Source organism: Bradyrhizobium sp. UFLA05-108, from assembly GCF_059803455.1.
Map to the genome: position 1 here is coordinate 56,165 of NZ_JBANAZ010000031.1, position 50,006 is coordinate 106,170.

At 64.7% G+C, this 50,006-nt stretch carries 57 protein-coding genes, 1 pseudogene and 1 riboswitch (1 of these 59 cut by a window edge); of the genes and pseudogenes, 25 read left to right on the forward strand and 33 right to left on the reverse strand.

Going from position 1 to position 50,006, the window contains the following annotated elements; translation table 11 throughout:
• Nucleotides 1–398: the start of an alpha/beta fold hydrolase gene (locus SO140_RS22780; protein ID WP_449381863.1), read on the reverse strand. It extends 664 nt beyond the left edge of the window; the window shows 398 of its 1,062 coding nt (coding positions 1–398); its start codon is at nucleotides 396–398; its stop codon lies off the left edge, out of view.
• 167 nt (nucleotides 399–565) lie between these two features.
• Nucleotides 566–973, reverse strand: coding sequence for a nuclear transport factor 2 family protein (locus SO140_RS22785; protein WP_449381862.1), 408 nt, complete (start codon nucleotides 971–973; stop codon nucleotides 566–568).
• A 141-nt stretch (nucleotides 974–1,114) separates the two neighbouring features.
• Here SO140_RS22785 and SO140_RS22790 point away from each other — a divergent pair, with 141 nt between their 5' ends.
• The 3 genes from SO140_RS22790 (at nucleotide 1,115) to SO140_RS22800 (ending at nucleotide 2,469) form a co-directional block, all read left to right on the forward strand.
• Nucleotides 1,115–1,807, forward strand: a complete 693-nt coding sequence (locus SO140_RS22790; RefSeq protein ID WP_449381861.1) for an ArsR/SmtB family transcription factor — start codon at nucleotides 1,115–1,117, stop codon at nucleotides 1,805–1,807.
• A gap of 86 nt (nucleotides 1,808–1,893) precedes the next feature.
• Entirely contained in the window at nucleotides 1,894–2,160 is a 267-nt protein-coding gene (locus SO140_RS22795) for a DUF2277 domain-containing protein (protein ID WP_449381860.1), read from the forward strand.
• 90 nt (nucleotides 2,161–2,250) lie between these two features.
• A complete protein-coding gene (locus tag SO140_RS22800; protein ID WP_449381859.1) occupies nucleotides 2,251–2,469 on the forward strand; it encodes a hypothetical protein in 219 nt (72 codons plus the stop codon).
• Nucleotides 2,470–2,482: 13 nt separating this feature from the next.
• Here the strand turns inward: SO140_RS22800 and SO140_RS22805 are convergent, their stop codons facing one another.
• On the reverse strand, nucleotides 2,483–3,019 hold the full coding sequence (locus SO140_RS22805) for a collagen-like domain-containing protein (protein WP_449381858.1): 537 nt from the start codon (nucleotides 3,017–3,019) through the stop codon (nucleotides 2,483–2,485).
• Nucleotides 3,020–3,180: 161 nt separating this feature from the next.
• Here SO140_RS22805 and SO140_RS22810 point away from each other — a divergent pair, with 161 nt between their 5' ends.
• Entirely contained in the window at nucleotides 3,181–3,432 is a 252-nt protein-coding gene (locus SO140_RS22810) for a hypothetical protein (RefSeq protein WP_449381857.1), read from the forward strand.
• Here the strand turns inward: SO140_RS22810 and SO140_RS22815 are convergent.
• Nucleotides 3,429–3,677, reverse strand: a complete 249-nt coding sequence (locus SO140_RS22815) for a helix-turn-helix domain-containing protein (RefSeq protein ID WP_449381856.1) — start codon at nucleotides 3,675–3,677, stop codon at nucleotides 3,429–3,431. The two genes, SO140_RS22810 and SO140_RS22815, sit on opposite strands and share 4 nt — an antisense overlap.
• A gap of 263 nt (nucleotides 3,678–3,940) precedes the next feature.
• Nucleotides 3,941–4,120: a hypothetical protein gene (locus tag SO140_RS22820; RefSeq protein ID WP_449381855.1), complete on the reverse strand. Its 180-nt coding sequence runs from the start codon at nucleotides 4,118–4,120 to the stop codon at nucleotides 3,941–3,943.
• Between SO140_RS22820 and SO140_RS22825 the strand changes: the two genes are divergently transcribed.
• Together SO140_RS22825 and SO140_RS22830 are read left to right on the forward strand one after the other, a co-directional pair.
• A complete protein-coding gene (locus SO140_RS22825) occupies nucleotides 4,119–4,421 on the forward strand; it encodes a hypothetical protein (RefSeq protein WP_449381854.1) in 303 nt (100 codons plus the stop codon). The two genes, SO140_RS22820 and SO140_RS22825, sit on opposite strands and share 2 nt — an antisense overlap.
• Nucleotides 4,422–4,546: 125 nt before the next feature.
• Nucleotides 4,547–5,035, forward strand: coding sequence for a DnaJ domain-containing protein (locus tag SO140_RS22830; RefSeq protein ID WP_449381853.1), 489 nt, complete (start codon nucleotides 4,547–4,549; stop codon nucleotides 5,033–5,035).
• Between the two features lie 4 nt (nucleotides 5,036–5,039).
• Here the strand turns inward: SO140_RS22830 and SO140_RS22835 are convergent, their stop codons facing one another.
• The 4 genes from SO140_RS22835 to SO140_RS22850 form a co-directional block, all read right to left on the reverse strand.
• Nucleotides 5,040–5,681 carry a hypothetical protein gene (locus SO140_RS22835; RefSeq protein ID WP_449381852.1) on the reverse strand — a complete coding sequence of 214 codons (642 nt, stop codon included), beginning with the start codon at nucleotides 5,679–5,681 and terminating at the stop codon, nucleotides 5,040–5,042.
• An 89-nt stretch (nucleotides 5,682–5,770) separates the two neighbouring features.
• Entirely contained in the window at nucleotides 5,771–6,022 is a 252-nt protein-coding gene (locus SO140_RS22840) for a hypothetical protein (protein WP_449381851.1), read from the reverse strand.
• Between the two features lie 247 nt (nucleotides 6,023–6,269).
• The gene (locus SO140_RS22845; protein WP_449381850.1) at nucleotides 6,270–6,527 is read right to left on the reverse strand and encodes a hypothetical protein; all 258 of its coding nucleotides are present in this window, start codon (nucleotides 6,525–6,527) and stop codon (nucleotides 6,270–6,272) included.
• Between the two features lie 293 nt (nucleotides 6,528–6,820).
• Nucleotides 6,821–7,204, reverse strand: a complete 384-nt coding sequence (locus SO140_RS22850; protein ID WP_449381849.1) for a RidA family protein — start codon at nucleotides 7,202–7,204, stop codon at nucleotides 6,821–6,823.
• Nucleotides 7,205–7,767: 563 nt separating this feature from the next.
• On the opposite strand from SO140_RS22850, the gene SO140_RS22855 reads away from it, so the two are divergent.
• On the forward strand, nucleotides 7,768–8,202 hold the full coding sequence (locus SO140_RS22855; RefSeq protein WP_449381848.1) for a hypothetical protein: 435 nt from the start codon (nucleotides 7,768–7,770) through the stop codon (nucleotides 8,200–8,202).
• Nucleotides 8,203–8,332: 130 nt separating this feature from the next.
• Here the strand turns inward: SO140_RS22855 and SO140_RS22860 are convergent, their stop codons facing one another.
• On the reverse strand, nucleotides 8,333–9,025 hold the full coding sequence (locus tag SO140_RS22860) for a glutathione S-transferase family protein (protein ID WP_449381847.1): 693 nt from the start codon (nucleotides 9,023–9,025) through the stop codon (nucleotides 8,333–8,335).
• 193 nt (nucleotides 9,026–9,218) lie between these two features.
• Nucleotides 9,219–9,751: pseudogene (locus SO140_RS22865) on the reverse strand (mismatch-specific DNA-glycosylase).
• A 117-nt stretch (nucleotides 9,752–9,868) separates the two neighbouring features.
• Here SO140_RS22865 and SO140_RS22870 point away from each other — a divergent pair.
• Together SO140_RS22870 and SO140_RS22875 are read left to right on the forward strand one after the other, a co-directional pair.
• Nucleotides 9,869–10,093, forward strand: a complete 225-nt coding sequence (locus tag SO140_RS22870; protein WP_449381846.1) for a DUF6429 family protein — start codon at nucleotides 9,869–9,871, stop codon at nucleotides 10,091–10,093.
• Nucleotides 10,094–10,102: 9 nt separating this feature from the next.
• On the forward strand, nucleotides 10,103–10,648 hold the full coding sequence (locus SO140_RS22875) for an HD domain-containing protein (RefSeq protein WP_449381845.1): 546 nt from the start codon (nucleotides 10,103–10,105) through the stop codon (nucleotides 10,646–10,648).
• A gap of 121 nt (nucleotides 10,649–10,769) precedes the next feature.
• Here the strand turns inward: SO140_RS22875 and thiC are convergent, their stop codons facing one another.
• The 6 genes from thiC to SO140_RS22905 form a co-directional block, all read right to left on the reverse strand.
• Nucleotides 10,770–12,668 carry a phosphomethylpyrimidine synthase ThiC gene (gene thiC, locus SO140_RS22880; RefSeq protein ID WP_449381844.1) on the reverse strand — a complete coding sequence of 633 codons (1,899 nt, stop codon included), beginning with the start codon at nucleotides 12,666–12,668 and terminating at the stop codon, nucleotides 10,770–10,772.
• A gap of 225 nt (nucleotides 12,669–12,893) precedes the next feature.
• Nucleotides 12,894–13,523, reverse strand: coding sequence for a thiamine phosphate synthase (locus SO140_RS22885; protein WP_449381843.1), 630 nt, complete (start codon nucleotides 13,521–13,523; stop codon nucleotides 12,894–12,896).
• Entirely contained in the window at nucleotides 13,510–14,292 is a 783-nt protein-coding gene (locus tag SO140_RS22890) for a thiazole synthase (protein WP_449381842.1), read from the reverse strand. The genes SO140_RS22885 and SO140_RS22890 overlap by 14 nt, the downstream gene beginning before the upstream one ends.
• Before the next feature lie 234 nt (nucleotides 14,293–14,526).
• On the reverse strand, nucleotides 14,527–14,724 hold the full coding sequence (gene thiS / locus SO140_RS22895; RefSeq protein WP_449381841.1) for a sulfur carrier protein ThiS: 198 nt from the start codon (nucleotides 14,722–14,724) through the stop codon (nucleotides 14,527–14,529).
• Nucleotides 14,725–14,731: 7 nt separating this feature from the next.
• Entirely contained in the window at nucleotides 14,732–15,742 is a 1,011-nt protein-coding gene (locus SO140_RS22900) for an FAD-dependent oxidoreductase (protein WP_449381840.1), read from the reverse strand.
• A riboswitch (TPP riboswitch) is annotated at nucleotides 15,730–15,858 on the reverse strand. Its footprint overlaps the gene before it by 13 nt.
• Before the next feature lie 166 nt (nucleotides 15,859–16,024).
• Nucleotides 16,025–16,558 carry a transglycosylase SLT domain-containing protein gene (locus SO140_RS22905; protein WP_449381839.1) on the reverse strand — a complete coding sequence of 178 codons (534 nt, stop codon included), beginning with the start codon at nucleotides 16,556–16,558 and terminating at the stop codon, nucleotides 16,025–16,027.
• Nucleotides 16,559–16,797: 239 nt separating this feature from the next.
• Between SO140_RS22905 and SO140_RS22910 the strand changes: the two genes are divergently transcribed.
• On the forward strand, nucleotides 16,798–17,040 hold the full coding sequence (locus tag SO140_RS22910; RefSeq protein WP_449381838.1) for a hypothetical protein: 243 nt from the start codon (nucleotides 16,798–16,800) through the stop codon (nucleotides 17,038–17,040).
• 51 nt (nucleotides 17,041–17,091) lie between these two features.
• Here SO140_RS22910 and SO140_RS22915 read toward each other — a convergent pair whose 3' ends face one another.
• Nucleotides 17,092–18,417 carry an ATP-binding protein gene (locus tag SO140_RS22915; protein ID WP_449381837.1) on the reverse strand — a complete coding sequence of 442 codons (1,326 nt, stop codon included), beginning with the start codon at nucleotides 18,415–18,417 and terminating at the stop codon, nucleotides 17,092–17,094.
• Between the two features lie 16 nt (nucleotides 18,418–18,433).
• The gene (locus SO140_RS22920) at nucleotides 18,434–19,174 is read right to left on the reverse strand and encodes a response regulator (RefSeq protein WP_027522390.1); all 741 of its coding nucleotides are present in this window, start codon (nucleotides 19,172–19,174) and stop codon (nucleotides 18,434–18,436) included.
• 181 nt (nucleotides 19,175–19,355) lie between these two features.
• Here SO140_RS22920 and SO140_RS22925 point away from each other — a divergent pair, with 181 nt between their 5' ends.
• Both SO140_RS22925 and SO140_RS22930 read left to right on the forward strand, forming a co-directional pair.
• The gene (locus SO140_RS22925) at nucleotides 19,356–19,946 is read left to right on the forward strand and encodes a hypothetical protein (RefSeq protein WP_449381836.1); all 591 of its coding nucleotides are present in this window, start codon (nucleotides 19,356–19,358) and stop codon (nucleotides 19,944–19,946) included.
• A gap of 235 nt (nucleotides 19,947–20,181) precedes the next feature.
• A complete protein-coding gene (locus SO140_RS22930) occupies nucleotides 20,182–20,709 on the forward strand; it encodes a PRC-barrel domain-containing protein (protein WP_449381835.1) in 528 nt (175 codons plus the stop codon).
• Between the two features lie 224 nt (nucleotides 20,710–20,933).
• Here the strand turns inward: SO140_RS22930 and SO140_RS22935 are convergent, their stop codons facing one another.
• From SO140_RS22935 to SO140_RS22955, 5 genes are all read right to left on the reverse strand, one after another.
• Nucleotides 20,934–22,145 carry an ABC transporter substrate-binding protein gene (locus SO140_RS22935; protein WP_449381834.1) on the reverse strand — a complete coding sequence of 404 codons (1,212 nt, stop codon included), beginning with the start codon at nucleotides 22,143–22,145 and terminating at the stop codon, nucleotides 20,934–20,936.
• Nucleotides 22,146–22,322: 177 nt separating this feature from the next.
• Entirely contained in the window at nucleotides 22,323–23,891 is a 1,569-nt protein-coding gene (locus tag SO140_RS22940; protein WP_449381833.1) for a DUF4403 family protein, read from the reverse strand.
• 113 nt (nucleotides 23,892–24,004) lie between these two features.
• The gene (locus SO140_RS22945; RefSeq protein WP_449381832.1) at nucleotides 24,005–24,853 is read right to left on the reverse strand and encodes an SMP-30/gluconolactonase/LRE family protein; all 849 of its coding nucleotides are present in this window, start codon (nucleotides 24,851–24,853) and stop codon (nucleotides 24,005–24,007) included.
• Nucleotides 24,850–26,112 (reverse strand): GNAT family N-acetyltransferase, encoded by a 1,263-nt coding sequence (locus tag SO140_RS22950; protein ID WP_449381831.1) that lies wholly within the window; start codon nucleotides 26,110–26,112, stop codon nucleotides 24,850–24,852. Before SO140_RS22950 ends, SO140_RS22945 begins: the two co-directional genes overlap by 4 nt.
• Nucleotides 26,109–26,594 carry an Lrp/AsnC family transcriptional regulator gene (locus tag SO140_RS22955; protein WP_449381830.1) on the reverse strand — a complete coding sequence of 162 codons (486 nt, stop codon included), beginning with the start codon at nucleotides 26,592–26,594 and terminating at the stop codon, nucleotides 26,109–26,111. The genes SO140_RS22950 and SO140_RS22955 overlap by 4 nt, the downstream gene beginning before the upstream one ends.
• A 129-nt stretch (nucleotides 26,595–26,723) precedes the next feature.
• Between SO140_RS22955 and SO140_RS22960 the strand changes: the two genes are divergently transcribed.
• A complete protein-coding gene (locus SO140_RS22960) occupies nucleotides 26,724–27,104 on the forward strand; it encodes a nuclear transport factor 2 family protein (RefSeq protein ID WP_449381829.1) in 381 nt (126 codons plus the stop codon).
• 31 nt (nucleotides 27,105–27,135) lie between these two features.
• Here SO140_RS22960 and SO140_RS22965 read toward each other — a convergent pair whose 3' ends face one another.
• The gene (locus SO140_RS22965; RefSeq protein WP_449381828.1) at nucleotides 27,136–27,885 is read right to left on the reverse strand and encodes a GntR family transcriptional regulator; all 750 of its coding nucleotides are present in this window, start codon (nucleotides 27,883–27,885) and stop codon (nucleotides 27,136–27,138) included.
• A gap of 117 nt (nucleotides 27,886–28,002) precedes the next feature.
• Between SO140_RS22965 and pcaB the strand changes: the two genes are divergently transcribed.
• The gene (gene pcaB, locus SO140_RS22970) at nucleotides 28,003–29,364 is read left to right on the forward strand and encodes a 3-carboxy-cis,cis-muconate cycloisomerase (RefSeq protein WP_449381827.1); all 1,362 of its coding nucleotides are present in this window, start codon (nucleotides 28,003–28,005) and stop codon (nucleotides 29,362–29,364) included.
• A gap of 97 nt (nucleotides 29,365–29,461) precedes the next feature.
• Here pcaB and SO140_RS22975 read toward each other — a convergent pair whose 3' ends face one another.
• Nucleotides 29,462–29,800, reverse strand: coding sequence for a GIY-YIG nuclease family protein (locus SO140_RS22975; protein ID WP_449381826.1), 339 nt, complete (start codon nucleotides 29,798–29,800; stop codon nucleotides 29,462–29,464).
• Nucleotides 29,801–30,069: 269 nt separating this feature from the next.
• Nucleotides 30,070–30,789 (reverse strand): L,D-transpeptidase, encoded by a 720-nt coding sequence (locus SO140_RS22980; RefSeq protein WP_449381825.1) that lies wholly within the window; start codon nucleotides 30,787–30,789, stop codon nucleotides 30,070–30,072.
• A gap of 272 nt (nucleotides 30,790–31,061) precedes the next feature.
• Between SO140_RS22980 and SO140_RS22985 the strand changes: the two genes are divergently transcribed.
• The 3 genes from SO140_RS22985 to SO140_RS22995 all read left to right on the forward strand — a co-directional run bounded on the left by SO140_RS22985 (nucleotide 31,062) and on the right by SO140_RS22995 (nucleotide 33,622).
• A complete protein-coding gene (locus SO140_RS22985; RefSeq protein ID WP_449381824.1) occupies nucleotides 31,062–32,114 on the forward strand; it encodes a glycosyltransferase family 4 protein in 1,053 nt (350 codons plus the stop codon).
• A gap of 34 nt (nucleotides 32,115–32,148) precedes the next feature.
• Nucleotides 32,149–32,838, forward strand: coding sequence for a class I SAM-dependent methyltransferase (locus SO140_RS22990; RefSeq protein WP_449381823.1), 690 nt, complete (start codon nucleotides 32,149–32,151; stop codon nucleotides 32,836–32,838).
• A gap of 124 nt (nucleotides 32,839–32,962) precedes the next feature.
• Nucleotides 32,963–33,622, forward strand: a complete 660-nt coding sequence (locus tag SO140_RS22995; protein ID WP_449381822.1) for a hypothetical protein — start codon at nucleotides 32,963–32,965, stop codon at nucleotides 33,620–33,622.
• A 197-nt stretch (nucleotides 33,623–33,819) separates the two neighbouring features.
• Here the strand turns inward: SO140_RS22995 and SO140_RS23000 are convergent, their stop codons facing one another.
• A complete protein-coding gene (locus SO140_RS23000; RefSeq protein ID WP_449381821.1) occupies nucleotides 33,820–35,484 on the reverse strand; it encodes an aminotransferase class III-fold pyridoxal phosphate-dependent enzyme in 1,665 nt (554 codons plus the stop codon).
• A 35-nt stretch (nucleotides 35,485–35,519) separates the two neighbouring features.
• Here SO140_RS23000 and asd point away from each other — a divergent pair, with 35 nt between their 5' ends.
• Both asd and SO140_RS23010 read left to right on the forward strand, forming a co-directional pair.
• Nucleotides 35,520–36,389 (forward strand): archaetidylserine decarboxylase, encoded by an 870-nt coding sequence (asd, locus tag SO140_RS23005; RefSeq protein WP_449381820.1) that lies wholly within the window; start codon nucleotides 35,520–35,522, stop codon nucleotides 36,387–36,389.
• A 151-nt stretch (nucleotides 36,390–36,540) separates the two neighbouring features.
• A complete protein-coding gene (locus tag SO140_RS23010; protein ID WP_449381819.1) occupies nucleotides 36,541–37,104 on the forward strand; it encodes an NUDIX hydrolase in 564 nt (187 codons plus the stop codon).
• Nucleotides 37,105–37,169: 65 nt separating this feature from the next.
• Here the strand turns inward: SO140_RS23010 and SO140_RS23015 are convergent, their stop codons facing one another.
• Nucleotides 37,170–38,558, reverse strand: a complete 1,389-nt coding sequence (locus SO140_RS23015) for a FecR family protein (RefSeq protein ID WP_449381818.1) — start codon at nucleotides 38,556–38,558, stop codon at nucleotides 37,170–37,172.
• Nucleotides 38,559–38,814: 256 nt separating this feature from the next.
• Nucleotides 38,815–39,603 carry a DUF2147 domain-containing protein gene (locus SO140_RS23020; protein WP_449381817.1) on the reverse strand — a complete coding sequence of 263 codons (789 nt, stop codon included), beginning with the start codon at nucleotides 39,601–39,603 and terminating at the stop codon, nucleotides 38,815–38,817.
• A 250-nt stretch (nucleotides 39,604–39,853) separates the two neighbouring features.
• Here SO140_RS23020 and SO140_RS23025 point away from each other — a divergent pair, with 250 nt between their 5' ends.
• Nucleotides 39,854–40,189 carry a hypothetical protein gene (locus SO140_RS23025; protein ID WP_449381816.1) on the forward strand — a complete coding sequence of 112 codons (336 nt, stop codon included), beginning with the start codon at nucleotides 39,854–39,856 and terminating at the stop codon, nucleotides 40,187–40,189.
• Between the two features lie 283 nt (nucleotides 40,190–40,472).
• On the forward strand, nucleotides 40,473–41,693 hold the full coding sequence (locus SO140_RS23030; RefSeq protein WP_449381815.1) for an extensin-like domain-containing protein: 1,221 nt from the start codon (nucleotides 40,473–40,475) through the stop codon (nucleotides 41,691–41,693).
• A 28-nt stretch (nucleotides 41,694–41,721) separates the two neighbouring features.
• Here SO140_RS23030 and SO140_RS23035 read toward each other — a convergent pair whose 3' ends face one another.
• Together SO140_RS23035 and SO140_RS23040 are read right to left on the reverse strand one after the other, a co-directional pair.
• Entirely contained in the window at nucleotides 41,722–42,072 is a 351-nt protein-coding gene (locus SO140_RS23035) for a DUF6665 family protein (RefSeq protein ID WP_449381814.1), read from the reverse strand.
• Between the two features lie 185 nt (nucleotides 42,073–42,257).
• Nucleotides 42,258–42,893 carry a TetR/AcrR family transcriptional regulator gene (locus SO140_RS23040; RefSeq protein WP_449381813.1) on the reverse strand — a complete coding sequence of 212 codons (636 nt, stop codon included), beginning with the start codon at nucleotides 42,891–42,893 and terminating at the stop codon, nucleotides 42,258–42,260.
• A 183-nt stretch (nucleotides 42,894–43,076) separates the two neighbouring features.
• Between SO140_RS23040 and SO140_RS23045 the strand changes: the two genes are divergently transcribed.
• The 4 genes from SO140_RS23045 to SO140_RS23060 all read left to right on the forward strand — a co-directional run bounded on the left by SO140_RS23045 (nucleotide 43,077) and on the right by SO140_RS23060 (nucleotide 49,761).
• Complete coding sequence (locus tag SO140_RS23045) at nucleotides 43,077–44,402, forward strand: HlyD family secretion protein (protein ID WP_449381812.1); 1,326 nt, start codon at nucleotides 43,077–43,079, stop codon at nucleotides 44,400–44,402.
• Between the two features lie 25 nt (nucleotides 44,403–44,427).
• Complete coding sequence (locus tag SO140_RS23050; protein ID WP_449381811.1) at nucleotides 44,428–46,011, forward strand: DHA2 family efflux MFS transporter permease subunit; 1,584 nt, start codon at nucleotides 44,428–44,430, stop codon at nucleotides 46,009–46,011.
• A 488-nt stretch (nucleotides 46,012–46,499) separates the two neighbouring features.
• Nucleotides 46,500–48,299 carry an ABC transporter ATP-binding protein gene (locus SO140_RS23055; RefSeq protein ID WP_449381810.1) on the forward strand — a complete coding sequence of 600 codons (1,800 nt, stop codon included), beginning with the start codon at nucleotides 46,500–46,502 and terminating at the stop codon, nucleotides 48,297–48,299.
• 61 nt (nucleotides 48,300–48,360) lie between these two features.
• Entirely contained in the window at nucleotides 48,361–49,761 is a 1,401-nt protein-coding gene (locus SO140_RS23060) for an MATE family efflux transporter (RefSeq protein ID WP_449381809.1), read from the forward strand.
• 63 nt (nucleotides 49,762–49,824) lie between these two features.
• Here SO140_RS23060 and SO140_RS23065 read toward each other — a convergent pair.
• Nucleotides 49,825–50,006, reverse strand: a 182-nt coding sequence (locus SO140_RS23065; protein ID WP_498543167.1) for a hypothetical protein, incomplete at its 5' end; no start/stop codon positions are given.

The window sequence follows — 50,006 nt, forward strand, 5'->3', positions numbered from 1 at the left end:
TGCGCCTCGACCATGTCGTCGTAATCGTACTTCGGAAAGCTCGTCTTCATTCCGTCTGACGGTTTTGACGATTTGCCGTGGCCGACCGCATCGGGAATGATGATGTAGTATTTGGACGCATCGAGCGGCTGTCCGGTGCCGAACAATTCGCCCGCGAAAGCCGGCGTCAGCATGCCCGCGGCGGATTGGCCAGTGCCGTGCAGCACCAGCACCGGCTGACCGGTCGGCTCGCCGATCGTGGTGTAGTGCAGCTTCAGCTCCGCCATGGTCTCGCCGGTGTGGAACTTGAAGTCCCTGGCGATCCACTCGCCTTGTTTCGGAGCTGGATAATCAGCCGCCATCGCCGGTATCGAGATGGATAGCAAAACGGCGGCAAGCATCGCGCCCGAAATCTTCATGTGTTTCTCCCCGCTGCGGCCGCTTTCATCCGGGCCGCTTCGCGGGCGATCTTATCAGCGTCACCTCGAGGATCGAGAGCGGATACTCCGCCGTCCGCCAGAACATTTTTGCAATGGTGCATCGCGCAAGCGGAATATTTCGGCGGCCGGCCAACGGGCCCATCAGCTCATTCGTGCTTGAGAAAGCCGAGCGCGTACCAGCCCCAATAAACCCTGTGGTGCTGGATCAGGCCCTTATCGATCTCCATGATCTCGACCAGCTCCATCTGGTCGCCGTCGGGAGAGACGCGTGGATATTCCCAGGTGACGATGCGGCCGTCCGTGAAGAAGCCCTGCTTGAAGCGCTTGCGCTGAGGCGGATTGGTCTGGAAGACGCGCGCAATGAAGCTGCGCAAATTGTCCTTGCCTTTGACGATTCCACTTGGAGTCTTCAGGAGGCGTTGGACCAGCGGGCTTTCGATGGATGCATCATCTGCATAGAGTGCGAGCGCTGCCTCGAGGTCCTTGTTGCCGAGGGCTTCGTCCCACAGCCTGCAGATGCGTTCGGCGTCGCCTTTGTGTGCTTCGTTGATCACGGTGCAATCCTCGCGATTCAGGGATATTTCCCAGGGATCGCAGAGCTGCGCCGCCAAAGTTTCACGGAATTCTGAAATGACCGCGCTTTGGATGATTGCGATGACGTGGGAGCGTGCCCAGATCAGGGGCGGGAGTTTTTGATGGCGGTGGCACGACGGTCGGTGCAATCGGGATTTTCGCGGCTCACCGAGGCTTTGAGCGATCCGGCGCGCGAGGCCATGGTAAGTGCGCTATTCGGCGGCAAGGCTTTGCCTGCCGGCGAGCTGGCATCGCTTGCCGGCGTGTCGCCACAGAGTGCCAGCGCGCATTTGCAGAAGCTGACGGACGCGCGCCTGCTCACGGTGTGGCAGCAGGGCCGTTTCCGGTACTATCGGATCGCCGACGATGAGGTCGCGGGCCTGATCGAGAACCTCGTCAATCTTGCTGCCAGGGCTGATCATGTCGAGCGAACGCGACGCGTGCCGACGCCGTTCCGGCAGTCGCGGACCTGTTATTGCCATCTCGCCGGCCAGCTCGGCGTGGCGCTGCTGGACGGTTTGGTGTGTCGCGAACTGATCACGCTGCGCGGCCGGGACGGCTCTCTCACTGGGCAGGGCTTGGCCTGGTGTCGCACCGAGAAGATCGACTTCAAGCCGGGCCGGGATCCTCACATGCGCCTCTGCAACGATTGGACCGAGCGTGTTCCACATTTGGCGGGCCCGTTTGCCAACGCGCTGCTGAAGCGGCTGGTCGAAACGCACGCGCTCGCGCCGCATCGCATTCCACGCGCGCTTCGTCTCACGCCGAAGGGGCGCGCCTTCTTCGAGCGGCTTGGCGTCCCCGTTCCGTTCTGACCTGCCGATGACATCGGCGGACCCGGCATGTAGCATTGGGCTGCCGCCGATCGTCCTCGAACAGGAGCGCCTTTCAGGAGGAACTTATGTGCCGCAACATCAAGACGCTGTTCAATTTCGAGCCGCCGGCGACAGAGGACGAGATCCAGGCCAGCGCGCTGCAATTCGTGCGAAAACTGTCCGGCTTCAACAAGCCGTCGCAGGCCAATGAGGCGGCGTTCGATCGCGCGGTGACGGAGGTGTCCGAGGCCGCGCGGCGGCTCCTGACATCGCTGCATACGCATGCGCCGGCGCGGGATCGTTCGGCGGAGGCCGAGAAGGCGAAGGAGCGCTCGCGGCTGCGCTTTGGCTAAGGGCTTTGCGTGATCTGGCTCACGGTCCCTTGTGACGCGGGTTGCGATGATGATCGCCGGGGTTTTTTCGAGCGAACCCGGAGCACGACCATGAGCCGCCCCCTGATCTCTTTGAAAGCCGGTGCCGTCATCTTCACGGTGCTGTGGACCGCCTGGATGATGTGGTGGAGCGGTTCCTATAGCAGTGCCAACCTCGTCATCCTGGCGGTCTGTGGCGCGGCGGTCGGCTACGTCTGGTACCGCGCCATGCGCTGGCAGTTCGAGCGCATGGGTATGCTGCCGCACAAGGATGATCGTTCCGCGCTGTAGGCGCGGGCCGCGCCTATTTGTCCTTGTTGCCGTGCTTCTTCTTTTTCTTCTTTTTCCTGTGGCCGTCCTCGTCCGTCTCCTCGCTCGCGTCGTCAACGAAGATATCGGCATTGCCATCGTCCTGGACGGCGGCTTCCAGCGCCTCGCGCTCGGCGGCTTCGCGCTCGCGCTGGCGCCGCCGCTCGTCCCAGGCATCAAAGAGCTGCTCCAGCCATGGCAGCACTTGCTCAATCGAGGGCAACTGACCGGGCGGACCGGGTTCGCCGCGCGGGCCTTGCGGGCCGGCCGGTCCCTGCGGTCCGGCTGCTCCTTGCGCGCCGACGGGGCCTCGCGAACCGGCTTCGCCTGGCTTGCCTTGCGCACCCGGCTTGCCCTGCGGTCCGGCCTTTCCGACCGGTCCGGGCTTGCCCTGCGGCCCCGGCTTGCCGCGCTGACCGTCCGGGCCGCGCCGTCCGGGATGTCCCTGCGGGCCCGCCCGTCCCGGCTCGCCCTGCCGTCCACGCGGACCCTGAAGTCCCTGTCGCCCTTGCCGCCCCTGATCGTCTGCCACGCCGCTACTCCTGATCGAGAAGCCCGTTAATTAGCGGCGTTTCACGACAGCAGCAATTGTGCGGGCCGGGTTGCCGTGCTTGATCAACATCAATCGGCGGCGCGGCAAGCCATGGCATTGGATCGCTTGTGCGCGAGATTACCCCCCAAGCAGAGCCGTCGATGACCGCGGCATGGAAGATCCTCTTGCTGTTCATGCTGGTTTTCGCGATCGCCGCCGGGCTCGAGCACGTCCTCGTGCCGGACATCGTCCCGATCGCCTTTGCCGAAGAGCCGCAGCCGTCATGGATGGTCATGACCGCCTTCCTGCTGCGCGCGGTCGAGCTGACCGCGGCTATCGTCGCGGCGCTGTCGTTCTCGATCGCGCTTGGCGTGACGCTCAGGGGATGGTGGCGCCGCCGCGCCGCGTCCTAATCGTGATAGGCGGGCACGTCGATGCCTTCGGCCGCGTAGATCCGGATTTTGTTGCGAAGTGTGCGAACGGAAAGGCCGAGCACGCGCGCGGCGCGCGTGCGGTTGCCGTCGCAGCGGGCGAGCGTCTGGAGCACGAGCTCGCGCTCGATCTCGCCGACAGTCGCGCCGATCAGAAGTGGAACGATTTCATTGGGGGTAAGAAGCTGCGTAGGCGACGCGGACGCAGCAGAGTGAACAATGGTCATTAACGCACCTCCCGACCAACGCCCGCTTCCGTCTATGGAAGCGGATCGAGAACAAACGACCCCAAGCCGTAATTCTACGGTGGGCGGGTTTGGTTAACGGATGGTTAACAACGACGGAATGCACCAGATGACCTTGGGATAACCGCAAAGCGGCCGCCATTGGCACAAGCTGCGTAGTGATGTGAATAAGTCGTCGCTGCCTCTGGAATACAGGATCCCCGGTCCCTCGCGGGGGTGACACCGGGCAAGAACGCTGTGCCCGATCACAACGTCCTGCAGCCGCCGTCCAGCATCATGATCGAGCCGGTGACGCAGCTTCCTCGACTCTTTTTTCTGGCGTTGACGACAAGCTGATTCAAAGCCGAACCAATCGAAACGCCAAGCCACTTCTGCGCGTTGCTGTCATCCCGTTTTGGATGCCGCGCAATTTGGACGAAGCGCATGGACCCGCATATCAGACATTGGAAGCTCGCGATCGAGCGCTGCATGTCGGCGCCCGAGCCCGATTACGGCAAGACGGCCGAGATCGTCGCGGAAATCGCAGGCGCGAGCCGCGATGAGACGCTGCGGCAGGCGGCAACCCAGGTGCTGGCGAGCCTGCGCCACGCCGCGGCCAAGTCGGCGCCGCGCAGCGTCCGGGAGATCGCCCGGCAGCGGATCGGCATGGTTCAGGACGCCCTGCACGTCGCGACCGCACCAAAATTCGGCAAGCGTGGCCGCGACACGACGGTCAGGCCTCATTGAGGAGCCGGTGCAGGCAGAAATTCGCGCCGGATTCGTGTCGAAGTTTCGCGAAAGGCTAACCCGAAATTAAGACGTCGGAAACGCCGCGCTTGGCATACTCGCTTTCGTTGCTAAGTGTTGCGCGCATGATGGACCGGATTGAATCCTGGAAGCTGGCCCTCGAACGCTTGCGGACCGCCCACACCCTCGACTGGGACGAGGCGGGCCGGCTTGCGGCCGAGATCGCGCGTGCGAGCACCGACACGACGCTGCGCCAGGCCGCCGAGCAGGCGATCCCGATCCTGCGCCAGGCCGCCCATGACGGGCAGGCCCACGACATCACGGTGGCGGCGCAGCGCCGCCTCAGTGTCGTGCTCGAGGTCATCCACGGCCTGACCGCGCCGCGCTTCGGCCGCCGCAGTGCAATGCCAAAGAAGCTGACTAACGAGGAACGCGCGCGCCGCACGCTAGGCCTGCCGCTTGCGGTGCAGCTCACCTGCGACGACATCCACCAGGCCTATCGCCGTCTCGCCAAGACTATGCATCCCGACCGCGGCGGCAGCGAGCAGGCCTTCCTCGACCTCGCCGCCGCGCGGGACGTTTTGATCCATCCCGGCGCAAACAAGGACGCGTGAGGCGTCAGCTTCTGTTCACGCAGCTCGGATAGGGCGCCTTCTCGCCCGCGACGATCGGGCAGAGGTCGATCGGGCGCAGCTGGCGCAGGCGCGCGGGCCATTTCTCGTCATCGAGCGGCGGCTTGCCGGCGGCGGGTCCCCGCTCGGCCCATTGGATCGTGTAGTAATCGGCGTCGCCCTTCAGCGCGATCAGCAGCGCGGTTTCGCTGTGGCGCTCAGGGCCGGTGTCGACGCTGCCGCAGCCGATCACGGCGATGAAGGCATCGGAGTCGCCGAACCTGGTGGTGCCGAGCGCCTTCGCGGCAAAACTCTCGGGGCAGGCTGATTTGAAGCCGCCGGCGATGTTGCCGGCGAATTTCTCCGGCGTGAGCGACGGATTGCCTGCGACGCCTTTCTCGCCGGCGACCGTGATCATCTGCGTCCAGGCCTGCGCGCTCTCGCCCTTGAGCACGGCCTCGCGGATGTAGTGGCCGCCCCTGGTGTTCTCGAACACCGCGGCAAAATTCGACGGCATCGCAAAGCTGACGAGCTGGCTGAAGATCGGCGAGATCACGCGGAAGGATTGCGGGGCCTGCGCTTGCGCCGGCATCGTCAACCCCACGAGCGAAAGGCCGAGAACCGCGGCCTTCGTCATTGTCGCGCGCATCAAACTGTCTGCCTTGTCAAAATGCAGAGGGCAAGGACGCGGCTTGCGCCCTTGCCCGCTACTAAGGGTTCGCCGATCGACGATGGCTTTTAGAGGGTGCAGTGACCCTTCTTCAGCGCATGCTCCTTCAGGGCGAGCGCGTCGACGAAGGTCGGAACGGAGCCGCTGACGCGGTGATAGTCGGACGGCCACGGCGTGGTCGGAAGGCTCTCGTCCCAGATCTGGCAAATGCCGGTGTTCTGCCAGCGGATCAGGTGATAGCCGGCGGCTTCAGCAGGGCTGGTGGCAACGAAGGCAGCAGCAACGCCGACAGCGGCACACAGCATGGAAAAACGACGCATGATAGCTCCTCAAATGAACGATGTGATGCTCCTCCCGACAATGTCTGGGGAGGCGTGGCGCGAGCCGTTTGGAGAATGCGGCCCGGACACCAGTTGAGTAGTTCCCTGGGCGCAACAGGTTCAAAGCAGGGGCGGTGGAAATCGCAGGAATTCGGCTTGAAACGAGGGGCATCGAGGCCGCCAACGAAAAGGCGGATGACGCTGTCCGCGCATCCGCCTCGCAAAATCGTTGCTCTTTGCTTTCCGCTTACAGCGTGCAGCGGCGCTCGCCCCGCAGCTTCAGCTGCACGTCATTGGCGGCGGTGAACGTCGGGAACGACTTGCTGACCACCTTGTAGGTCGATGGCCACTCCGTCGGCTTGTAACGCAGGTCCTCGTTCCAGATCTGGCAGATGCCGGTGTTGTCCCAGCGGATCACGTAATAACCGACCTTTGCCGACGCCGGCACGGCAAAGACCGATGAGGCGATGCCAGCGACGGCACAAACACTAAGAACGCGACGCATTGAAATATCCCCTTGCTGATGCGTGAAGTCCGCGAAACTCGTGCGGCAAAAGCAGGCCCGTTGCAAGCCGATGCCGCCGTGATTCACGCATATGTCAGTTGCGAAGAGTGAGGACCAGAGATCGTGCCGGGATCTCAGGTCATGCCGTGGAAACATATCGTTGCAACAATCCCGTCATTGCGAGCCACCGGGTCCGCGCAAAGCGCGGCCCGATGACAGGCTCCGCGAAGTGCTCCTCGCAATGACGATGTGGAGGCGCTGGTGCGCTGCTGCTTGCGACCGGCATCCGCCGCTCACTTCGCCAGCGACGCCACCGCCTCGATCTCGATCAGCATCCTCGGATCAGGGAGCGCGTGCACCACGCACGTGGTGCGCGCCGGATAGGGCGGCGGTCCGAGCGCGCCGGCATAGAGCGCGTTCATCGCTGCGACATCGGAGGCGCGGGTCAGCAGCACGTTGACCTTGGCGAGATCGTGCGTCGAGCTGCCGGCCTCCGTCAGCACCCGCTTGATGTTGATGACGACGTTGGCGAACTGCGCCTCGAAGCCTTCAGGCAGCGCGCCGTGGGCATCGAAGCCGGGAATGCCCGAGATGAACAGCAGATCGCCGACGCGGGTGGCAAAGGACAGCGGCGGCGCCTTGACGTGCGGCGGCGGTGCGAAATGCTGGATCGGCATGGGGACCTCCGAGCCCGAATAATGGATGGTGCAGCCTAACTGCATGTGAGCGACTTGCAATGACATCCCTCCATGGTCGGAAGGCCGCCTCGGCCCCCGCCGACAAAAATGTCGAAAACAACCCCATGCAAAGTAGAAATCGGCGGAAAGATGATATTCGGGAAGGCCGAAAAGACGGTTGACACGTCGGGCAAATCACCAGCACAATTCCATGCTGTACCCACCCGCGGGCAGGGTGCCGCGTGCAAGACACGTGAGCTTGCACTGAAGCTTCCACAACGTCATGGCCGGGCTTGCCCCGCCCATCCACGCATCGCCTACTGCACGAAGAATGTGGATGCCCGGGACAAGCCCGGGCATAACGAGCTCAAGTTGAGGCTCATATGCGATCGCGCCGCCTGCGGAGCCCCGAACTGGAGAGGGAGCATGTGGAGCAAGCGGGGAGGGGCGTGCGCGCGGTGCCTCCTGCTGTCGCCTGCCGAACATTTTGCCGCCGCGATCGATCGGGTAAATTCGCGCGTCCTGATTCGCTTTCCGTTGCCAAACATTTTTCGGAGCCGCTCATGAAGTTCTCATCCACCCTCCGCGCCGCGCTGGTCGCCATCGCCGCTTTCGCGGGCCTCTCCACCGCCGCGCAGGCCGACAGCGGCTTCGTGACGCTGACGATCTACAAGGCGGGCTGGATCATCGGCGGCTCGGGCGGGTCGGGCGTCCTGAACTTCCGCGGCCGCTCCTATCCGCTCTCGACCGGCGGCCTCGACTACGGCCTTGTGTTCGGCGGCTCCAGGACCGTGCTGCGCGGCCGCGTCTCCAACATCTTCCGTCCCTCGGATGTCGCCGGCGTCTACGGCGCCGCCGGTGCCGGCCTTGCGGTGGGTGCCGGCGCTAGGGCCATCGTGCTCACCAACCAGAAGGGCGCGGTGCTTGAGCTCTCCGGCACGCAAGTCGGCCTGATGGCGAACGCGGACCTCAGCGGTCTTGCGATCACGATGCGGTAGGGGGCTGGGTTGTAGGGCGGGCAAAGGCGCGAAGCGCCGTGCCCACCATCTTTCCTTGACCGAGGCAGAAGTGGTGGGCACGCTTCCGCCTTCGCTCTTCGAGCTACGGCGGACAAGTCGCTTTGCCCGCCTACGAACTGACCGCCGCATGAATCCGCTCGCAATGCGTGACGAGATTCTCGTGCGCATCGACGAAGGCCTTCAGCGGCGTCGGGATCGGGAAGAAGTGGATGTTGGCGAGAAAGCCATAGATGCCGGCATCGACGCTGGTCGGCGCCGCCCCGTGCACGAAACCCTGCGCTGGCACGATCTCGGCCAACACCTCAAGATCCGCGAGCCCGCGCGCATAGGCCTGCTCCGGCGTGTAGCGGCCGATCCCCTGATAATAATAGCGCTGCGCGTTGTAGGCCTTCGCCTTCTCCAGCCCCTCGGCATTCACTTTCGGATGCTGCACCATGAATGCATCGCAAAACGCCTGGACGTAGCGCTCGTCCTTCCAGCGCGAATAGGACATCACCCAGTAGAGATCATCCAACATGCGCGTGACGAGGAGATTGGTCCGGCGCTGCTCCGGTGACAGGCCGGCGTCGATGGTCAGGCGATATTTCCCGATTGCGTGCGAGATGATGGTCTCGCTGTCGCCGATCGTCTCGCCGTCATCGACGACATAGGGCAACTGCCCGCGTGGCGCGGCGGACGCATCGAATACGTGCTCGTGCACGAACGGCACGCCGGCTAGCTTCAGGAAGGCGTAGACCTTGAGGCCGTAGCCGTTGTTGTCGGCGACACCGAACAGTTCGGGGTAGGAATAGAGGGTCAGCATGGGTGGCGCTCCCCATTGTTCTACGGAAGCAGCATGCAAGGGCTTTGCGGCGGAAGCAATGGGGGGCGTCCGGCGTGGGGGTCCGTCATGGTTTCAGAACCTCATGGTGAGGAGGCGCGTAGCGCCGTCTCGAACCATGAAGGCCACGCTATCGCCCGTGGCCATCCTTCGAGACGACCGCTTCGCGGTCTCCTCAGGATGAGGTCGGAGCGTGGAGCGCAGCGACCCACGCCGCAAGCTCGCGCCAGGGCTGCAACGTCCAACTACCGGACGCAGCGCCGGACGGAGAGGCGAGCACGAACACGTCGGGAAATTGCCCGGCAGCCTGCTGCCTCCCAGCGAAATCATTGCGGACGGCTTTCCGTAGAACAAGCTCGCAGCCTTCTTGCTGGTGAAGGCAATCGTCTTCGGACGATACCGCTCCATCTTGATCCGAAACCCCGCCACGTCGATCGAGGCTGCCGGGATCTGGTGATCCATTCCCGCACCCGACTTGGAGAGATCGGTGAAGCCGATCCCGAGCGCGAGCAGTGCGGCGAACTCGCTGGGTTGATAGAGCCGTGGTGTAATGCCGGTCTCGTGGAGGGTGCGCCAGAAGCGGTTGCCGGGATGGGCGTAATAGTGCCCGAGGCTGGCTGAGCGCGTGCTGGCGGCGGTGCCGACGAAGACGAGGCGGAGGTTGGGGCGGAACTGATCGGGGAGGCGGTCGGAGTTGCTGTCGGGCATCTCAGTCGGGTCAATGAGTTGGTTCAATTGCACCGCATATGGCGCGGTGCAGGGGCCATTGCGCATTGCATTTTGCCGAATAGAATCACATCAGCATCGCTCCGTGAGAGGTTCAAGATGGCCATCAATAACGACAAGATCGACGGCGCGGCGTTGGCGTTGCTTTATTTGACTCTGCACGATGACTATCGTGCATGGAAGGGCATGGATTGGGACGTGCTCGGCCGCCTGCATGACAGGGGGATGATCCTCGACCCCGTCGGCAAGGTAAAGTCTGTCGTGTTCACGGACGAGGGACGCGAACGGGCGAAAGCGCTGTTCAACGAACTGTTCGACGAATAAGAGCTTGCGATGATCCGCGAAGAATTGGTGGCCGCCTATGCGGCACCTGGCCGCCACTATCATAACCTCGCGCATATCGAGGACTGTCTTGCAGCGCTCGCAGGGGTGGACGGTCTGTCTGCGGCCGAGCGCGAGATTTTGTCCGAAGCGATCTGGTGGCACGACGTTGTCTACGATCCGACCCGGTCGGATAACGAAGAGCTCAGCGCGCAACTGGCCGAAGGGCACGTCGGCGCCGATATCAGCCACGAGGTCGGCCGCTTGATCCGCCTGACGAAAACGCACGAGGTCGAGGCGGATGATCGCCTTGGAGCGATCCTGATCTCGATCGACCTCAGCATCCTCGGTGCAGAACCTGCGCGCTACGACGCCTATGCCGCCGCCATCCGGCAGGAGTTCATCCATGTCAGCGATCCCGACTATCGCGCCGGCCGCGCCAGGGTGCTTAGCCAGTTCGCCGCCCGCCCCGTTATCTATCCCGATGCAGGCTTCGCCGCGATATATGATCGCCGCGCCCGCGACAATCTCGCGCGTGAATTGGCTTCCTTGAGCTGAGGCTGCGCTCGCTGTCGCTTGGGTGCTTCTCTGCGGGCGTCAAATAGAAAGCCGGGCTTTCGCCCGGCTTCTTCACTGTCGAAGGTTGCCCGGGGCAAGCCCGGATAGGGAGTGGAGCGCATCACAACGCCCGGTTACTCTCCTTCACCTTCTCCGCATCCAGATACACGTTGCTCCCCATCTCCTTGAACTTCTCGCTCATCTTGGCCATGCCGTCTTCGATGGTACCGGCCACGGACATCCCCACGCTGTTCGGATCGTTCAACGTCGCCGCGTAATCCCGCACGTCCTGCGTGATCTTCATCGAGCAGAACTTTGGGCCGCACATCGAGCAGAAGTGCGCGACCTTGTGGGCTTCCTTCGGCAGGGTCTCGTCGTGGAAGCTTTTTGCGGTGTCGGGGTCGAGGCCGAGGTTGAACTGATCGGTCCAGCGGAATTCGAAACGGGCGCGCGAGAGCGCGTCGTCGCGAAGCTGGGCGGCCGGGTGGCCCTTGGCGAGATCAGAGGCGTGCGCGGCGATCTTGTAGGTGATGACGCCGGTCTTGACGTCGTTGCGGTCGGGCAGGCCGAGATGCTCCTTCGGCGTGACGTAGCAGAGCATGGCGCAGCCGAACCAGCCGATCATGGCGGCACCGATGCCTGACGTGATGTGGTCATAGCCCGGCGCGATGTCGGTGGTCAGCGGTCCAAGCGTGTAGAACGGCGCCTCGCCGCACTCCTTGAGCTGCTTGTCCATGTTGATCTTGATCTTGTGCATCGGCACGTGGCCGGGGCCTTCGATCATGACCTGGCAGCCCTTGTCCCACGCGATTTTTGTCAGTTCGCCGAGCGTTTCCAGTTCGGCAAATTGCGCGCGGTCGTTCGCGTCGGCGATCGAGCCCGGACGCAATCCATCGCCCAACGAGAAGGAGACATCATATTTGCGCATCAAGTCGCAAATTTCGTCGAAGTGGGTGTAAAGAAAACTCTCCTTGTGATGCGCCAGGCACCACTTCGCCATGATCGAGCCGCCGCGCGACACGATGCCGGTGACGCGGTTGGCGGTGAGGTGGATGTATTGCAGGCGCACGCCGGCGTGGATCGTGAAGTAGTCGACGCCTTGCTCGCACTGCTCGATCAGCGTGTCCTTGTAGAGCTCCCAGGTGAGCTGCACCGGATCGCCGTTGCACTTCTCCAGCGCCTGGTAGATCGGCACAGTGCCGATCGGCACCGGCGAGTTGCGCAGGATCCATTCGCGCGTGGTGTGAATGTTGCGGCCCGTCGAGAGGTCCATCACGGTGTCGGCGCCCCAGCGGATCGCCCACACCATCTTCTCGACCTCCTCCTCGACCGACGAGGTCACGGCCGAGTTGCCGATATTGGCGTTGATCTTGGTGAGGAAGTTGCGGCCGATGATCATCGGCTCGAGCTCACTGTGATTGATGTTGCTCGGGATGATGGCGCGGCCGCGCGCGATCTCTGAACGAACGAACTCCGGCGTGATGAAAGCCGGCACCGCTGCGCCGAAGCTTTCGCCATCGGCCAGCGCTTGCTCGGCGCGCTCGAGCTGCTGCTTGCGGCCGAGGTTTTCGCGTGCGGCAACGTAGATCATCTCCTTGGTGATGATGCCTGCGCGGGCGAATTCGAGCTGCGTGATCTTGTGGCCGTCGAGGCCGCGCAGCGGCTTGTGGTAGGCGGAGAAGGCGCGCGCGGCCTTGTCGGTGGAGACGCCGCCATTGTCCTCCGGCTTGATCGTGCGGCCCTCATATTCCTCGACGCCGCCGCGCTCCAGCACCCAGGCCTTGCGGTTGCGGGCAAGGCCGGCGTTGACATCGATCGTCACGCTCGGATCGGTGTAGGGGCCGGAGGTGTCGTAGACCGGCAGGTTCGGCTCGCCGGCGCCTTCCGAGAGGATGATCTCGCGGAGCGGCACGCGCAGATCGGGCGCGGCTTCCGGGGAGGCGAAGATTTTTCGCGAGGAGGGCAGCGGGCCGGTGGTGACGGCGGGGATGGTCTTGTCGGGGTTGGAGCGGATGTTCATGGGATCCTCCTTACTGATTCGTTGGCATCGCTGCGCGAGAGACAAATACCGCTGTCATCCCCGCCACCGGGTCTCGCCTTCGGCGAGCCCGATGACAGGCTCCAGCGGGGATCGAGTATTCCAGAGGCGGCGATGGGATACGGAGAGGCCGCGGCGTACTGGATCGCCCGATCAAGTCGGGCGATGACGGCGGAGTGTGGGGTGCGAGGGCTCGGAAAGAGGGCATCACGCAGCCTCCTTGCTACTGAGCCCAAGCCATTGTTTGACCCGGGCATCGGGGTCGGCGTTTTGCGTGACATCGCTGACGACGGCAATGGAATCCGCGCCCGCTGCAAAGATCTCCGCGGCATGCTCGAACTTGATGCCGCCGATCGCAACCAGCGGGATGGTGCCGACGCGCTTCTTCCATTCGGTGATCTTTGGAATGCCCTGCGGTTCGAAGCGCATCGATTTCAGCGTGGTGAAGAAGATCGGGCCCAGCGCGACATAGTCGGGCTGCGCGTCAAGCGCCGTCGCAAGCTCCGCATCGTCATGGGTGGAGATGCCGAGCGTCAGGCCGGCATCGCGGATGGCCTTGAGGTCGGCGTCGACCAGGTCCTCCTGGCCGAGATGCAGATGCTTTGCGCCCGCGACGATCGCCGCGCGCCAATAATCGTTCACGACGAGCCTGGCTGGCGTGTCTTTCGTCACCGCGAGCGCATCGCTGACGATCTGGAGCGCTTCGGCGTCGTTGAGATTCTTGGCGCGGAGCTGGATCGTGCCGACGCCGAGCTTGGCCAGGCGCTCGACCCAGGCGAGGCTGTCGACGACGGCGTAGAAGGGATCAGGATACGCGTTGCGATCAGGATACGGCATGCCAGAACGGGGTCCCAACGACAGGGGTTGACGGGGAGGCGAAGTCGCGGGCGTCCATCAGCCCGGCTTCATAAGCGGTGCGGCCGGCCTCGACGCCGAGGCGGAAGCCGTTCGCCATCGCCACGGGATCGGCGGCTTTGGCGATCGCGGTGTTGAGCAGCACGGCGTCATAGCCGAGTTCGAGCGCATGCGCCGCGTGGCTCGGCGCGCCGATGCCGGCATCGACGACCAGCGTGATGTCGGGCAGCCGCTCGCGCAGCAGTTTTAGCGCGTCGCGGTTGGTGATGCCCTTGGCGCTGCCGATTGGCGCTGCCCACGGCATCACCACCTTGCAGCCGGCGTCGACCAGCCGGTTCGCGACGGAGAGATCCTCGGTGCAATAGGGGAAGACTTCAAAGCCGTCCTTGATCAGGATGGCGGCGGCTTCAACCAGGCCGATGACGTCGGGCTGGAGCGTGTCGTTGTCGGCAATCACCTCCAGCTTGATCCAGCTGGTGCCGAACAATTCACGCGCGAGCTTTGCGGTGGTCACTGCCTCGCGCACGCTGCGGCAGCCGGCGGTGTTCGGCAGCACCGTGACGTCGAGCTCGCGGATCAGGTTCCAGAAGGCATCGCCCGTCTTGCCGCCCGCGGCCTCGCGGCGCAACGACACGGTGACGATGTTCGAGCCCGATGCGCGGATCGCCGCCTGCATGATCGCCGGCGAGGGATAGAGCGCGCTGCCGATCAGCAGGCGGGAGGCGAAGGATTTGCCGTAGAAGGTCACCATGTCGAAGGTGTCTCCTCAATTGACGCTGTCGTCCTGGCGAAGGCAGGGACCCATAACCACGGGGCTTTGATGTGACGGTCGGTCGTTCCCCTCATGCAGCTGTCATCCCCGCGAAGGCGGGGATCCAGTATTCCAGAGGCGGCGCGGCTAGAACCGAGAGGCCGCGGCGTACTGGATCGCCCGGTCAAGCCGGGCGATGACAGCGGAGTGTGGGGTGAGTTGGCCATCATCCCATCACCCTCCCTGCCGCGGCGTGATGATCTCGATCTCGTCGCCGTCCCTGAGGCTCGCCTCGGCCCAGCGGCTTTTCGGTACCACGTCGTAATTGAGCGCTATCGCGAAATGCGTGCCCTCGTAGTCGAGCTCGGTGAGCAGCGCGTCGACGCTCACTGAGTTTACCTCGCGTTGCTCGCCGTTGATGATCAAACGCATTGGACGATCACGCGCATTGCATCACCTCATTGTCGATCTGGCCGCGCTCGATGTAGGCGAGCGTCAGCTCGGCGAGTGCCGGCGCGAGCAGGAAGCCATGACGGTAAAGCCCGTTGACGGCGATCCTGTCGCCGCGAACGCCGATGCGCGGCAGATTGTCTGGAAAGGCTGGACGAAGACCGGAGCCGAATTCGACGATGCGGGCTTCGCCGAAAGCGGGATGCACCGCATAGGCCGCGCCGAGCAGCTCCAGCGCCGAGCGGACGCTGACGCCGGTGTCCTCGGCCTCGATCGAGGTCGCGCCGAGCATGAACAGGCCGGCCTCGCGCGGGATCACGTAGAGCGGCCAGCGTGGATGGATCAGCCGGACCGGGCGGGCGAGCTGCACCTCGCTGGTCTCGATCAGGATCATCTCGCCCTTGACGCCGCGCAACTCCGATTGTTCCTCTCGCGCGGCAAGCCCGCGGCAGTCGATCACGATGCCGTCGAGATCCCCGGCGCTGACGTCGCTGGAAAACTTGATGGTGCCGCCGGCGGCGCGGATGCGCTCGTGCAGCTTTGGCAGCACGCGGCGCGGCTCGACATGGCCCTCGGTCGGGAAGAACAGCGCCTCGCGGAAACGTCCCTCAAGTGACGGCTCGAGCGCGGCAAGGCCGGCGGCGTCGAGCCGCTGATGGCCCTCAGTCATCCTCGCAAAGCGCTCGAAGTCGTTGCGCTCGCGCGGGAGCGCCACGACCAGCGAGCCGTTGAACGGGGTATCCGGCAGCTCGCGCCGCCAGATGTCGAGGGAGCGCAGGCCAAGCCGGCTGATGATGGGCTCGGCCACCTCGGCCTCGCAATACGGCGCGAGCATGCCGCCGGCCCAGTGGCTGGTGGCGTCCGTCATGGCCGCGTCACTGCGCTCATGCAGAGTGACGGCGTGGCCAGCCTGCGCGAACAACAGCGCCTGCCAGGCCCCCGCGATGCCTGCGCCGATAATGGAAACCGGTGAATCCGGTCGTTTGGTCGTCTGGTACATCCCTGTCCCTTCGCCGGCATGACCCGGATCAGGTTCAAAGGGTCACCGCGGTCCTGGGTGTTCCCACCCATTTAGCGGTATCTCAGCTCCTCCTCGGAGCACCCCTCGGAACGGCGCTAATGTATGCCAGTGACGCTGTGTGTCAACGTGGTATCCCCAATCGTGCCCCGGACGCAACGCGGCAGCGGTGCGCCGCAGAGCCGGGCCCCACAAGGAGGGAACTGCTGGGTCCCGGCCCTGCGCAGCAGCGTTTCACGCTGCAGCGCGTCCGGGACACGAAAGCTACTTCCGGGCCTGCGCCCTTGCGTTGGCGAGGTTTCGTGCCACACGCTTGTGTGGGGCGGACATGATGGGCTGCGGATTGCCGTTCGGCTCGAGCCAGGCATTGCCGAACGCATCGCCCTGCTGCGCCATCTGCATCCGCTGCTGCTTTGCGGCGTAGTAATAGCCGCCTGCATAATAACGAATAGCTCGGCCGTAATCGCCATTGGCGGCGCGATAAGCGCCGGCGAGATATTTCACGGCATAGGTGAGATTGGTCTCGGGATCGCGCAGGCCGGCAGCATCCCCGGTGTAGCCGACGCCGCGCGCGGTCGCGAGCTTGATCTGCATCAGCCCGATCGTGCCGCCATGGCCGATCAGATGCGGCTGATAGCGGCTTTCACGCACGATGACGCGATGTACCAGCGCCTCCGGCACGCCGTTCGCGCGCGCGTGCGCCGCAACCATCTCGGCATATTCCGCTTCGCCCGCGACTGCAGCGTGAGGCAATGACAGTCCAGCCGCGATTGCGGCGGCAACGATTAAAGTTTTCATCGAACATCTCTCGGTCGAATTGACCTGCGTCCGCTCGCGTTAGGCCTGTGGAACACGGCGATGATGTGGCGAAACGCCGCCGTCAAAGATTTCGGTCGCGCCGTCGTCTTTACGACTTAAACATGCGTTAAGTTCGCTGCAGGTGAGGTGCAACAGACTGGGGCCGCACGCGACAGCGGACCTGTCCATTCGCGCATCTGCCCAACAACATATAAGAAACACGCATCGGGAGAGGTGTCATGACCAGATCAGATTTGATGCAATCAGACCTGACTCACTCTGACCTGATCCAATCGGACATCGGCGAGATTCCCAGGCAAAACCCATGCGCGCAATGCGGCACGCCGATCGCGCACCCCGACTGGATCGAGCCGGGCAATGGCCGGGTCTCCTATCTCTGGAAATGCCGCGCCTGCGGCTATCGCTTCGAGGCGATCGCGATCTACGACGAGCCGGTTCACGAGCACGCGCTCGCCGCCTGAAGCTGCGCGCATGATCTCCTTACACCTCTCCCCGCTGGGGAGAGGTGGCTATCACGCCGCCAGGCGGTTCGGTTGCCAGATCGGCAGCTGCATGCGCACGGTCAGGCCGTTCGGCTGGCGATCGTGCAGCGACAGCTCGCCGCCATGGGCGACCGCGATCGCACGTGCGATCGACAGCCCGAGCCCGAAGCCGGTGGTGTCGTCCATGTTGCGCGCGTCGTCGCCGCGCACGAACGGCTCCAGCATCTCCTGCTTGCGCTCGTCGGAAATGCCGGGGCCGTCGTCCTCGACATCGATGGTGAGCGTGGTACCGGAGACCTCGAGGCGGATCGTCACCTCGGCGCCGAAGCGCACCGCGTTCTCGACGAGGTTGGTGATGCCGCGATGCAGGTCGTCTGGACGCGCCGCGGCGGTAGCCTGCGCGGGGCCGTCGTAATGCACGGTATGACCCATGTCGGCGAACTGGTCGGCGATCAGCTGCAGCGTGCTTGCGATGTCGACCAGCGTCACCGCCTCCATCCTGCGGTCGTTGCGCAGCAGCGAGAGCACCGATTCCAGCATCGCCCGCATCTGGTCGAGGTCGACCAGCATGCGCTTGCGATGCGTCTCGTCCTCGATGAACTCGGCGCGCAGGCGCAGCCGCGTGATCGGCGTGCGTAGGTCATGGCTGATCGCCGCCAGCATCTTGGTCCGGTCGGCCATCAGTCCCGCGATCCGCTCCTGCATGCGGTTGAGCGCGCGCGCGACCGAGCGGATCTCCTCGGGCCCGCGCTCGGGCAGCGGCTCGGCGGTGCCGTCCAGGCTGAAGCCTTCGGCGGCGCGCGCAAAGGATGACAGCGGGCGAGCGAGCGCATGCGCTGCCCACAGGCCCAGCATGGTGACGCTGATCAGCGCGAATAGCAGCGTGATCGTCCAGGGATTGGCCCAGAAGCGCGGCGGATGATCAGGTTCGACGTGCCCGGCGATCGTCGTGCCGTCGGGCAATTCGACTCCGAGGCGATGCACGCCGCCTTCAGGCGCGAGCGTCATCACCTTGTAGCCATGGCCGAGATGCCGGCGCATGCCATGCAGATGCGGACCTTCGGTGTCCTCGACGACTGTGGCCGTGCCGGGTGCGAGCACCTCGAGATCAAGCTTCGGGAACGCGCGGGCGATGTCGGCAAGCAGCCGCGGCCGCTCCTCGCTTGCGGCGCCGCCGAGCAGCAGTGCGGCATCCGCGAGGTGATGCGCGCCGTCGGGCGGCATCTCGGCGCGGTCCGGCCGGCTGATCAGGAAGCTGGCGGTCAGGATCAAATGAAGCGCGATGATCGACGCCACAACGAGGGCGGCGATCTGTCCGCCGATGCTCCTGAGATGGAAGAACCCGAACAAACTCATGGCGGGGCGCTCGAGATCAGCTGTTCAGGGGCGCCGCAACCGCTTCCGTCCTCGGCGTGAACAGATAGCCGCCCGAGCGCACCGTCTTGATGATGGTGGGATCCTGCGGGTTGGGTTCGATCTTGCGGCGGATGCGACTGACCAGCACGTCGATGGAGCGCTCGAACGAGCCGGTGGCGCGGCCCTGCGTGAGGTCCAGAAGGCTGTCACGCGACAGCACGCGGCCGGGCCGCTCGCAGAAGGTGCGCAGCAGGTCGAACTCCGCGCTCGTCATCGCGACGCGCGCGCCGTCGGGGTTGCGCAACTCGCGCAGCCGCAGGTCGATGCGCCAGCCCTCGAAGGCCAGCGTGCTCGCGCCTTCGATCGAGCTGGCGGCCTGCGCCGCAGCCTGCCGGCGCAGCACCGCGTTGATGCGCGCCAGGAGCTCGCGCGGATTGAACGGTTTCGGCAGGTAGTCGTCCGCGCCCATCTCGAGCCCGACGATGCGATCGACGTCCTCGCCGCGCGCGGTCAGCATGATGATCGGCGTCTGCGCCTCCGAGCGCACCTTGCGGCAGAGGCTTAAGCCGTCCTCGCCGGGCAGCATGACGTCGAGGATGATCAGGTCGACGCGATGGTCGGCCATCGCGCGCGTCATCTCGCGGCCGTCGCTGACGGCGGTGACGTTGCAGGCGTTGTTGCGCAGATATTTCGCAATCAACGTCCGGGTTTCGCGGTCGTCCTCGACGACCAGGATGTTGGGCGAAGGAATGGCCATGTGCTCTGTTTGTCGGAGATTCGGTCTGAAGGGCGAAGTTTTTTGTTTCCGGATGTTTCTAAAGGCGCTTTCCGCAACGTCCGGCAACGTCTTGAAAGGGGGACGGCAAGGTCTCGTTAAGCCCATTAACCATACCGTGACGCCGTCAGTTAAGGAACCCCGCAAAACCCACGGAGCCATCATGACTTCGATCTCGGCGGCCTCCGCCGGCACCTACCAGTCGCCGCTGCAGCGCTTGCAGCAGGAATTGCAGTCCGAGGTCTCCGCCGGCACGATCTCCTCGTCGGATCAATCCGCGCTGTCGACCGCGCTCACCGATATCGATTCGGCGATCCAGCAGAGCCGCTCGAGCGATACGTCCAGCGGCACCACATCCTCGCCGGAGGACATGAAGTCGAAGATCGACGACCTTATCGCCAACGAGGTCTCGAACGGTACGCTGACCTCCGACCAGGCCACCGAGTTGAAGGGCGTGTTCCAGTCCGCCTTCGCCAACGGCCCGGGCGGTGCGGGTGGTCCGGGAGGCGCGGGCGGACCGCCGCCCGGCCCGCCGCCGGACGACAGCTCGTCGGCCTCGTCCAGCTCCTCGACGGATTCGACCAGCAGCACCTCGAGCGACGGCACGACCACCGCCGAGATCCTCCAGCAATTCCTCCAGGCGCTCCAGCAATCGATATCGTCGTCGACGTCGTCCTACGGCGCTTCCGGAAATGCGAACAGCTCGTCGAGCAGCTCGCAGATCTCCGCACTGCTCATCGACTACAAGACCTGACCGCGACGCCAGGTCGGCGCAGTCCCCGTCGTCTCTCACGCGTCTCCCAGGGCGCGCGACGAGTCGGCGGGGAACTGTGCATGGCCTTCGTGTTCGATTCAAAATCTTCTCGTTGCGGAACCTGCTTCGTGATGCAACACGCGCGAAACGTGCGACGAAATTGCCGCAGGTTTGGAACTGTCGGACGACGTGCGTGGTTCTCTCCACACAAGTTTTCGATGAAGGAGAGGACACCATGTTGATCAAATCGATCGCGGCCGGCCTTGCCGGTTCCGCGCTGCTTGCAACCGTCGCGTTCGCCCAGAATCCGACGACCACTACCGACAAGGCACCGAACGCGGCCGCCACGACGACGACAACGACAACGGCCTCGGGTGACTGGCGCGCGTCGAAGGTGGTGGGCTTGAAGGTCTACAACGACGCCAATGAGAGCGTCGGCTCGATCAACGATCTGTTGATGGACAAGAGTGGCAACATCAAGCTCGTCGTGCTCGGCGTCGGCGGCTTCCTCGGCATGGGCGAGCACCTTGTCGCCGTTCCGTTCGACAAGGTGAAGTTCTCGACCGAGCCGGTATCCTACAGCGGCACAGCCAGCAACACCAAGCCGCCTGGCAGCCCGCCAGCGAGCACGACCACGGGCGCCGCGCCGAGCACCGCGCCTGCCGCCGCGTCATCGACGTCGAAGTGGTACCCGGACCACGCCGTGTTCAACGCGACAAAGGACGATCTGAAGAAGATGCCGGAGTTCAAGTACTCCGAGTAGTGCGGCTCAGTTGACGTTCAAACGCAACGCGCCCGGTTTGTCCGGGCGCGTTGTCGTGTATCTCCTTACGTGGATATCGCCCCTCACCCTGAGGAGCCGCGTAGCGGCGTCTCGAAGGGCGAGGCCACCAGCGGGGCCTTCATCCTTCGAGACGCTTGCTTCGCAAGCTCCTCAGGATGAGGATTGGCCGTTCCCTAGCGTCGCGGATCGCGCCTCCAATCGGCCTAGTGCCCCACCAGCGGGCAGCCGCCCTTGTCGAGCGGACGGAACGCCTCGTCGCCCGGCACGGTGGCGATCAGCTTGTACAGGTCCCACTCGCCCTTGGATTCCTCGGGCTTCTTGACCTCGAACAGATACATGTCGTGGACCATGCGGCCGTCGATGCGGATCTTGCCGTTCTTGGCAAAGAAGTCGTTGATCGGGGTGGCGCGCATCTGCTCCATCACCTTCGGGGCATCGTCGGTCTTGATGGCCTCGATCGCCTTCAGATAGTGCATGGTCGCCGAATAGAGTCCGGCCTGGATCATGGTCGGCATGTGCCCGACCTTGTCGTTGAAGCGTTTTGAGAAGGCACGCGTCTCGTCGTTCATGTCCCAATAGAAGGCATCGGTGACGATCAGGCCCTGCGTCGCCTTGATGCCGAGCGAGCGCGTGTCGGTGATTTCCTGCAATAGTGCGATCATCTTCTGGCCGCCTTGCGTGAGGCCGAACTCGGACGCCTGCTTCAGCGCGTTGGTGGTGTCGCCGCCGGCATTGGCCAGCGCCACCACCTTGGCCTTGGAGGCCTGTGCCTGGAGCAGGAAGGAGGAGAAGTCGGAAGAGTTGAGCGGATGGCGGACGTCGCCGAGCACCTTGCCGCCGCTCTCCTTCACGACGTTGGCGGCGTCGCGCTCCAGCGCCTGGCCGAAGGCGTAGTCGGCGGTGACGAAGAACCAGGTGTCCTCGCCGCGCTTCACCATCGCCTTGCCTGCGACGTTCGACAGCGCGTAGGTGTCATAGGTCCAGTGCACCGTGTTGGGCGAGCATTGGGCGCCCGTGATGTCGGACGAGCCGCCGCCGGAATTGATGTTGATCTTGTTTTTCTCCCGCGTCAGCGCGGAGATCGGCAGCGCTACGGATGAGGTCGGCACGTCGAAGATCGCATCGACCTTCTCGTTGTCGTACCAGTTGCGCGCGATGTTGACGCCGACGTCGGGCTTGTTCTGATGGTCGGCGGCGACCACCTCGACCGGCTTGCCGGCGACCTTGCCGCCATAATCGGCGACGGCCATCTGCACCGCGGCGAGCGAGCCCTTGCCGGTGGCGTCCGCATAGAGGCTCGACATATCCGTGAGCACGCCGATCTTGACGACGTCGTTGGAAATCTGCGCCTGCGCGGCGCCGCCGCTGGCCGCGAGGGCGACGGACGCCGCGACCGCGGCAAACAGTTTATGCATGGTTGTTCTCCCTGAGCGTTATTCTTTGGGCTTATTCACGGGAATGGTTCTAGCGGCAATCAGCGGCCGCAGCTAAGCGATCCCGGTCATGGCCGGATGCAAAAAGGGAAGGGGCCTGTTCCGTCATTCGGGGCTCTCGCTATCGCGCGCCCCGGAATGACGATGGGCACCAGCGCCTCACATCCCCTGGAGCTTCGTCACATACACATTCAGCGAGCCGCCGGCTTCCGCGATGATGCGGAGCGTCTTGGAATCGAAGGTGATGTCGGTGAGCGTCAGGCTGTCGACATTGGCTTCGACGCGCAGGCCGTCCTCGGCCTTCTGGTAGTCGGCGATCGCGGCGGCGATCTTGTCACGCGCGTTCGCCGCGATCGGCTTGAGGTCGAGCGTCGTCTTCTGCACCAGCGCCTGCTGCAAATGCGGCACCACCGCGCGCGCCGCGGCACCAAGGAGCCCGAACGCGGCCTCGGACTCCACCGCGAGCTGGATGTCAGCGAGCCGCAGTGTCTGCTGCGCCTGGTCGAGCATCGGCCGCCCCCAGATATGTACGGTTGCCTCGGCACCCAGGCCGAACCAGCTCTTCTTCTCCTTGGCGCTCACCAGAAGCGAGATCAACAGCCGGTCGCCCGACGGGATCACGTTGACGCTCTTGACGGTGACATCGACCGGACCCGAGCCGTCTTCCGGATAGGCATGGCCGACCATCTGAGCCGCGATGAGCTTGTTGATCTCGGTGAAGGGCACGTCGATCGGCACGCCGATGCTCACGCCGGTGCCGGTCGGCGGCACGATCGAGATCTTCTCGGGAAACGGGCACTCGGGCTTGGTCTGGCTTGTGGTGACGCGGGTCTCGGCCTCGATGCCGAGCAGCAGGGTCACGGCCTGCGCATCGACGCGCGGCTGGGCTGCGATCGCACGGATCGGCTTCATCTCCAGCCAGAGCGGCGGCAATGCGGCAGAGGCTCCCGAGCCTTGCAGTGGCATCGAGCGGCAGGCCTTGATCCATTGCGCCTTCGCATTCTCGCGCAGGCTCGGATCGTTGCGGATGCGCTCGGCGACAACGTTGAGCTGATCGTTGACGGACTTGTCGATCAGCGGCTTGACCTGCGCCGGCACGTTGACCTTGGCGCCGGCGACCGAAAGGTTGGTGTCGCCGAGATTGACCTGCGCACCGAGATTGGGCTCGAGGTGCCAGTTGGCGGCAAGTTTCGGGCGCGAGGTGATGACCACGTTGCCTTTGATCTCGGCGCTGGCATTCAAGTTCTTGATGTTGACCGCGCCGATCTGCTTGGCGGCGTTGTTGCCGAGCACGCTGCCGAGCGCCTCGCCGAGCGCGCCGGTCGCTTTCGAGGACAGCGATCCCGTGACGTTGAGCTTGCCGGCCAGGGGTGTCGACAGCGTCAGCACGTCCTTGTCGCCGCTCGCGGCAATCGGCCCGCGCGAAGCAGTCCAGCCGATATCGGCGTCCTGCAGGATCTGCGAGATCGGATTGTCGGCCTTGCCGCTGAAATTGCGCGCCGCGCTCCGGTCGGCGGCCTCGCGGATCGCCGACAGCGCGATCGCAACCGGTGCCACCACGATCGAGCTCTTCGAGACCGGCGGCAGCGGCGGCAACTGCGTGACGGCGGGCGCCGTTCCCGCGCTGCGCGGCGACAGCCAGTCCATGGCCTTCAGGCTCACGAAAAACGACGCCGCGATCACCGCGACCGCGATCAAAATAGTCTTCAAGTTCAACGTCAGACGCATCAATCCCCCGAACCGCCCGTCGTGGGAGTCTACAGGGCAGGTGAGGGCCGCGCTAGAGCGCAGCGATGGGGTGGAATTGCGGCGGCGCGCGCCGGGCGCGAAGATGTGATGGATTAAGGATAGCCCGATCCCGGCGTCTCCACTTCGACCATATCGATCCGCGCCGACGATTTCCCCTGTCTCAGTTCCTCCGGCGATGTCGCCGCACTGATGCAGAACAGCGTTCTGCGATCGGCGCCGCCAAGTGCGCATGCAATGCCGCGGCGTCCGGGAACGTTGATGCGCTGCCGCTCGCGTCCATCGCGATCGATTCGGATGAAGGCGTCTTCACCATAGGAGGCGACCCAGGCGGCGCCATCACGGTCGAGGCAGATGCCGTCCGGCTCCTTCCCGCAGGCAAGGCGGCGGCGGGGATGCAGGCTGCCATCGCTGCCGATCCCGTAGTCGGCGAGGCATTCGCCGTCCATCTCGGCGACGACGAGCCTGTCGTGATCGGCCGAGATCGCGATCCCGTTAGGAAAGCGCAATCCTTCGGCGACGACGCGCGTCCCGCCATCCGGCGTCACAAGGATGATGCGCCCGTCGGCGCCGCGCTCGGGCGGCGGCGGAAGATTGAAGCCGAGATCGCCGACATAGGCGCGTCCGAGCCCGTCGACGATCATGTCGTCGATCGTGCCGGTGGCGATGCCGGATAGATCGGCATAAAGCGAGAGCTCACTATCCGCATAGGCCAGGAGATGCTTGCGGAACATGGTCAGCACCACCAGCCTGCCATTCGGCAGAACTCCGGTGCCGCAAGGCACGTCGTCGAAGGTGGCATGTTCCGTGCGGTCGCCCGATGGTCCGATGCTGAGCAGGGTACGCGCCATGCAGTCGACGAACCAGATCCGCCCCGCATGCCAGCGCGGGGCCTCGAAATACTTGCCGCCGTCGAGAAGGGTTCTCAATTGCGGTTCATTCATCCGGTGCCCCCGTCCAGGAACAGCTTCATCAGGATCTCATCAAAATATCGGCCGTCCTGCTTGAGCGCCTTCGGTTCGCGACCGTATTCGATGAACCCTGCGCTGGTATAGAGACGCAAGGCGGGTTCGTTGTCGCTGACGACGGACAACTGAAGCTGTTCGACCCGTTGCGCCGCATGCGCCACGACGGCGTCGACAAGGCGACGTCCCACGCCGAAGCTGCGCGCCGCTGGCCGCACATACATGCCCCAGAGCACCGCCTTGTGCACGGTCTTCGTCCCGTCCTGCCGGCGAAAGCCGGCGACGCCGCACAACTCCTGTTCGATGAAGGCGCCAAAAACGTCAGAGGCCGTGAGGCGCTCCTCGAACCAGGAAAGCGCCATGTCTCTCTCGCGCACAAACACGCTGGAGTAGGCCCCCGGATGCGCTTCGAGCGCCTCCAGCCTGATCTGTCGATAGCTCGCGGCATCCGCTGGCGTGAGCAGTCTGACGGCGGCAGTGTCGAGGTGAGCTGATGGCATGTCCCGCTTTCGTCTCCAATTCAACGCATCGCCGTTGCAAAGACCTCTTCGAACAGGCCGAGCATCGCGGCCCAGGAGCGGCGATCCGCGTCTGCATGATAGGCGTGGTTCGGCACGCTTTCGCCAACGAGCTCTGGGTTGGTGAAGCCATGCGCCGCGCCGCCATAGACCTGGGCCTGCCAGTCGACGCTGGTCGCGCGCAAAATTCGCAAGCTGCGTCAGCGAGACCAGCACGTCGGCCGCTCCGTGACACACCAGGACTCTCGCCTTGATGTTTGCGGCGTCCTCCGGCCGCTTGTTCGGGAAACCGCCATGAAAGCTCACGACGGCCGCAAGATCGGCGCCGGTCCGAGCCAGCTCGAGAGCGGTGCTGCCGCCGAAGCAATAGCCGATCGCCGCGAGTTTTGTGGCCTCGACGGCGTCCTGTCCGGCGAGCGCCAGGCGCGCCGCCTCGGCCCGCTCGCGCCAGCGCGCGGTATCGGCACGCAAGCCATTCATCAGCTCGATCGCCTGCGGCACATCGGGCGCGGTCTTGCCGCCGCCGTAGAGGTCTGCCACCAGCACGGTGAAGCCGAGCGCAGCCAGTTGCTCCGCACGCGCGATCGCATGCGTGCCGATGCCGCGCGTATCGGGAAACAGCACCACGCCGGCGTGGCGGCTGGCTGCGGACTCGTCGGCTACGAGAACGCCCTGGAGGTCTGCGGCGCTGTCGCGATAGGCGAGAATTGTCCGTGTCATGGCGATGCGAGGTGCGAGAGGGGGAGAGGCGCGCCCGCCTTCAGGGTCTGGATGGCGATGCTGCTGCGAACCTCGCGCACGATCGGCAGATTGAGCAGCTTTTCGACCAGGAAGCGCTGGTAGTCTTCGAGCTCGGGAACGACGATCTCGAGGAGATAATCAACGTCGCCGGAGACCAGGTGACAGGCCACGACCTCGGGCATCGCGACGACGGTCTTCTCGAACGTGAGGGCCTGTTCATTGGCGTGGCCGTTGATCTTGACGCCGAGAAAGGCCGAGAAGCCCAGCCCGATGCGGCCGCGCCGCAACGAGGCGCGGTAGCCGTCGATGTAGCCGTCCAGCTCCAGCCGCCGCACCCGCCGCAGGCAAGGCGAGGGAGACAGCCCGATCTTGCCGGCCAACTCGATATTGCTCAGTCGTGCGTTGGTCTGGAGTTCGGCAACGATGCGCCGGTCGATCGCATCCAGCTCGCATTTTGGCATGAAGCGCATCCTGTTGGATCAAGGAGGGCACAATGTTGCGCCGGAGGAGCTGACACTAGCTCACTTCGCAAGGACATGCCTCAGCTTTCCGTGGGATGGATTGCTCTGACCTTTACCGAAGGAGTGATCATGAGCGAAGACCCGATCCTTGCGCCCCTACTGGGGGCCGTCGAGCGTTACTTCACGCTGATGTATGATAACGACGTGTCGCATTTCGATCGTGTCTTCGCACCCAGTGCGCAGCTGCATGGATTCCGGGATGCCGAGTTACGGATACTGCCTGCTCCCGACTACAGGAAGGTACTGGCGTCGACGCCGTCACCGCAGTCGAAGAATGCCCCTCGGCTCCAGGAAGTCCTGTTGGTCGATCTTGCGTCACCAGTTCAGGCCGTGGTGAAGGTGCGCGTGCGGATCGATACGCTTCAGTACCTCGATTATCTCTCATATCACCGCATCCACGATGCCTGGCTGATCACGGCCAAATCGTTCCACGTCGAGCGGCGATACTGACGCGCGGGCACGTTGCGCCGCCGCGATCGCATCACGCCTCGGGGTCGTCATGGCGCGTCAGCCGCGTCGAATATTGAAAGCGGTCGGCGGGATGATAGCTGAGCGAGATCTCCACCAGCGTGCCGGGGCTCAACATATATTGCCTGCGGATTGCGAGCGCATGGTCGCCCGGCCTTGCAACGAGGGGGGCTGCGACGTGATCGGGCAGCCCGCATGCCGCGATCTCCTGCCGGATTTCGATGATGCGCCGGCCGGTGACGGTCTCGATCAGGTTGCCGAAGATGCCGCGATACTGCTTGAGCCGCGGCGCGATCTTCTGCGACAGCGATGCGTCGATGTAGACGTCGGTCCAGCAGATCGGCGGCGCACTGCGCTCGCCCGGTACGCGGCGCAGGCTCGAGATGCTCAGCCAGCGGCTTCCGGGCTTGCAGCCGAGCTTTGCGGCGAGCGCATTGTCGGCCACGGTCTCTCCGATTTCCTGGATGTCGCGCTCGGTTTCGACGCCGAATTGCTGGATCGCCTCGATCGAGCCGAGCGACTGCGCGAATGCGCCGCCGGCGCGTTGCGCGCTGGTCGCCTCCACGCGCGTTCCGGCGCTTTTCCTGCGGCTGACGAGGCCCATGGCCTGGAGCTCGCGCATGGCGGCCCGGACGGTCGAGCGGCTCACCGAAAACTGCTCGGCAAGGTCGAGCTCGTTGGGTAGCAGCGAGCCGACCGGATAGCGGCCGCTCGCGATCGCTTCCGTCAACTCCCTCGCGACAAAGGCATATCTGGTTTCCAAGGCACCTCTCCAGGGCCGGCATGAGGACGTGAGTCAGCGGCTCCAGGCAAGGCCTCTTGACGTCGTCGTTATGTTCGTACATATGATTATGTACGAACATAATAAAGAGGAAGCGTCATGGCGAGCACCGTCTTCGATTCCGCGCTGTTCCGCGACATGTTTGGTACCGCCGAGATGCGCGCGGTTTTTTCGGATGACGCGCTGATCGGCCGCTATCTGGAAACCGAGGCTGCGCTCGCCCGTGCCCAGGCCCGCGCCGGCGTCGTGCCGAAGGACGCCGCGGCCGCGATCGATGCCGTCTCCCGAAGCATCAAGCTCGACTTCGACAAGCTCCGTCGCGAGACCGCGATCGTCGGCTACCCGATCCTGCCGCTGGTCCATCAGCTCTCCGAGGCCGCCGGCGAGGCCGGCCGCTACGTCCATTGGGGCGCGACCACGCAGGACATCATGGACACCGCCAACGTGCTCCAGATCCGCGCCGCGCTCGACATCGTTGCGCGCGACCTGAAGGAGCTGCGCACGATCCTTGGCGACCTCGCGCGCAAGCATCGCGACACGCCGATGGCTGGCCGCACCCATCTCCAGCAGGCCCTTCCCGTGACCTTCGGCTATAAGGTCGCGATCTGGCTGTCCTCGATTGACCGCCACATCGAGCGCGTCGACCAGGCGCGGCCGCGCATCCTGCTCGGCGAGTTTTCAGGCGCAGCCGGCACACTCGCCTCGGTCGGCGATGGCGGCCTCGAGATGCAGCGCCTGTTTTGCGAAGAGCTCGGCCTCAACCAGCCGCCGATCACCTGGCACGTGGCGCGCGACGGCGTTGCGGAAGCGGTGACGCTGCTCGGCCTCGTCACCGGCACGCTCGGCAAGATCGCCACCGACGTCATGCTGATGTGTGCGACCGAGTTCGGCGAGCTCTCGGAGCTTTTCGTGCATGGCCGCGGCGCCTCCTCGACCATGCCGCAGAAGCGCAACCCGATCTCCAGCGAGTTGATGCTCGCCGCGGCCAAGGCCGTGCGCCAGCACGTCGCGACCATGCTCGACGGCATGATCCACGATTTCGAGCGCGCAACCGGTCCCTGGCATCTCGAATGGGTGTCGCTGCCGGAGAGCTTCTTGCTCACGGCATCCTCGCTTGCCAATGCGAAATTCATGCTGGCAGGTCTGGTCGTGCACGACGATCGTATGCGCGAAAACCTCGGCCTGACGCACGGCCTCATCGTCGCCGAAGCCGTGATGATGGCCGCCGCGCCGAAACTCGGCCGGCAACACGCGCATGACGTCGTCTACGATGCATGCCGCAAGGCGATCGAGGGCGGCGGCGATCTCGCCGAGATCCTGTCCGGCGTTCCCGAGATCGTGGCAGCGCTCGGCGGCGTCGATGCCATCCGTCGCCACTGCGATCCCGCGAACTATCTCGGCCTCTCCGGCCAGATGGTCGACCGCGTGCTCGCCCTCTCGGCGGGCAAGAGCGCCGGCTGAGGCCGCCGGCCGATTCACGTTCTGCGAACGTCCTGCCAAGTGTTCGCAACGAGCAAGCCATGGCACGACTCCCCGGCCGAGGGAGGCTGCCGCGAACTCAGTCCTCATCCTGAGGAGCCCGCGAAGGCGGGCGTCTCGAAGGATGAGGAGACTTGCGCTCTGCTAGTTTCTGAAGTTCAGCGAAATCTCCGCGCATGAAGGCCTCCTTCTTAGCCCGACTCCATTTCTTGAGCTTCCGTTCGCATTCGATCGCGTCCGTGATCCGGTCGAACCATTGCGAATAGACTAGCGTCACGGGCTTGCGTGAGGAGGTGTAGCCGCCGAATGTGCCGGCGTTGTGCTGCGCGATCCTGATCTCGAGCGCAGTGCGCGTCGTGCCGATGTAATAACTGCCGTCGGCACACTTGAGAATGTAGAGGTACGCGCCGTCTGTCATCGTGCCCGCCCCATCCTTCGAGACGACCGCTTCGCGGTCTCCTCAGGATGAGGCTAACTGGCGTCCGTGGACTGGCGCAAGTCCCGACGGGACAACCCCTCGACCATGGAAGGAAGTCGGTGGGGCGCGACGGCCACGCATTCAGTCCTCATCCTGAGGAGCTCGCCGAAGGCGAGCGTCTCGAAGGATGAAGCCGCGATCGTTGGCGCACACGCAAAAAGGCCCCGGTGTCGCCGGGGCCTCTTGTCGCAGAAATCTTGTCTCGCCATTTACCGCGTTGCGCTGCCAAGGTCCGCGCGGCGGTCGGTCATCGGAAGCACGACGACCTTGGTGCCGACGTTGACGCGGGAGTAGAGGTCGGTGACGTCTTCATTGGTCAGGCGGATGCAGCCGGAGGAGACGTGCTTGCCGATCGTCTCGGGGGCGTTGGTGCCGTGGATGCGGTAGACGGTGCCGCCGAGATACATGGCACGGGCCCCCAACGGGTTGCCGGGACCGCCGGCCATGTGGCGCGGAAGATATGGCTGGCGGGCGATCATCTCCGGCGGCGGGGTCCAGTCCGGCCACTCCGCCTTCTTGGTCACCGACTGGGTGCCCGACCAGGTGAAGCCGTCACGGCCCACGCCGATGCCGTAGCGCACGGCCTGGCCGTTACCGAGCACGTAATAGAGATAGGTGTTGGGCGTATCGATGATGATGGTGCCGGGCGCCTCGCGCGTTGCGTAAGCGACGACCTGGCGGCGGAAGCGGGCGGGCATCTCGACGCTGTCCTGATCCTCCGACGGCGCGCTCTGATAGGACGGCGCCGGCTGATAGGGCTGATAAGGTTGCAGCGGCTGCGGCGCGGCAAAGCCGGGCGGCGGCGCGAAGAAGGGGAAGAGTTGCACGGGCGCGGCATGTGCCGGGCCGGCAAACGCGATCGCGGTGATCGCAACTGCACCGAGCGCAACAGCGCGTGAATACGTATTGAACGTGTCCAGATTGAACATTGATCGCCCCTGTTGGATCGGTGTTTTTGATCACCGCGGCACCGTTGCGGTGCTCCGTTGCCTGAACTCGTAGCGGCGAAAAGTTTCGGGACGTTTGCGCGAGAAATCGAAAACGGTTTCGTCGCGGCAAGGATTGTTTCATGACAGTTTCGTGGCTGTCTGGACTTGTTAACGAACAAAACAGTGGGCCGACACTTCTGTGACGTCACACGCCTGAAATATCCTTCGTTGATGGTCCTAAGCCGAGAATCATCAAACTCTCGGGATTTCCCATGCGGGTATTAATCGCGACTGACGCCTGGCATCCGCAAGTTAATGGTGTGGTCCGGACGCTGACCTCGCTGGCGAATGCGGCCAAGGCCCTCGATGTCGAGATCGACTTCCTGACGCCGGATGGCTTCCGGTCGCTGCCGTTGCCGACCTATCCGGGCCTGCGCATCGCGCTGCCGAGCCGCGCCGAGATCGCGCGGCGGATCGAGGCGGCGGCGCCCGAAGCCCTGCACATCGCAACCGAAGGCCCGATCGGCTGGGCGGCGCGCGCCTATTGCCGCCGGCGCGGGCTTGCCTTCACCACCTCCTACACCACGCGATTCCCTGAATACGTTTCGGTGCGCACCGGCATTCCCGATAGCGTCGGCTACGCCGTGCTGCGGCACTTCCACGACGCCGCCGCCATGACCATGGTGGCGACGCCATCGCTGCGGCAGGAGCTGTCCGAGCGCGGCTTCAAGCGGCTCGGCTTCTGGACGCGCGGCGTCGACACCACGCTGTTTCATCCCGATAGTCCGGCAAAGCTCGACCTGCCGCGGCCGATCTTCATGGCGATGGGGCGCGTCGCGGTGGAAAAGAATCTCGACGCGTTCCTCTCGCTCGATCTGCCCGGCACCAAGGTCGTCGTCGGCGATGGGCCGCAGAAGGCGCAGCTCGAGAAGAAGTATCCCGGCGCCGTCTTCCTCGGCGAGAAGAAGGGCGCCGATCTCACCTCGCATCTCGCAGCCGCCGACGTCTTCGTGTTCCCGAGCCTCACCGACACCTTTGGCGTGGTGCAGCTCGAGGCGCTGGCCTGCGGCACGCCGGTCGCGGCGTTTCCGGTGACGGGTCCGAAGGACGTCATCGCCGATCATCCGATCGGAGCGATCGACGACGATCTGCGGGCCGCCTGCCTGCGCGCGCTCACCATGTCGCGCGAGACCTGCCGCAACTTCGCGCTGGCGCGCTCCTGGGAAAACAGTGCGCGTCAGTTCGTTGGAAACCTCACCTCACTCCAGCCCAGCCGCTCGCTGCGCCCGACGCCCGTCATGGCGCGGCGGCCGGTGCGGGGTTGATTTGGAACATCTGAACCAAACGGGACTTTTGCTAATGGCCAAGATTATGAAGTTCGAAGAGTCGCAGCAGCTCGACCTCGACCGCGGCACGGTAGAGCAGGCCTACGACCGGTGGGCGCCGGTCTATGACCTCGTGTTCGGCGGCGTGTTCGCCAAGGGCCGGCAGGCCGCGATCACAGCGACCAACAAGCTCGGCGGCCGCGTGCTCGAGGTTGGCGTCGGCACCGGCATCTCGCTGCCGATGTACGCGCCGAACGTCCGCATCTTCGGCACCGATATTTCGGAGGCCATGCTCGACAAGGCGCGCCGCCGCGTTTCGGAGCTGAAGCTGAAGAACGTCGAGGGCCTCGCGGTGATGGACGCCGAGAAGCTCGAGTTTCCCGACAACTCCTTCGACGTCGTGATGGCGCAATATGTCGTCACCGCCGTTCCCAACCCGGAAATCGCGCTGGACGAGTTCGCGCGCGTGCTGCGTCCCGGCGGCGAATTGATCATCCTGACCCGCGTCAGCGCGGATGCCGGCATGCGCCGCTTCATCGAGCAGAAGCTCCAGCCGGTGGTGCGTCACCTCGGCTTCCGCACCGCCGAGTTCGCCTGGTCGCGCTACGCCAAGTGGCTCGCGAGTGCGCATGGCATGGAGCTCGCAGAGCGCCGCTTGATTCCGCCGCTCGGCCATTTCTCGCTGGTCCGCTTGCGCAAAGTTCAGGTCGCCAAAGCGGCCTGAGCCAACGGCTCCACGCGTTCATGCGTCACCGCGTCGCGCACATCGTCATATGACAAAATGATGATGTCACACGCCCTACATCGAATCCCTGTATCTCCTTACCCGAAGCCTTTAGGGGGAAAGTATGATCAAAGAATTCCTTGAGCAGCTGCGCATCCAGCGCTGGGACGACCACCGCTACTACCATCACAGCCGCATCAATCAGAGCCTGCACTTCGTCAGCGCGGCGAGCTTCCTGTTCGCCTATCTTTGGCTGTTCGTTGATCCCGTGGTCTCGGGGCTGGTCGGCTGGCTGGTGTCGATGACTTCGCGCCAGGCCGGTCACTTCTTCTTCGAGCCGAAGGGCTATGACCATATCAACCAGGCGACGCACGAGCACAAGGAAGAGATCAAGGTCGGCTACAATCTTCAGCGCAAGGTCGTGCTGATGGCGATCTGGGCGCTGTCGCCGTTGGTTCTGTTTGCCGATCCGACGCTGTTCGGCCTATTCAAGCCGTTCGCGAGCGCGACCGACTTCATGCGGCAGGTCGCAAAGATCTGGCTCGCGGTCGGCGCCGGGGGCTTGCTGTTCCGCACCGTGCACCTGTTCTTCATCCGCGACGTCGAGACCGGCCTCGTCTGGATGACCAAGATCCTGACCGACCCGTTCCACGACCTGATGCTCTACCGCAAGGCACCGCTCGCGCTGATGCGCGGCGAGCTGATGGACCCCGGCCTGCATCTCGTCCCCGAGCACACGCTGGGCTTCATTGCCGAGCCTGAGCTCAGCGAGCAGCACGCCTGAGCGCGCGGCTCATACCAAACACTCCGATGTTCAAAGGTTGCGTCATGCCCGGGCCCGTCCCGGGCATCCACGTCTTGGAAGCGCCATACACCGTCGTTCCGGGGCGGTCCGCAGGACCGAATCCGGAATCTAGAGATGCCGGGTTCGCGGCTGCGCCGCGCCCCGGAATGACAGTGGATGTGTGGGAAAAACGAGCCTCAGCGTCCGAAGCGCTTGGCCAGCATCTCTTTCAGGATCTGCCGCTTGATGCGCTTGTTGGTGAGGCCAGGATCGTGCCACCAGAAGCCATCGGCCTTCATCTTCTGCGCGGCGCGGACGAAGCGTTCGGCGACCTCGGTGAAATCGGCGTCGGAGTAGTTGAGGCTGAAGATCAGCCGTCCGGTGCCGACCCAGCTCAAGGCGAGGCCCTCGGCGCGCAGGTAATATTGCAGCATCCAGTTGTAGCGAGACGGTTCGGTGTACTTCACCGTCCAGATCGAGGACAGATTGGCGACGCGCACCGGCAGGTCGGCCTCGCTCAGCATCTGGTTGAGCTTTTGCGCGCGGCCGTTCCAGGTCGCATCCAGCCCGTCATAGATGGCGCGGAAGTTAGGGCTTGCGAGCCGGCTCAAGAACTCGTCCATCGCCGTCATGACGTAGGGATGCGAGTTGAAGGTGCCGCGGGCAAAGCAGACGTCGGCGGGACGATCGTCGCGGAAGCGGCGCATCAGGTCCTTCTCGCCGCAGACCACGCCGACCGGCAGGCCGCCGGCGAGGCTCTTGCCGTAGGTCACCATGTCGGCGCGCACGCCAAAATATTCCTGGGCGCCGCCGGGGGCGAGACGGAAGCCGACGAAGACCTCGTCGAAGATCAGCACGATGCCGCGCTCGGTGCAGACCTCACGCAGCCTCTCGAGCCAGGCGGTATAGGCCTCGCGGTCGAAGTTGCCACCGCGCGAGCTGTCGACCAGCGAGGAATCGCCGGGCGCGTTCGCGTTCGGATGCAGCGCCTGGAGCGGATTGACCAAGACGCAGGCGATGTCGCGGCGTGTCTTCAGGACACGCAGCGTTTTCTCCGACATCTCGGCGAGCGTGTAGGTCTCGTGCGCGGCGATGGGATTGCCTACGCCGGGCTGCACGTCGCCCCACCAGCCGTGATAGGCGCCCGCAAAGCGCACCAGATGCGTGCGCTTGGTGTGGTAGCGCGCAAGGCGGACGGCCTGCATCACGGCTTCGGTGCCGGACATGTGGAAGGAGACTTCGTCGAGCCCCGAGATCTGGCAGAGCCGCGTCACGTTCTCGGCGATCACGGGATGGTAAGGACCGAGCACAGGCCCCAGCGCATGGGCGCGCTTCTCGCCTTCCTCGATGCACTCCTTGTAGAAGTCGTTGCCAAAGATATTGACGCCGTAGGAGCCGGTAAGGTCGTAGGAGACGTTGCCGTCGAGATCGGTGACGGTGACGCCATTCGACGACTGCATGAAGCTCGATGTGCCCAGGTTCTCGCGCACCAGGCGGGAGAACTGGAACGGCACGCGGTAGCTTTCGGTGAATTGAAGGTCGGAGATTCGTTCCGCCGCCTCCTTCGTCAGCGCGCGGCCCTTGGCGTAGCGCGTGGCGTAGAGACCGGCGAGGCGAAAGAAGCCGTCCTGGCGCTGCGCTGCGACATTCGTCGGCGCGCCGTCACAGGCGAAATAGTCGTCGCCCTCGAACTCGTAGAACGGGATCAGCCGCGCCACCCGGCGCGACATCTTGGAATGCCCCGAGAGCGAGCGGTGCTTGGCGCGGGAGAGTTCGATCCGCGCCTTGAGCTTCGGGAAGGCGGCGGCAGCGGATGCTGCGGCGGCCACGGACAATGAGAGAATCGGGAGTGTCGTTTCCATGACAACAAGCGCTAACCTTACCTGCTGACAGATTCATGACAGTCAAAGCCCTCATCGCCTCTTTCACCCAGCAGGAAGACCTCAACTTCCTGCTGACCAACCGCATTCCGCGTGCGGCGCTAACGCGCTTCATGGGCTGGTTCTCCAAGATCGAGAACCCGCTGGTGCGCGACGGATCGATCGCGCTGTGGAAGCTGTTCTCCGACCTCGACCTGTCGGAGGCGCGCAAGACCCATTTCAAGAGCCTGCACGACTGCTTCACGCGGGAGCTGAAGCCGGGCCTGAGGCCGTTCGATCCGGGTCCCGCGATCGTCGCCAGTCCCTCCGACGGTATCGTCGGCGCGCACGGCAAGATCGCCGACACCGAGCTGTTCCAGGTCAAGGGCGCGCCCTATTCGCTGCTCGATCTCCTTGGCGATCCCGCGCTTGTCGAGCAGCATCGCAATGGCTCCTTCGTCACGCTGCGACTGACCTCGAGCATGTACCACCGCTTCCACGCGCCCTATGACGCGCATATCGAGCGCGTCACGCTGATCCATGGCGATGTCTGGAACGTCAACCCGATCGCGCTGAAGCGGGTCGAGCGGCTGTTCTGCAAGAACGAGCGCGCGGTGATCCGCACGCATCTGTCGACCGGCGAGGCGGTGACGCTGGTGCCGGTGGCGGCGATTCTGGTCGCGAGCATCCGGCTGCACTTCCTCGACATGGTGCTGAATGCGCAGACCCGCGGCCCGGTCAATTTCCCGTGCGACGTCAGCGTGAAGAAAGGTGAGGAGCTCGGCTGGTTCGAGCACGGCTCGACCATCATCATCCTGGCGCCCGGCGATTTTGCCTTCTGCGAGGGCATCGCCGAGGGTGCGCGCATCCGTGCCGGGCAGGCGCTGCTGCGAAAAAATAGAGCATGATCCGGAAAAGTGGGCACCGGTTTTCCCGCGCGACAAACGCGGAACGCGTTTGCGCGGAGATCATGCTCCACTAAAGAAGCCTTCAATCCGCCGTGTCGGCGGCCTATATCGTCCGCGAGGGCGATTCGTTCGACACGGCAGGTAACGAGTGATGGCGCGGGCGCCGGTTCTGGCGGCAGGGGGAATTGTGGTGCGGCGCGACGCGCCGTTGATCGCCGTGGTGCGCCAGCGCAAGCGCAATGAATGGGTTTTGCCCAAGGGCAAACTCGACGATGACGAGACGCTGAGGGAAGCCGCGCACCGCGAGGTGCTGGAGGAGACTGGCCACGACGTCGCCATCCGCGAATTTCTGGGCACGCTCGCCTATCCGTCCGGTGGGCGTTCCAAGATCGTCCATTTCTGGCGCATGGAGGCGGACGGCGGGCCGGTCCGCAAGCTGATGAACGACGTCAAGGCGGTCGACTGGTTGCCGCTGGAGGATGCAGTCGCGCGGCTGTCGCGCGAGTATGAGCGAGCGTTCCTGTTGCAAGTCGGCCCGATCGCGCTCGCCGCCGCCGGCCTCGCGCCGACTGAAGCGGAAGCCACACCGCCACTAGCCATGGACGACGTCGACGCCGCGATGCAGTCGCTGACGCCTGCGGAGGCGGCTTCGGTCGAGGAGCTGCGACACGGCTTGCTGCAAAAGGTAAAGGCCTGGCTCCGCGGCGAGGCGTGAGTTCAAGAGAAATGTAAACGAGCACTGCATCGACGCGTACCCTCTACCGACAGGGGGCGGCACCGCTACCTCCGCTCTTTCTTCTCCCTCGGCGATGCCGGCTTGCGCGGTGCCGGGCGTTGCAGGCCCGGTAGGCGCTGCTGCAAACCGGGTTGCCGCTGCACGCCACCTTGCTGCGGCTGGACAGCGGGCGGGGTCGATTGGCCCTGCTGGCCGGCATGCGGTGTCTGCGGCTGAGGCGTAGCGCCTGGTTGCGTTGTCGTGCCTGCCGGAGCCTGCCCGCCGCGCGGCGCTTGCGGACTGGTCGTGCCGCCGGGCGTCGTCTGTCCCGTGCGCGGCGCACCCTGCTGCTGGCCTTGCCCGGTGCGCGGCGTGCCCGGCTGAGCCGCGCCGCCTTGTCCTTGGCGCTGCGGCTGCTGTGTGCCCTGACGATTCGGCGCACCCGGCTGCTGCTGGCCCGGACGGTTGTTCTGCCCGGGCTGGCCATTGGGCCGCTGCGGCTGTTGTCCGGGCTGACCGTTCGGCCGCGGCTGTTGCTGCTGCGGTTGAGCCGGCTGGACCGGCCGCGGAATGCGCGGGGCAGCGCCCGGATTGGCCCTGCGGAATTCGCGCTGCTCGGTGACGATCTGCCGGCCGGTGGTCTGCGCCTGATGCACCTGGCTCACGAAGGCGCGGTCGCGCGCGACCTGTTGCGGGGCAATCGTGATCGGCACCGCGGCAAAGCGCACGCCGCCCGTTCCGGGGCGGATGGCAAAGCCGGATGCGCCTTGCGTCAGCGCGCCGAGCCGTGCGCCACTGGTGCGGTCGTTGACGTCGATGTGGCCGACCCTGCCGTCGGCGTCGGGATAGAGCTTGATGTTGACGTTGTTGGTCGCGGTCGTTGCAGCACTTGCGTTGGCCGGCACGTCGATGACGCCGGTGGTGCCGCGAATACCGAGCGTTGCTGTCGGCGTCGTGATCTTCATGTCGCCGGTCTTGGCGACCGCTGCGGCGACGAAGGCAACCGTGCCCTTGCCGACGTCGAAGATCGCCGAGTTCTGCTTGCCGCCGTCCTCGTAGACGTAGTTGTCGATGGTGATCTTGGCGCTGGCCGACAGATTGAACGTGGTGGAATCGTTGAAGGCGATGCTGAGCGAGGAGTTCGAAGCGGTTTGCACGACGTCATTGAGATAGATGTCGTCGCGCGCCTTCAGCGGATAGGAATTCTTGTCGCGGATCACGGTGGCGATCCCCGTCACGGTGGCGACGTTGCCGATCGGCTCTGCAGGCGCGGCGGTTTGAACGTCAGGTGCCGGTGTCGCGGGCGCCTGCGAGGGAGACGGTGTCGGCGTCGCCTGCGGCGCCGGCTGCGCCTGCGCGAGCAGGGTCGCGTCGGATGCGCATGCGTCCGTCGCGCCAGCGAGCGGCACGACCAGCAGCGGAAGCGCGAGCACGCAGCGGCGCCAAGCCAGCATCAAAGCCACAGTGAGGGTCCCGGTGAAAGACACGAGGCGAGATCAGCCGATTTCAGCCGGAGATGGCTGAATGGCGGATGAACGTCTGTCGCACAGGCGTTGCCAACGTTCAAACGCCACGTCCCGGATTTCGGGGCGTGGCGTCACGGTCCTTGCTCGTCATTCCGGGGCGCGACGAAGTCGCGAGCCCGGAATCCGGAGATTGTGGCGGGAGACCCCGGGTTCGATGCTTCGCATCGCCCCGGGATGACGCGCGTCAGCTCACGCGCTTCCAGGTCTGGCCGCCGCAGAATATGCCGCCCAAGGCGCAGCCTTGCACGTGAAGCATGTTCGGGCCCTTCATCGCGATCGTGGAGTCGTAGTTGCGCCCGGAGTCGGGATCGTGGATGCGGCCGCTCCACTTGGCGCCATCGGGCTTCATGTTGATCAGGATCTTCTCGTTGGTCTTCTCGGCATAGCCGCAGAGGTTGCCGCCACAGTCTTCGACGCGAACATTGCCCTTGTTCTCCTCGGTCGCCCACAGGCCAAGCGGCGTGGCCTGTGCGGGCGCAGCCGCAACAGGGGCCGGTGCGGGCGTGGTCACGACCGGTGTGGCAACGGGAGCAGGCGGTGCAATGGGCGCTGCCTGTTGCGTGACGTTGGCGCCCACGGCCGCGGTGGTGGTCGGCGTGGTAACGGTCGTGGACGGCGCAGGCGGCGCAGTCACGACTGGTGCGGCAGGCGCGGTCGCCGGGACCGGCGGCTGCGGCGTGGGTTGCTGCGCGGCAGGCGCCGGAGTCGGTGGGGTCGTGGTCGTCGTGCTCGACGACGTGGTGTCGTCATCGTCCTTGGAGCCAAAACCGTTGAGGTTGATGTTGTTGAGTCTGATCGGCTTGTTCGACAGGCCGGGCGCCACGATGGTGACGCAATCCAGCGAGGCGCAGTTCCTCGGAGCCTGGATGTGGATGCTCTGCCCGTCGATCTGGAAGGAAATCGCGTTGCCGGCATGGGCAATTGCGGTCGTAGCGAGGAAGAGCGCGGTAGCGGCGACAGAAAGCCTGGTCATGGCAGCCTCCCAAATGTGGCGTGGAAACGGTGTGGCCGGATGTCGGTGATCCACTGAGCGTGGTTCGACCCTACGCGGAGCCCACCGCGGCTTCCGTGACTGATGTCACGGCATCGGCATCGACGGAGTGAGCTGCGTCACAGTTGGCGCGAGAGCGCCTTCCTGCTCCTGTCCGTCATCGCCTTTCATCGAATCGCTCTCGCCTTTGCTTGCGACCGATCACTGAAGATCGCTGGAAAGGAGAGCCAACATGCTCCGCCTCATTCTCGTCGCCGCGCTACTGGTCGGCGGCATCGTCGCGGCGCGGGCCGACACGGACATCTATCGCAACGCGCTGAAGCGGCAGCGCGGTCCTGACGAGCTGCAGGCGGATGGTGCGTTCTGTGACGCGCAGTTCGGCAAGCCGCAGAACGGTACGGTGACGTCGCGCGAATACGAGCGCTGCATGCTGTCGCGCGGCTGGGGCTTCGACCATACCGTTCGCGAGAAGGACGACCGCTCTCCCGACCCCGATAATCCCGGCATGATGTGCCGCGATTTGAAGATCGGCGGCGTCACCGGATCGGAGTGCGCGAATTACGACTGAGCTTTGCCGTGTCTGGAAACTAGATCACGCCGAGCACGATGGCTCCGACAAAGGCTATTGCGAGGTACGCAGTCACAACGCTCAGTCTACCGACGAACGTCATAAAGGAGCTCCCTCTGTTCGCGCGTCTTTGCGCGCAACTCGTAAGATTAACAGCGAGTCTGTCGGTGAAAAAGCCAGCGTTGCTGTCGCTCTCCCGCCGCAAGGGCCGACCCTCATGGTTAAAGAAACGTAAAATCAAAGCGTTGAAGAGTCTTTAAGTAAATTCACCGAACCTGCGTGCATGACGCGCGGAGTTCGTTTGTATCTCGTCGGCTCCATCGTCCTTGTTTCGCTTGCGGGTTGCGGACGCGGCTTCTTCCAGGCCGAGCGCGAACCGTGGCGGGCCGAGGCGGAAGCCGCGTGCCTGAAATCGGGCGCGGTGAAAGAGAGCGCCGAGATCGTCCGGATCGAGCCGATCTCCGGCCCCGGCGCCTGTGGAGCAGAATTTCCGCTGAAAGTGGCAGCCATCGGGGAAGGCTCCAGCAGCTTTGGCTTCGCCGACGAGGAACTGCGGCCGCCGGCGAGCATTGGCAACCAGCCGCGCTGGCCGGGAACGCAGCCGAGCTATCCGCAGAGCCAGAGCTATCCGAACCAGGCCTATCCGAACGCCTCGAGCTATCCGCAGCGCCAGAACCAGCCCTCCGGCTATGGCGGAAGCTCAGGTCCGATCTCGCTCAGCGCGCCCGGCGTCGCACCGCCGCAGGAAGACGAGATCGACCTGCCGCCCGAGGGCACCGATGCGGCGGGAGCGGCGCGCTACATGAACGCGCCGAGCTATCCGGCGCGGCCGAATTACTCCTCGCAATCGCAGGCGCCGTATGCGCAGCGCCCCGAGCAGCAACCCTTGCCGCGGCTTGGTCCCGGGCAGGGTAGTCCCGTCGGCGCCGTCGGCCCGGTTGCGGTGAAGCCGACCGCGACGCTGGCCTGCCCGATCGTCTCCGAGCTCGATCGCTGGTTCGCCGACACCGTGCAGCCCTCGGCGATGCGCTGGTTCGGCCAGCGCGTGGTCGAGATCAAGCAGATCTCCGCCTATTCCTGCCGCGGCATGAACGGCAATCCGCACGCCCATATCTCAGAGCACGCCTTCGGCAATGCGCTCGACATCGCCGCCTTCACGCTCGTCGATGGCCGCCGCATCTCGGTGAAGGACGGCTGGCGCGGCCTGCCGGAGGAGCAGGGTTTTCTGCGCGACGTGCAGTCCGGCGCGTGCGCGCATTTCACGACCGTGCTCGCGCCGGGCTCCAACGTCTATCACTACGATCACATCCACGTCGATTTGATGCGGCGCGCCAGCCGCCGCCTGATCTGCCAACCGGCTGCCGTCTCCGGCGAAGAGGTCGCTGCCCGCGCCCAGCAGCGTAATCCCTATGCCAACTCGCGCGACCCCTACGTGACCGGCTCGCTCGGTCGGAAAGGCAAGCGCGAGAAGGTCAACGAGGAAGACGAGTTCGAGGACGAGTAGGGCGCACGTACGCCTGTGATCGTTGAACCTACTTTGCGGCCCGCATCGATGGTGCCGGAACCAGCCCCATGCAGCGCTGCACCTCGCCTGGCACGTTGTAGTCGCGCATGACGGGTCGGCTGTCGCGAATGCCGCACGCCTCCCGCTGTACCACGAACATCCAGAGCGCGTGGCCGGCCTCCATCACCAGAGCGCGGCGTGCCTGATGCGTTGATGCACGCGCATCCGCGGGCGGATGCGTGGCATCGAATTCGCGCAGCTTCGCGAGCGCTTGTTCCAGCGCTCGCCCCATCCGCCCGAACGCAGATGCCTGCTCCTGAACGATCTCGTAGTTGAGAACGTCGACCGGCGTGCGGTTGAGGCGGAGATCAGAGGACATGGCTTATGTATAGCGTCACGCGGACCGCATGCGCAACGCGCTGGTCGCAATGACGAGATTGAGGAACGCGCTTGCCCCACCCTCAACCGTCATCGCCCGACTTGATCGGGCGATCCGATGCCCCGGTCAAGCCGGGGCATGACACTGGTGGATTTGGTGAGCAGATCACACGCCGCTTGCTGTTCTCACTTCGCCCGGTACGCGGCCAAAAACATCCGCGTCGCGCTGTCGACCACGGCGATGATGCGCTCCTCGGATGGGGCTGGGGCGGCCTGGAAAATGAAGGGGAGGAACAGCGAGGCCTTGCACACCTCCATGAACTGGGAGGCGGCGAGGTTGCAATCGTCGATGGCGAGATCGCCCGGTGCAACATGCGCCTTCAGATAGTCGGCGAGCCGGTTGACGGTCTTGTCCAGCACGCACGCGTAATAGCGGCGGCCGAGCTCGGGCATGCGCTCGGCGATCGCCATCACGGTGCGGATCGCCGATCCCCCGCCGGGCCGGCAGAGCAAATGGATATAGGCCTGGCCGAACTCCTTCAGCGTGGTCTCGGCATCGCGCGCAGGGTCGAAGTTGAACACGACCTGGCCGTGCTGAAGTGCTTCCTCCTCGAGGATGGCTTCGAACAGTGCGCATTTGTCGGCGAAGTAGACGTAGAGCGTGCCCTTGGAGACCGCGGCCGCGCGCGCGATCTCGCCCATGCTGGCGCCGTCGAAGCCGAGATCCATGAACACCCTGCGAGCGCCGTCGAGGATCTGGCGGCGCTTGGAGCTGTCCTCTTCTGAGACGACAGCGACGGTGTCGCGAACGGCTGCAACCATTGATTCAGGGTTCCCTGAGGATTTTGGTGCCGGAAACCCAAAGAAAGGATTCCGGCCACTAGGGTTCGATCGGGGAATAATCTATATTGACCGAACGGTTCGGTCAATGATATTCGTCATTTGGCGAAGGCGAGGGGCCGCGTCGCGGCTCGCCCGATCGCGTGTTTTTGTGGGGAGGCCTTTATGGCCGTATCGAGAGACCAGGCCGCGCGCGTCCTTCGCCAGGATTCCCAGGATCAAGCACCAGCTCAGGGCGAAGCCGCGAGTGACAATTCGGCGGCACTGGCCGAGCAGTTGCGGTCGGTGGCCGAGGAGAGCAAACGCCGCACGGCCGAAACACCGGAGAGGCCGGCAATCGAGAAGCCTGCCCCGGGTACGCCGGCGACCGGCGCGTCTGCACCGAAGGCCGTCCCGCCGAAATCCGGCAAGCGCAAATTCGTCCTGATGGGCGTCGGGCTTCTGCTTGCGCTCGCGGCAGCGAGCTATGCCGGCTACTACACGCTGGTCGGCCGCTTCTACGTTTCCACCGATGACGCCTATGTGCGCGCCAACAACACCATGCTGGGTGCGCGAGTTGCCGGCCACATTTCCTCGATCCTGCCCGGCGACAACACGCTGGTGCATGCCGGCGACGTCGTCCTGCGCATCGACGACGGCGACTACAAGATCGCAGTCGACGCCGCCGCGACCAGGATCGCAACCCAGCAGGCCACCATCGATCGTATCGGCCGCCAGGTCGCAGCGCTCGACAGTCAGGTCGTGCAGGCCAAGGCGCAGCTCGTTTCCGCCGAAGCGGGCCTCAAGCGCGCCGACCTCGACTATGAGCGCCAGCAGGCGCTGAGCAGCAAGGGCTTTGCCTCGCGCGCCACGTTCGAGACTTCGGAAGCCGGACGCGACCAGGGCGCCGCCGCGGTCAAGGCGGCGCAGGCCGCTTACGACGTCGCAGTCAGCAATGTCGACGTCGCCAAGGCGCAGCAGGCCGAGGCGCAGGCGCAGCTTGCGGAGTTGAAGACCACGCTTGCGAAAGCCGAGCGCGACCTCAGCTTCACCTCGGTGCGCGCGCCGGTCGACGGCACCTTCTCCAACCGCCTCGTCAACACCGGAGACTTCGTCGCGGTCGGCCAGCGGCTCGGCAACATCGTGCCGCTCGAGGAGGTCTATATCGACGCCAATTTCAAGGAAACCCAGCTCAAGCGCATCCGTCCCGGCCAGCCGGTGACGATCAAGGTCGATGCCTACGGCATGCGCAAGTTCTCCGGCATGGTCGACAGCATCTCGCCGGCCGCAGGCTCGGTGTTCACGCTGCTGCCGCCCGACAACGCCACTGGCAATTTCACCAAGATCGTGCAGCGCCTGCCGGTCCGCATCCGCGTTCCGAAGTCGGTCGCGCGGCAGAATCTCTTGCGCGCCGGCATGTCGGTCTACGCGACCGTCGACACCAACAAGGGCGCGGCCGACGCCGATAGTGAAATCGATCTCGACGATCCCACGATGATCCATCCGCAGTAAGCGAACAGCCCTGCGAGGCCAGACGATGGCGACTGCAACGACCGCCAATCCCGCCATGATGGCGAACCCCGCTTCGGAGCGCATCGAGCCGAAGCGGCTGTTCGCCTTCATCATCATGGTGTTCGGGATGTTCATGTCGATCCTGGACATCCAGATCGTCTCGGCATCGCTGTCCGAGATCCAGGCCGGCCTGTCGGCGAGCCAGAGCGAAGTCTCCTGGGTGCAGACCGCCTATCTGATCGCCGAAGTGATCGCGATTCCGCTCTCGGGATTCTTGTCGCGCGCGCTCGGCACGCGATTGTTGTTTGCGATCTCGGCGGCAGGCTTCACCGCATCGAGCCTGCTGTGCGGCTTCGCCTCCTCGATCGAGGAGATGATCTTGTGGCGCGCGCTTCAGGGATTCCTGGGCGCCGGGATGATCCCGACGGTTTTCGCCTCCGCCTACACCGTGTTTCCGCGCACGAAATTCCACATCGTCGGCCCCATCATCGGTCTCGTCGCGACGCTGGCGCCGACCGTCGGTCCGACCGTCGGCGGCTACATCACCGACCTTATGTCCTGGCACTGGCTGTTCTTCATCAACGTCGTGCCCGGCATCGGCATCACGCTGGGCGTGCTGGCGCTGGTCGATTTCGACGAGCCGCATTTCGAGCTGCTCGACCGCTTCGACTGGTGGGGCCTGATCTTCATGGCCGGTTTCCTCGGCTCGCTGGAATATGTGCTCGAGGAAGGCCCGCAATATGAATGGCTCCAGGACACGTCGGTGGCGATCTTCGCCTGGGTCTGTGCCGTCTCCGCGATCGCCTTCTTCTGGCGCGTCTTCACTGCGGCCGAACCGATCGTCAACCTGCGTACCTTTTCCAACCGCAATTTCGCGGTCGGCTGCGTGCTGCAGTTCTGCATCGGCATCGGGCTCTATGGCCTGACCTACATCTATCCGCGCTATCTCGCCGAAGTGCGCGGCTACAGCGCGCTGATGATCGGCGAGACCATGTTCGTCTCCGGCGCCACGATGTTCCTGGTCGCGCCGCTGGTCGGCCGTCTCATGCTGCGCTTCGACATGCGCTACATGATCGCGTTCGGGCTGATCGTGTTCGCGATCGGCTCCTACCAGATGACCTGGATCACCCGCGACTTCGATTTCTACGAGCTGCTGCTGCCGCAGATCCTGCGCGGCGTCGGCATGATGTTCGCGATGGTGCCGACCAACAACATCGCGCTCGGCACGCTGCCGCCGGATCGGGTCAAGAACGCCTCCGGCCTGTTCAACCTGATGCGCAACCTCGGCGGCGCCGTCGGCCTCGCGGTGATCAACACCGTGCTCAACGACCGCACCGATCTGCACATCACGCGTCTTCAGGAGCGCGTGACCTGGGGCAACGCAACGGCGACCGAGACGCTCAACACTTTCATGCAGAAATTCCAGGGCCTGGGCGATGCCACGCTGATGGCGATGAAGCAGCTCACCCAGATCGTGCACCGTCAGGCCGTCGTGATGGGCTATGGCGACGCCTTCTTCATGCTGACGCTGTTCTATCTCGGCCTGAGCCTGCTGGTGCTGCTCCTGAACAAGCCGGCGTCCCTCGCAGGCGGCGGCGACGCGCATTAAATTTGTCGTGACGGTGCCACACACACGGCGTCATCGCCCGACTTGATCGGGCGATCCAGTACACTGCGGCAGCGCGAGGGACGTCAGGCGTCTCTGGAATACTGGATGCCCCGCCTTCGCGTGGCATGACGGCGGAGATCAAGGCGGCGGCGACGCGCATTAAATTTGCAACACTCGCGCGACATCTTGCGCGAGCCGTGTTGCAAATCGCAACCGATGCATCTATAAAGCGCGCCTCATTGCTCGAACCGGGAGGGATTTGCATGATTTCCACGCATTCGCAGATCGTACGCCCGCGCTCGATGTTCAAGCTCGGTGTGTCTTCGGTCCTTTAGAGACCGCTTTCGCCAGCTTCGACCGGGCCCGATTCCCCGGCCGCTCCAATTCCCAAGCGACGACCTGATTTAACGACGCCATTTTCGGCCTTCGTGGCCGTCATGCGTCCATTGATGGAGCCGGACTGCGCCAGCGCGCAGCCGGATAACGCCATGACCGCACTGTCAAAAAGGCCCGCGGCGATACGCGTGGTGCTGCCCTTCGTATTCCGCCACTGGCTGAAGCAGCCGGGGCGCGCGCTCGCGGTCGGCGGCGGCCTGTTGGGCGCGACGGTTGCCGACCTCTTCATGCCGGTGTTCTCCGGGCGTCTCGTCGACGCCCTGACGCACGGTCCCGACGATCCTGCCGCGCGCCATGCGGCGCTGGTCGCGTTCGGCGCGATCGTGGCGCTCGGCTTTACCTCGATGGTGCTGCGGCTGGCCGGCTTGCAGGTGATCGTGCCGTTCACGCTGAAGCTGATGTCCGAGATCGCGCAGGACGCCTTCATGCGCGTGCAGCGCTTCTCGACCGACTGGCACGCCAACTCGTTCGCCGGCTCGACGGTGCGCAAGATCACCCGCGGCATGTGGGCGCTCGACCTGTTGAACGACACCATCCTGCTGGCGCTGTTGCCTTCGCTCAGCGTGCTCGTCGGCTCGATGATCCTGTTAGGCGTGCACTGGGCCTCGCTCGGCGCGGTGGTCGCGCTCGGCGCGTTGGTCTACGTCACGATGACGGCGCTGTTCTCCACGCGCTACATCGCGCCGGCCGCGCGCGTCTCCAACGCCTGGGACACCAAGGTCGGCGGCACGCTCGCGGATGCGCTGACCTGCAACGCGGTGGTGAAGTCGTTCGGCGCGGAGGCGCGCGAGGACGCACGGCTCGCCCGCGTCATCAAGCGCTGGCGCGTGCGCGTGCGGCGGACCTGGCTGCGCTACAACTACACGGCGCTGTCGCAGCTTTCGCTGCTGCTGTGCCTGCGCGCGTCGGTGATCGGCGGCTCGGTGCTGCTGTGGATGGCGGGGCGCGCCTCACCCGGCGACGTCACCTATGTGCTGACCAGCTACTACATCATTCACGCGTACTTGCGTGACGTCGGCATGCACATCAACAACCTGCAGCGCTCGGTCAACGACATGGAGGAGCTGGTCGCGATCCATGACGAGCCGATCGGCATTGCCGATGCGCCTGATGCAACGCCGATCCTGATCGAGGGTGGCCGTATCGTGTTCGACGACGTGACGTTCCACTATGGCGGCCATCCCGCGCCGCTGTATGACGGCCTGTCGATCGACATCCGCGCTGGCGAGCGCGTGGGACTTGTCGGCCGCTCCGGCTCCGGCAAGACGACCTTCGTCAAGCTGGTGCAGCGGCTCTACGACGTCTCTGATGGCCGCGTGCTGATCGACGGGCAGGATATTGCGAAGGCGACGCAGCAATCGCTGCGCAGCCAGATCGCGATCGTGCAGCAGGAGCCGATCCTGTTCCACCGTTCGCTCGCCGAGAACATCGCCTACGGCCGGCCCGGCGCCAGCCTGGAGGCGATCGAGCAGGCGGCGCGGCTGGCGAATGCGCACGACTTCATCCTGCGCCTGCCGAAAGGCTACGGCACGCTGGTCGGCGAGCGCGGCGTGAAACTGTCGGGTGGCGAGCGGCAGCGCGTCGCGCTGGCGCGCGCATTCCTGGCGGACGCGCCGGTGCTGATCCTGGACGAGGCGACGTCGAGCCTCGACTCGGAATCGGAGGCGCTGATCCAGCAGGCGATGGAGCGGCTGATGAAGGGCCGCACCTCGATCGTGATCGCGCATCGCCTGTCGACGGTGCGCAGCCTAGATCGCATCCTGGTGTTCGACCGCGGCGAGATCGTCGAGCAGGGCACCCACAAGGCGCTGACGGCTCGGCCAGGCGGCCTCTATCGCGGCCTGTTCGAGCGTCAGGTGATCGAGTTCGGACCGAGTGCAGCAGTGGGATGAGGAAGTGGCGCGTGGCTGACGGACGCTCGTCCGAAGGCCACGCCGCCGGAAATGGAACGACATGAAAGACCTGACACGCGGCTCCATCGCAAGCCACATCCTGACCATGGCCCCGCCGATCGTGGTCGGGATGATCACGATCATGCTCTGCCAGCTCGTCGATCTCTATTTCGTCTCGGGACTAGGCGAGGCCGCCATCGCGGGCGTGGCCGCGGCCGGCAATGCCGGCTTCCTCGTCAATGCGCTGATGCAGGTGCTCGGCGTCGGCACGGTCGCGCTGATCGCGCATGCCGTGGGACGCAAGGATCGAGACGACGCCAACCTGATCTTCAACCAGGCCATCGTCCTGTCGGTGCTGTTTGGGCTCGCGACACTGGTCGCAGGGTCCGCGCTGTCCCGCCCCTATATGCGTTCGATTGCCGCGGACGAAGCCACCATCGAGGCGGGCAGCACCTATCTGCTGTGGTTCGTGCCGGCTCTGGCGCTGCAATTTGCCATACAGGTGATGGCGTCCGCGCTGCGGGCGACCGGCATCGTGCGGCCTACCATGCTCGTCCAGGCACTTGCTGTCGTCATCAACATCGCGCTGGCACCGGTCTTGATCGCGGGCTGGGGCACGGGTCATCCGCTCGGCGTGGCCGGTGCGGGCCTCGCAAGCTCCATCGGCGTCCTGACCGGCGTGCTGATGCTGTATGCGTATTTCCGCAGACTGGAGCGCTACGTCGCCTTCGACCCTCGGAAATGGCGGCCGCAGCTCCAGCATTGGAAGCGGATCCTCAATGTCGGCCTGCCGGCCGGCGGCGAGTTCGCGATGATGTTCTTCTTCATGGCGGTGGTCTATTACGTGCTGCGCGATTTCGGCGCGCCGGCCCAGGCGGGATTCGGGATCGGACAGCGGGTGCTCGGTCTGATCCAGATGCCGGGGCTTGCGGTTGCGCTCGCGGCCGGGCCGATCGCCGGCCAGAATGTCGGCGCCGGAAACGGTGCGCGCGTGCGGGAAACCTTCGTCAAGGCGGTGCTGATCGTCACCGTCGTGATGATCGGCTTCATGATCCTTGCGCAATCGAAGCCACAGTGGTTGCTCGCCGGATTCTCGAACGACCGCGAGACCATGAGGATCGCCTTCCTGTTCCTGCGGATCATCTCGTTCAACATGGTGGCGCAGGGCTTGATCTTCACCTGCTCGAGCATGTTCCAGGGCCTCGGCAATACCAAGCCGGTGCTGCTTAGCTCGGTGACACGCGTGCTCACCTACTCGCTGCCGGCGATCTGGCTGTCGACGCGGCCGGGTTTCCGGATCGAGCAGGTCTGGTACCTCTCGATCGCGGCGACGACGTTGCAGGCCGCTCTCAGCGTGTGGCTGCTGCGCCGCGAGTTCGGGAAGCGCCTGCCTCCCGCGGAGACCGGTCCTGTGCGCGATGGGGTGGAGATTGCAGCCGTCGGTACGAGCGCGGCCGAATAGGCCTCTCGTGCTGTCCCGCAACCACGGCTCCGCCAGACTTGCCGGAGCCGCCGGTGCAGCGCATTAGAGCTTGATCCGGAAAAGTGTGAAGCGGTTTTCCGAAAAGATCATGCTCAAACAACAGCCTAAAGCGCGATGACGATTTTCCCTAATCTCATCGCGCTTTAGTCTTACTGAGTCAGAAATCCACGGACCAAGCTGGGTGAGAATCGCATATTGAAGGAGATTCAACGCGAGATCGAGGA

Bases quoted from the DNA above. Each gene is read 5' to 3' on its own strand.
- SO140_RS23020 (WP_449381817.1), bottom strand. From the start codon at position 39,603: ATGACCAGGCTTTCTGTCGCCGCTACCGCGCTCTTCCTCGCTACGACC.
- SO140_RS22810 (WP_449381857.1), top strand. From the start codon at position 3,181: ATGACCGCGGCATGGAAGATCCTCTTGCTGTTCATGCTGGTTTTCGCG.
- SO140_RS22820 (WP_449381855.1), bottom strand. From the start codon at position 4,120: ATGCGCTTCGTCCAAATTGCGCGGCATCCAAAACGGGATGACAGCAAC.
- SO140_RS22945 (WP_449381832.1), bottom strand. From the start codon at position 24,853: ATGAATGAACCGCAATTGAGAACCCTTCTCGACGGCGGCAAGTATTTC.
- SO140_RS23035 (WP_449381814.1), bottom strand. From the start codon at position 42,072: ATGTCCTCTGATCTCCGCCTCAACCGCACGCCGGTCGACGTTCTCAAC.
- SO140_RS22955 (WP_449381830.1), bottom strand. From the start codon at position 26,594: ATGCCAAAATGCGAGCTGGATGCGATCGACCGGCGCATCGTTGCCGAA.
- SO140_RS22960 (WP_449381829.1), top strand. From the start codon at position 26,724: ATGAGCGAAGACCCGATCCTTGCGCCCCTACTGGGGGCCGTCGAGCGT.
- thiS (WP_449381841.1), bottom strand. From the start codon at position 14,724: ATGCGTTTGATCATCAACGGCGAGCAACGCGAGGTAAACTCAGTGAGC.
- SO140_RS22830 (WP_449381853.1), top strand. From the start codon at position 4,547: ATGATGGACCGGATTGAATCCTGGAAGCTGGCCCTCGAACGCTTGCGG.
- SO140_RS23050 (WP_449381811.1), top strand. From the start codon at position 44,428: ATGGCGACTGCAACGACCGCCAATCCCGCCATGATGGCGAACCCCGCT.
- SO140_RS22835 (WP_449381852.1), bottom strand. From the start codon at position 5,681: ATGCGCGCGACAATGACGAAGGCCGCGGTTCTCGGCCTTTCGCTCGTG.
- SO140_RS22840 (WP_449381851.1), bottom strand. From the start codon at position 6,022: ATGCGTCGTTTTTCCATGCTGTGTGCCGCTGTCGGCGTTGCTGCTGCC.
- SO140_RS22985 (WP_449381824.1), top strand. From the start codon at position 31,062: ATGCGGGTATTAATCGCGACTGACGCCTGGCATCCGCAAGTTAATGGT.
- SO140_RS22890 (WP_449381842.1), bottom strand. From the start codon at position 14,292: ATGGTGACCTTCTACGGCAAATCCTTCGCCTCCCGCCTGCTGATCGGC.
- SO140_RS22975 (WP_449381826.1), bottom strand. From the start codon at position 29,800: ATGACAGACGGCGCGTACCTCTACATTCTCAAGTGTGCCGACGGCAGT.
- SO140_RS23030 (WP_449381815.1), top strand. From the start codon at position 40,473: ATGACGCGCGGAGTTCGTTTGTATCTCGTCGGCTCCATCGTCCTTGTT.
- SO140_RS22860 (WP_449381847.1), bottom strand. From the start codon at position 9,025: ATGCTGACCCTCTATTCCTACCCCGAACTGTTCGGTGTCGCCGACAAC.
- SO140_RS22940 (WP_449381833.1), bottom strand. From the start codon at position 23,891: ATGCGTCTGACGTTGAACTTGAAGACTATTTTGATCGCGGTCGCGGTG.
- SO140_RS22850 (WP_449381849.1), bottom strand. From the start codon at position 7,204: ATGCCGATCCAGCATTTCGCACCGCCGCCGCACGTCAAGGCGCCGCCG.
- SO140_RS22980 (WP_449381825.1), bottom strand. From the start codon at position 30,789: ATGTTCAATCTGGACACGTTCAATACGTATTCACGCGCTGTTGCGCTC.
- SO140_RS22800 (WP_449381859.1), top strand. From the start codon at position 2,251: ATGAGCCGCCCCCTGATCTCTTTGAAAGCCGGTGCCGTCATCTTCACG.
- SO140_RS22990 (WP_449381823.1), top strand. From the start codon at position 32,149: ATGGCCAAGATTATGAAGTTCGAAGAGTCGCAGCAGCTCGACCTCGAC.
- SO140_RS22885 (WP_449381843.1), bottom strand. From the start codon at position 13,523: ATGCCGTATCCTGATCGCAACGCGTATCCTGATCCCTTCTACGCCGTC.
- SO140_RS23040 (WP_449381813.1), bottom strand. From the start codon at position 42,893: ATGGTTGCAGCCGTTCGCGACACCGTCGCTGTCGTCTCAGAAGAGGAC.
- SO140_RS22910 (WP_449381838.1), top strand. From the start codon at position 16,798: ATGACCAGATCAGATTTGATGCAATCAGACCTGACTCACTCTGACCTG.
- SO140_RS22900 (WP_449381840.1), bottom strand. From the start codon at position 15,742: ATGTACCAGACGACCAAACGACCGGATTCACCGGTTTCCATTATCGGC.
- SO140_RS23000 (WP_449381821.1), bottom strand. From the start codon at position 35,484: ATGGAAACGACACTCCCGATTCTCTCATTGTCCGTGGCCGCCGCAGCA.
- SO140_RS22795 (WP_449381860.1), top strand. From the start codon at position 1,894: ATGTGCCGCAACATCAAGACGCTGTTCAATTTCGAGCCGCCGGCGACA.
- SO140_RS22930 (WP_449381835.1), top strand. From the start codon at position 20,182: ATGTTGATCAAATCGATCGCGGCCGGCCTTGCCGGTTCCGCGCTGCTT.
- SO140_RS22815 (WP_449381856.1), bottom strand. From the start codon at position 3,677: ATGACCATTGTTCACTCTGCTGCGTCCGCGTCGCCTACGCAGCTTCTT.
- pcaB (WP_449381827.1), top strand. From the start codon at position 28,003: ATGGCGAGCACCGTCTTCGATTCCGCGCTGTTCCGCGACATGTTTGGT.
- SO140_RS22870 (WP_449381846.1), top strand. From the start codon at position 9,869: ATGGCCATCAATAACGACAAGATCGACGGCGCGGCGTTGGCGTTGCTT.
- SO140_RS23060 (WP_449381809.1), top strand. From the start codon at position 48,361: ATGAAAGACCTGACACGCGGCTCCATCGCAAGCCACATCCTGACCATG.
- asd (WP_449381820.1), top strand. From the start codon at position 35,520: ATGACAGTCAAAGCCCTCATCGCCTCTTTCACCCAGCAGGAAGACCTC.
- SO140_RS22995 (WP_449381822.1), top strand. From the start codon at position 32,963: ATGATCAAAGAATTCCTTGAGCAGCTGCGCATCCAGCGCTGGGACGAC.
- SO140_RS22925 (WP_449381836.1), top strand. From the start codon at position 19,356: ATGACTTCGATCTCGGCGGCCTCCGCCGGCACCTACCAGTCGCCGCTG.
- SO140_RS22825 (WP_449381854.1), top strand. From the start codon at position 4,119: ATGGACCCGCATATCAGACATTGGAAGCTCGCGATCGAGCGCTGCATG.
- SO140_RS22950 (WP_449381831.1), bottom strand. From the start codon at position 26,112: ATGACACGGACAATTCTCGCCTATCGCGACAGCGCCGCAGACCTCCAG.
- SO140_RS22855 (WP_449381848.1), top strand. From the start codon at position 7,768: ATGAAGTTCTCATCCACCCTCCGCGCCGCGCTGGTCGCCATCGCCGCT.
- thiC (WP_449381844.1), bottom strand. From the start codon at position 12,668: ATGAACATCCGCTCCAACCCCGACAAGACCATCCCCGCCGTCACCACC.
- SO140_RS23010 (WP_449381819.1), top strand. From the start codon at position 36,541: ATGGCGCGGGCGCCGGTTCTGGCGGCAGGGGGAATTGTGGTGCGGCGC.
- SO140_RS22875 (WP_449381845.1), top strand. From the start codon at position 10,103: ATGATCCGCGAAGAATTGGTGGCCGCCTATGCGGCACCTGGCCGCCAC.
- SO140_RS23055 (WP_449381810.1), top strand. From the start codon at position 46,500: ATGACCGCACTGTCAAAAAGGCCCGCGGCGATACGCGTGGTGCTGCCC.
- SO140_RS22915 (WP_449381837.1), bottom strand. From the start codon at position 18,417: ATGAGTTTGTTCGGGTTCTTCCATCTCAGGAGCATCGGCGGACAGATC.
- SO140_RS22790 (WP_449381861.1), top strand. From the start codon at position 1,115: ATGGCGGTGGCACGACGGTCGGTGCAATCGGGATTTTCGCGGCTCACC.
- SO140_RS22905 (WP_449381839.1), bottom strand. From the start codon at position 16,558: ATGAAAACTTTAATCGTTGCCGCCGCAATCGCGGCTGGACTGTCATTG.
- SO140_RS23045 (WP_449381812.1), top strand. From the start codon at position 43,077: ATGGCCGTATCGAGAGACCAGGCCGCGCGCGTCCTTCGCCAGGATTCC.
- SO140_RS23015 (WP_449381818.1), bottom strand. From the start codon at position 38,558: ATGCTGGCTTGGCGCCGCTGCGTGCTCGCGCTTCCGCTGCTGGTCGTG.
- SO140_RS22920 (WP_027522390.1), bottom strand. From the start codon at position 19,174: ATGGCCATTCCTTCGCCCAACATCCTGGTCGTCGAGGACGACCGCGAA.
- SO140_RS22935 (WP_449381834.1), bottom strand. From the start codon at position 22,145: ATGCATAAACTGTTTGCCGCGGTCGCGGCGTCCGTCGCCCTCGCGGCC.
- SO140_RS23025 (WP_449381816.1), top strand. From the start codon at position 39,854: ATGCTCCGCCTCATTCTCGTCGCCGCGCTACTGGTCGGCGGCATCGTC.
- SO140_RS22845 (WP_449381850.1), bottom strand. From the start codon at position 6,527: ATGCGTCGCGTTCTTAGTGTTTGTGCCGTCGCTGGCATCGCCTCATCG.